General features: G+C 61.4%; 52 protein-coding genes (2 of these 52 cut by a window edge). 31 read left to right on the forward strand and 21 right to left on the reverse strand.

The window, feature by feature from the left end; translation table 11 throughout:
- Both C3F42_RS11055 and C3F42_RS11060 read left to right on the forward strand, forming a co-directional pair.
- A protein-coding gene (locus C3F42_RS11055; protein ID WP_059394601.1) for a RidA family protein crosses the window boundary here: on the forward strand, window positions 1–300 show its 3' portion. The gene continues 90 nt to the left of window position 1, outside the view; 300 of the gene's 390 nt are visible here — the last part of the coding sequence; the start codon falls outside the window, past its left edge; the stop codon is at window positions 298–300.
- Entirely contained in the window at window positions 297–920 is a 624-nt protein-coding gene (locus C3F42_RS11060; protein WP_059394602.1) for an RraA family protein, read from the forward strand. The genes C3F42_RS11055 and C3F42_RS11060 overlap by 4 nt, the downstream gene beginning before the upstream one ends.
- Window positions 921–1,311: 391 nt before the next feature.
- Here C3F42_RS11060 and C3F42_RS11065 read toward each other — a convergent pair whose 3' ends face one another.
- From C3F42_RS11065 to C3F42_RS11085, 5 genes are all read right to left on the reverse strand, one after another.
- Complete coding sequence (locus C3F42_RS11065; RefSeq protein ID WP_104444433.1) at window positions 1,312–1,677, reverse strand: histone-like nucleoid-structuring protein, MvaT/MvaU family; 366 nt, start codon at window positions 1,675–1,677, stop codon at window positions 1,312–1,314.
- A 347-nt stretch (window positions 1,678–2,024) separates the two neighbouring features.
- Window positions 2,025–2,591 carry a hypothetical protein gene (locus tag C3F42_RS11070; protein WP_104444434.1) on the reverse strand — a complete coding sequence of 189 codons (567 nt, stop codon included), beginning with the start codon at window positions 2,589–2,591 and terminating at the stop codon, window positions 2,025–2,027.
- 81 nt (window positions 2,592–2,672) lie between these two features.
- Entirely contained in the window at window positions 2,673–3,056 is a 384-nt protein-coding gene (locus C3F42_RS11075) for a hypothetical protein (protein WP_104444435.1), read from the reverse strand.
- A gap of 2 nt (window positions 3,057–3,058) precedes the next feature.
- Window positions 3,059–3,529: a hypothetical protein gene (locus tag C3F42_RS11080; RefSeq protein WP_104444436.1), complete on the reverse strand. Its 471-nt coding sequence runs from the start codon at window positions 3,527–3,529 to the stop codon at window positions 3,059–3,061.
- 42 nt (window positions 3,530–3,571) lie between these two features.
- Entirely contained in the window at window positions 3,572–3,967 is a 396-nt protein-coding gene (locus C3F42_RS11085; protein WP_023128603.1) for a hypothetical protein, read from the reverse strand.
- A 164-nt stretch (window positions 3,968–4,131) separates the two neighbouring features.
- Here C3F42_RS11085 and C3F42_RS11090 point away from each other — a divergent pair, with 164 nt between their 5' ends.
- Both C3F42_RS11090 and C3F42_RS11095 read left to right on the forward strand, forming a co-directional pair.
- Entirely contained in the window at window positions 4,132–4,587 is a 456-nt protein-coding gene (locus C3F42_RS11090; protein WP_104444437.1) for a helix-turn-helix transcriptional regulator, read from the forward strand.
- 90 nt (window positions 4,588–4,677) lie between these two features.
- The gene (locus C3F42_RS11095; RefSeq protein WP_104444438.1) at window positions 4,678–5,604 is read left to right on the forward strand and encodes a hypothetical protein; all 927 of its coding nucleotides are present in this window, start codon (window positions 4,678–4,680) and stop codon (window positions 5,602–5,604) included.
- A gap of 8 nt (window positions 5,605–5,612) precedes the next feature.
- Here the strand turns inward: C3F42_RS11095 and C3F42_RS11100 are convergent, their stop codons facing one another.
- Window positions 5,613–5,825: a hypothetical protein gene (locus C3F42_RS11100; protein WP_104444439.1), complete on the reverse strand. Its 213-nt coding sequence runs from the start codon at window positions 5,823–5,825 to the stop codon at window positions 5,613–5,615.
- 522 nt (window positions 5,826–6,347) lie between these two features.
- Here C3F42_RS11100 and C3F42_RS11105 point away from each other — a divergent pair.
- The gene (locus C3F42_RS11105; RefSeq protein ID WP_104444440.1) at window positions 6,348–7,304 is read left to right on the forward strand and encodes a hypothetical protein; all 957 of its coding nucleotides are present in this window, start codon (window positions 6,348–6,350) and stop codon (window positions 7,302–7,304) included.
- A gap of 72 nt (window positions 7,305–7,376) precedes the next feature.
- Here the strand turns inward: C3F42_RS11105 and C3F42_RS11110 are convergent, their stop codons facing one another.
- Window positions 7,377–8,183, reverse strand: coding sequence for a hypothetical protein (locus tag C3F42_RS11110; protein WP_256586292.1), 807 nt, complete (start codon window positions 8,181–8,183; stop codon window positions 7,377–7,379).
- Between the two features lie 408 nt (window positions 8,184–8,591).
- Here C3F42_RS11110 and C3F42_RS11115 point away from each other — a divergent pair, with 408 nt between their 5' ends.
- The 6 genes from C3F42_RS11115 to C3F42_RS11145 all read left to right on the forward strand — a co-directional run bounded on the left by C3F42_RS11115 (window position 8,592) and on the right by C3F42_RS11145 (window position 17,732).
- Window positions 8,592–10,199 (forward strand): hypothetical protein, encoded by a 1,608-nt coding sequence (locus C3F42_RS11115; protein ID WP_104444442.1) that lies wholly within the window; start codon window positions 8,592–8,594, stop codon window positions 10,197–10,199.
- A gap of 37 nt (window positions 10,200–10,236) precedes the next feature.
- Entirely contained in the window at window positions 10,237–11,610 is a 1,374-nt protein-coding gene (locus tag C3F42_RS11120) for a hypothetical protein (protein ID WP_104444443.1), read from the forward strand.
- 227 nt (window positions 11,611–11,837) lie between these two features.
- Window positions 11,838–12,752 carry a hypothetical protein gene (locus tag C3F42_RS11125; protein ID WP_104444444.1) on the forward strand — a complete coding sequence of 305 codons (915 nt, stop codon included), beginning with the start codon at window positions 11,838–11,840 and terminating at the stop codon, window positions 12,750–12,752.
- Window positions 12,752–13,195: a hypothetical protein gene (locus C3F42_RS11130; protein WP_104444445.1), complete on the forward strand. Its 444-nt coding sequence runs from the start codon at window positions 12,752–12,754 to the stop codon at window positions 13,193–13,195. Before C3F42_RS11125 ends, C3F42_RS11130 begins: the two co-directional genes overlap by 1 nt.
- 2 nt (window positions 13,196–13,197) lie before the next feature.
- Entirely contained in the window at window positions 13,198–15,309 is a 2,112-nt protein-coding gene (locus C3F42_RS11135) for an AAA family ATPase (protein ID WP_371920585.1), read from the forward strand.
- Window positions 15,310–16,031: 722 nt separating this feature from the next.
- Complete coding sequence (locus tag C3F42_RS11145; RefSeq protein WP_094010153.1) at window positions 16,032–17,732, forward strand: SulP family inorganic anion transporter; 1,701 nt, start codon at window positions 16,032–16,034, stop codon at window positions 17,730–17,732.
- A 108-nt stretch (window positions 17,733–17,840) separates the two neighbouring features.
- Here C3F42_RS11145 and C3F42_RS11150 read toward each other — a convergent pair whose 3' ends face one another.
- Window positions 17,841–18,899 (reverse strand): glycerophosphodiester phosphodiesterase, encoded by a 1,059-nt coding sequence (locus tag C3F42_RS11150; protein ID WP_094010154.1) that lies wholly within the window; start codon window positions 18,897–18,899, stop codon window positions 17,841–17,843.
- A gap of 142 nt (window positions 18,900–19,041) precedes the next feature.
- On the opposite strand from C3F42_RS11150, the gene C3F42_RS11155 reads away from it, so the two are divergent.
- From C3F42_RS11155 to C3F42_RS11170, 4 genes are all read left to right on the forward strand, one after another.
- Window positions 19,042–20,058, forward strand: a complete 1,017-nt coding sequence (locus C3F42_RS11155; protein WP_094010155.1) for a DUF4917 family protein — start codon at window positions 19,042–19,044, stop codon at window positions 20,056–20,058.
- Between the two features lie 77 nt (window positions 20,059–20,135).
- The gene (locus C3F42_RS11160; protein ID WP_023631645.1) at window positions 20,136–20,657 is read left to right on the forward strand and encodes an RNA polymerase sigma factor; all 522 of its coding nucleotides are present in this window, start codon (window positions 20,136–20,138) and stop codon (window positions 20,655–20,657) included.
- The gene (locus tag C3F42_RS11165; protein WP_094010156.1) at window positions 20,654–21,601 is read left to right on the forward strand and encodes a FecR domain-containing protein; all 948 of its coding nucleotides are present in this window, start codon (window positions 20,654–20,656) and stop codon (window positions 21,599–21,601) included. Before C3F42_RS11160 ends, C3F42_RS11165 begins: the two co-directional genes overlap by 4 nt.
- 119 nt (window positions 21,602–21,720) lie before the next feature.
- Window positions 21,721–24,273, forward strand: a complete 2,553-nt coding sequence (locus C3F42_RS11170) for a TonB-dependent receptor (protein WP_104444447.1) — start codon at window positions 21,721–21,723, stop codon at window positions 24,271–24,273.
- Between the two features lie 33 nt (window positions 24,274–24,306).
- Here C3F42_RS11170 and C3F42_RS11175 read toward each other — a convergent pair whose 3' ends face one another.
- The 4 genes from C3F42_RS11175 to C3F42_RS11190 all read right to left on the reverse strand — a co-directional run bounded on the left by C3F42_RS11175 (window position 24,307) and on the right by C3F42_RS11190 (window position 27,176).
- A complete protein-coding gene (locus C3F42_RS11175; protein ID WP_094010158.1) occupies window positions 24,307–24,801 on the reverse strand; it encodes an AlpA family transcriptional regulator in 495 nt (164 codons plus the stop codon).
- A complete protein-coding gene (locus C3F42_RS29870) occupies window positions 24,801–25,073 on the reverse strand; it encodes a hypothetical protein (RefSeq protein ID WP_094010159.1) in 273 nt (90 codons plus the stop codon). The genes C3F42_RS11175 and C3F42_RS29870 overlap by 1 nt, the downstream gene beginning before the upstream one ends.
- A 177-nt stretch (window positions 25,074–25,250) precedes the next feature.
- The gene (locus tag C3F42_RS11185) at window positions 25,251–26,471 is read right to left on the reverse strand and encodes an SAM-dependent methyltransferase (protein ID WP_104444448.1); all 1,221 of its coding nucleotides are present in this window, start codon (window positions 26,469–26,471) and stop codon (window positions 25,251–25,253) included.
- Window positions 26,472–26,567: 96 nt separating this feature from the next.
- Entirely contained in the window at window positions 26,568–27,176 is a 609-nt protein-coding gene (locus C3F42_RS11190) for a TPM domain-containing protein (protein WP_023632611.1), read from the reverse strand.
- Between the two features lie 202 nt (window positions 27,177–27,378).
- Between C3F42_RS11190 and bglX the strand changes: the two genes are divergently transcribed.
- The 4 genes from bglX to C3F42_RS11210 all read left to right on the forward strand — a co-directional run bounded on the left by bglX (window position 27,379) and on the right by C3F42_RS11210 (window position 34,456).
- Entirely contained in the window at window positions 27,379–29,670 is a 2,292-nt protein-coding gene (bglX, locus tag C3F42_RS11195) for a beta-glucosidase BglX (protein WP_023632610.1), read from the forward strand.
- Between the two features lie 110 nt (window positions 29,671–29,780).
- On the forward strand, window positions 29,781–31,538 hold the full coding sequence (locus tag C3F42_RS11200) for an ATP-binding protein (RefSeq protein ID WP_038705529.1): 1,758 nt from the start codon (window positions 29,781–29,783) through the stop codon (window positions 31,536–31,538).
- Window positions 31,532–32,866, forward strand: a complete 1,335-nt coding sequence (locus tag C3F42_RS11205; protein WP_094010160.1) for a sigma-54 dependent transcriptional regulator — start codon at window positions 31,532–31,534, stop codon at window positions 32,864–32,866. The genes C3F42_RS11200 and C3F42_RS11205 overlap by 7 nt, the downstream gene beginning before the upstream one ends.
- Window positions 32,867–33,136: 270 nt before the next feature.
- The gene (locus C3F42_RS11210; protein ID WP_023630177.1) at window positions 33,137–34,456 is read left to right on the forward strand and encodes an MFS transporter; all 1,320 of its coding nucleotides are present in this window, start codon (window positions 33,137–33,139) and stop codon (window positions 34,454–34,456) included.
- A 120-nt stretch (window positions 34,457–34,576) separates the two neighbouring features.
- On the opposite strand, the gene C3F42_RS11215 is transcribed toward C3F42_RS11210, so the two are convergent.
- Window positions 34,577–35,329 (reverse strand): membrane protein, encoded by a 753-nt coding sequence (locus tag C3F42_RS11215; RefSeq protein ID WP_023630178.1) that lies wholly within the window; start codon window positions 35,327–35,329, stop codon window positions 34,577–34,579.
- A gap of 340 nt (window positions 35,330–35,669) precedes the next feature.
- Here C3F42_RS11215 and C3F42_RS11220 point away from each other — a divergent pair, with 340 nt between their 5' ends.
- Both C3F42_RS11220 and C3F42_RS11225 read left to right on the forward strand, forming a co-directional pair.
- A complete protein-coding gene (locus C3F42_RS11220) occupies window positions 35,670–36,035 on the forward strand; it encodes a heme utilization protein (RefSeq protein ID WP_094010161.1) in 366 nt (121 codons plus the stop codon).
- 118 nt (window positions 36,036–36,153) lie between these two features.
- Complete coding sequence (locus C3F42_RS11225; RefSeq protein WP_023630179.1) at window positions 36,154–36,759, forward strand: flavin reductase family protein; 606 nt, start codon at window positions 36,154–36,156, stop codon at window positions 36,757–36,759.
- Here the strand turns inward: C3F42_RS11225 and C3F42_RS11230 are convergent, their stop codons facing one another.
- Complete coding sequence (locus C3F42_RS11230) at window positions 36,760–36,993, reverse strand: hypothetical protein (RefSeq protein WP_094010162.1); 234 nt, start codon at window positions 36,991–36,993, stop codon at window positions 36,760–36,762.
- A 42-nt stretch (window positions 36,994–37,035) separates the two neighbouring features.
- Entirely contained in the window at window positions 37,036–37,329 is a 294-nt protein-coding gene (locus C3F42_RS11235; RefSeq protein WP_023630181.1) for a putative quinol monooxygenase, read from the reverse strand.
- A gap of 201 nt (window positions 37,330–37,530) precedes the next feature.
- Between C3F42_RS11235 and C3F42_RS11240 the strand changes: the two genes are divergently transcribed.
- Window positions 37,531–38,451 (forward strand): AraC family transcriptional regulator, encoded by a 921-nt coding sequence (locus tag C3F42_RS11240; RefSeq protein WP_023630182.1) that lies wholly within the window; start codon window positions 37,531–37,533, stop codon window positions 38,449–38,451.
- Window positions 38,452–38,511: 60 nt separating this feature from the next.
- On the opposite strand, the gene C3F42_RS11245 is transcribed toward C3F42_RS11240, so the two are convergent.
- Window positions 38,512–40,149, reverse strand: coding sequence for a 5-guanidino-2-oxopentanoate decarboxylase (locus tag C3F42_RS11245; RefSeq protein WP_104445306.1), 1,638 nt, complete (start codon window positions 40,147–40,149; stop codon window positions 38,512–38,514).
- A gap of 112 nt (window positions 40,150–40,261) precedes the next feature.
- Between C3F42_RS11245 and C3F42_RS11250 the strand changes: the two genes are divergently transcribed.
- A complete protein-coding gene (locus C3F42_RS11250; RefSeq protein WP_104444449.1) occupies window positions 40,262–41,128 on the forward strand; it encodes a LysR substrate-binding domain-containing protein in 867 nt (288 codons plus the stop codon).
- 39 nt (window positions 41,129–41,167) lie between these two features.
- On the opposite strand, the gene C3F42_RS11255 is transcribed toward C3F42_RS11250, so the two are convergent.
- Window positions 41,168–41,782, reverse strand: coding sequence for an NAD(P)-dependent oxidoreductase (locus tag C3F42_RS11255; RefSeq protein WP_038705528.1), 615 nt, complete (start codon window positions 41,780–41,782; stop codon window positions 41,168–41,170).
- Between the two features lie 28 nt (window positions 41,783–41,810).
- Window positions 41,811–42,686, reverse strand: coding sequence for an MBL fold metallo-hydrolase (locus C3F42_RS11260; RefSeq protein ID WP_104444450.1), 876 nt, complete (start codon window positions 42,684–42,686; stop codon window positions 41,811–41,813).
- Between the two features lie 103 nt (window positions 42,687–42,789).
- Between C3F42_RS11260 and C3F42_RS11265 the strand changes: the two genes are divergently transcribed.
- Together C3F42_RS11265 and C3F42_RS29630 are read left to right on the forward strand one after the other, a co-directional pair.
- Entirely contained in the window at window positions 42,790–43,698 is a 909-nt protein-coding gene (locus tag C3F42_RS11265; RefSeq protein WP_023630225.1) for a LysR family transcriptional regulator, read from the forward strand.
- 76 nt (window positions 43,699–43,774) lie between these two features.
- Window positions 43,775–43,948, forward strand: a complete 174-nt coding sequence (locus tag C3F42_RS29630) for a hypothetical protein (protein WP_023630224.1) — start codon at window positions 43,775–43,777, stop codon at window positions 43,946–43,948.
- A 6-nt stretch (window positions 43,949–43,954) separates the two neighbouring features.
- On the opposite strand, the gene C3F42_RS11270 is transcribed toward C3F42_RS29630, so the two are convergent.
- Window positions 43,955–44,824: an oxaloacetate decarboxylase gene (locus C3F42_RS11270; protein ID WP_023630223.1), complete on the reverse strand. Its 870-nt coding sequence runs from the start codon at window positions 44,822–44,824 to the stop codon at window positions 43,955–43,957.
- A 403-nt stretch (window positions 44,825–45,227) separates the two neighbouring features.
- Here C3F42_RS11270 and C3F42_RS11275 point away from each other — a divergent pair, with 403 nt between their 5' ends.
- Window positions 45,228–46,679 carry an MDR family MFS transporter gene (locus C3F42_RS11275; protein WP_104445307.1) on the forward strand — a complete coding sequence of 484 codons (1,452 nt, stop codon included), beginning with the start codon at window positions 45,228–45,230 and terminating at the stop codon, window positions 46,677–46,679.
- Window positions 46,680–46,830: 151 nt separating this feature from the next.
- Here C3F42_RS11275 and ttgR read toward each other — a convergent pair whose 3' ends face one another.
- The gene (gene ttgR / locus C3F42_RS11280) at window positions 46,831–47,463 is read right to left on the reverse strand and encodes an efflux transport transcriptional regulator TtgR (RefSeq protein ID WP_023630222.1); all 633 of its coding nucleotides are present in this window, start codon (window positions 47,461–47,463) and stop codon (window positions 46,831–46,833) included.
- A 258-nt stretch (window positions 47,464–47,721) separates the two neighbouring features.
- Between ttgR and ttgA the strand changes: the two genes are divergently transcribed.
- The 5 genes from ttgA to C3F42_RS11305 all read left to right on the forward strand — a co-directional run bounded on the left by ttgA (window position 47,722) and on the right by C3F42_RS11305 (window position 56,146).
- Entirely contained in the window at window positions 47,722–48,876 is a 1,155-nt protein-coding gene (gene ttgA, locus C3F42_RS11285) for a toluene efflux RND transporter periplasmic adaptor subunit TtgA (RefSeq protein ID WP_104444451.1), read from the forward strand.
- A 3-nt stretch (window positions 48,877–48,879) separates the two neighbouring features.
- Window positions 48,880–52,032 carry a multidrug efflux RND transporter permease subunit TtgB gene (gene ttgB, locus C3F42_RS11290; protein ID WP_023630221.1) on the forward strand — a complete coding sequence of 1,051 codons (3,153 nt, stop codon included), beginning with the start codon at window positions 48,880–48,882 and terminating at the stop codon, window positions 52,030–52,032.
- On the forward strand, window positions 52,029–53,474 hold the full coding sequence (locus C3F42_RS11295) for an AdeC/AdeK/OprM family multidrug efflux complex outer membrane factor (RefSeq protein ID WP_038705526.1): 1,446 nt from the start codon (window positions 52,029–52,031) through the stop codon (window positions 53,472–53,474). Before ttgB ends, C3F42_RS11295 begins: the two co-directional genes overlap by 4 nt.
- Window positions 53,475–53,702: 228 nt before the next feature.
- Window positions 53,703–54,956, forward strand: a complete 1,254-nt coding sequence (locus tag C3F42_RS11300) for an OprD family porin (RefSeq protein WP_094010164.1) — start codon at window positions 53,703–53,705, stop codon at window positions 54,954–54,956.
- Between the two features lie 206 nt (window positions 54,957–55,162).
- On the forward strand, window positions 55,163–56,146 hold the full coding sequence (locus C3F42_RS11305; protein WP_094010165.1) for a LysR family transcriptional regulator: 984 nt from the start codon (window positions 55,163–55,165) through the stop codon (window positions 56,144–56,146).
- Here C3F42_RS11305 and C3F42_RS11310 read toward each other — a convergent pair.
- Window positions 56,046–56,180: the final stretch of a Crp/Fnr family transcriptional regulator gene (locus C3F42_RS11310; RefSeq protein ID WP_023631937.1), read on the reverse strand. Its footprint extends 552 nt past the window's final position; only the last 135 of its 687 coding nucleotides appear in the window; its start codon lies beyond the right edge, outside the window; the stop codon is at window positions 56,046–56,048. The two genes, C3F42_RS11305 and C3F42_RS11310, sit on opposite strands and share 101 nt — an antisense overlap.

Below are 56,180 nucleotides of genomic sequence, written 5' to 3' on the forward strand. Positions count from 1 at the left end.
GGCCAAATCCCATCGCTGGGCAGCCTGGAAGAACAGCCCGACAATTTCAAAGACCAGGTCAGGCAGACCTTCGCCAACCTTGCCGCGATCCTCGAAGCGGCGGGCTCCAGCCTTTCCCACATCGTCAAGGTGAACGCCTACCTGACAGACCCCGATCAACTGGTGCCCTTCAACGAGGTGTACAAGGAAATCCTTGGCCATGCACCACCCGCTCGTACAACCGTCTGCGTGCAGCTGTGGGGCGTGAGCTTGGAAATCGACTGTGTGGCCGAGCTGATCGACATGGAGCGCGGGCAATGAACGACGACCTGATCGCAAAACTACGGGAGGTGAGCTTCGCCACGCTGGGCCACTTCCTCGAACGCGGGTTCGTCAGCCATGAAGTCCGCGCAATGGTGCCGGGCGGTCGCATTGTTGGGCGCGCCGTGACACTTCGCCTGGCCGAGCCCGATGCCATCGCCGTCAACCGTGCCCTTATCGCCCTTCAGCCAGGCGATGTCCTGGTGATCGACATGGCGGGTGACCATGCCCACGCTTGTGTCGGGGCGGTCACGCAGTTTGCGGCTCGCTGCGCGGGTGCCGCCGGCATCATCGTCGACGGGGTAGTCACCGACATCAACGAACTGCGTACCTGCCAGTTGCCGGTGTTCGCTCGTGGCACCACTCAGTTGACGACCAAGCTGATCGGCGGCCAGACAAGTCAGGTGAACGTGCCCGTGAGTTGCGCTGGAGTGGAGGTGCATCCCGGTGATTTTGTCCTTGCCGATGACAACGGCGTGCTAATCCTACCGGCGGAAGAACTCGCGACGGTTATCGACAAAGCACTGCAGTCAGACCTCAGTGAACCCGGCATCCTGGCGAGCCTGCGCAATGGTGAACCGCTCCAGGATGTGCTGGCCACGACCACCGGAAACAGCTAACCCAGGCCGGTGAGCCTTATCGCGGGTGAGTGAGTGCTGAATCTGCCACTCACCCATAATCGGAGGGCAAAAAAAAGCCCGCGATGGGGAGCGGGCCGGATGAATCGTAGAGATGTGGGGAAGCCTAACCCGCCCTTTGTGAAAATTACGTGAGGCACTCTGCGTGTCCAGACAATGCCAAGGTCTGGTTCTGGTGCATAAAAAAACCGCCAATCAGGCGGTTTTAGGGGTGACGCTCGGGGTCTCCGACTCGCCTCAGCGGGGTTTAGGTTGCTGATGACAAGTTCTTTTCCTTCACAGGGATTGGTGCCGGACACATACCGCTACAGGTTAACGCTGGATGGAATTAGCGGCAATGGCAGGTCGAATGGACGCCATGCCTCCTCCAGCATTACTGACGCCAGGACTCGACGGTTTCAGCGCCGTGCTCGGCTTTCCAAGACTTGAGGATGGCGTGATTCCCGCCCTTGGTCTGGATCAGTTCGCCGTTATGCGGGTTCTTGTAGGTCTTTACTTCACGTGGCTTACGAGTCGCTTTCTCCTGAGAAACTGGAGCAGCAGCACGACCGCGAGCTTGAGGATCAAGAATGTTGATCACCTCCCGCAGGCTGTAACCATACTCACCAAGCAGGCCACGAAGTTTGTTTTCAAACTCCATTTCAGCCTGAATGGCACCGTCATTTTTCATCGCTTCCAATTCTGCGAGCTGCTGAGCAAGCTGGAGTTCAAGGCGGCGGAATTCGGCGAGACGAGACATGGGGACGTGTTCCTTGGGGAGCTATGATCGGGCCAGATTACAGAAATTGCCGAAGAATGTCTTAACCATCTCAGGTCAAGTTTGCCCAAAAAATCTTTGACGAGGGGAAGCGACTCGACCTCTAAGACAATTGCTGTAACGCATTTCTTGGTATGTAACAACGCCAATGTTACATTCCAAAAACTACGTTACAAGCCCTATAAACAAGGGGTTTGACACCAAACGGCAAGCGGAGCGCGCAGGCCACGGATGGCTGAAGGCGTGAGGATGGAAGCCCGCAGGGCAAGGCCACACGAATGTGGGGCCTGGTTCACGACAGCCGTCCGCGAATGCGGCACGCCCTGAGGTCAGCGGTGCAGCTTGCTGAAACGCTCTGCTAATAGGGCGGGTGCAATCGACTTCCACGTATCAAGAACTGAGGTTTTGTGAAATAGGTAAATACCGCAACCCACAAAGAATCCCCCTGTCAGCAGCCCTATGACTGAGGCGCCCGAGTTGATAAAAGCCCATTGCAGCGACATCGAGCGGCTGCCCATCAAAAAATCCGATCCGAAGACCAGGGCAATCCAACTCAAAACAAATGCCACAGCAGCCCAAATCGCAGCAATCACCCAGAAGTGCAACTGTACTTTATAACGCATGCTCGGCACGCGCAGGAGCCTTCCGCTGGCAGTCTTGGCTGCAAGAACAATTGCGGTATTTTTGACCTTATTTTTTGAGTTCTGCACGAGAGCATAGAACTCAACATGAGACCCTTTTTCCAGATCTTCATAGATCTGAATCGGAACTTTGACATTGGGAATTAATATCCCATCAACTTTCATGATGACCTGCACGAAACCCGTGAGATGCTCGAAAACTCGAATATCCTCTAGGCAGCCAGCAAATTTTAGGTATTCAAACTTTATAAACACTTACAGCTCCTTGCTCAATTCCCGAATGACAGGCAGGGGGAGGCCTTGAGCACAAGTCAATGTGCTCAGGTTCGATCTAAATCAGTGCAGCTGTGTATTGGGGAAGCGGTCTCCAACTAGGCGACAAAAATCCCTCAGGCTCCGGCGCCCACCATCACGGCGAAAGGTAGCCACGACGTACTTGGAGTTCATGGTCGTGATCACCCAAAACCTACCTTCTTTCTTGATAGCCACGATGTCGGAGGTTTTGATCAAGTGCCCATCGGCGAATCGGCCATGAGGCCCTTGCCGCACATGCCCAAAAACCACGCCAACGGCACTCAGTCGATGAATGTGGACATTCACCAGAAACGCGGTGATCTCGCCCTCAAACCCCTGGCCCACAGCCCGAGCGATCCGCAGCAGATCGAAATCGCTGTAGCGCTTAACGTGGAAGTCGACCGCTACCGTGTTGTCCTCTGTCATGCCTACGCCCTCCGGGGCTCTGCTGCAGCACTGGCCTGAGCCATACCACGTCGATACAGCTCTTTGACGCCGTTCAGGGAGTCCGCACCTAGACCAGGCTCATGCGTATCGACGTACACAGCACCACCCTCTACTTCCAGAATACAGACGGCCACACCAGCCTGGTTGTGTCCCATCGAAAGCGACGTGAGCTTCTCCATCTTCCAACCGGCATCCTTGTTCATCCAGCTCGGGGTAACGGCTTGGACTTCCTGCACCACCAGGCTCTCGTCTTGCGCTACCAGCAGCTCGACGAGGCGCATCTCATCGTTGAGCATCTCCTCATAGGCAACGAACCGATCCTCGTGCCGGCGCTTGAGGCTGACGTGATACCAGTGAGTGGCCAGAGATCGTGTGACGGCATGGAAATGAGCCAGACCGTCTCCAAACATGCCTACCGGCCCGGCTTGATCTTGCGTGCTAATGCGGAACATCGTGAATCTCATCAGGGCAAGCCCGCCATGCGGAACCTGCGATTAACATAGAGCGAAAATTGCCTTCAGCGTCGCAGTGATCTCGCGTCCTTGCCCCATGAGCACGTAGACCGTGTTGCGCGTTTCAAACATGCATACGCCATCGAACGTCTTGCACAACGTCGAGCGCACCCACCCTCCTGGCGGAAATCGCCCCTGCTCGTCATAGATGACGCAGTGGGCGTACATGAATATCGGCTCAAGGCCTAAAGAACGCACCCTGGCCAACGACTCAGGTGGCTCGTCCACGTGGAAGAGGATCCAGTCCTCAACCAGGCAGTAGGCCTTCCTGGGAAACCGCTCAGCGACCATCGCCTCGATCTCTGCTCTCGGCAGCAACGTGCCGGCAGACGAGACCTCACCTTCCGGGAGCTCTTCACGCTCCGGAGAATTACCCATGAATTGAGGCTCCTCAGGGCTGCCCAAAAATATCCACAGATGCCCACGCACGGGCGCTCTGCACCCTGGGCCAGAGGCCTAATTCCCACTCCCATGACTATATACATTTGAATGGGAACGATCAAACCCGGCATACCGTCTCCTTTTAGGGGAGGGCTGCCTGGATGTCCTTGCGGAAGGCATACGCAGCAACGTTGCAGTGGCTTAGAATTCGGAGGGGGCTATCGCAGTCCGACCTTCAAAAACAGGCTGATCAGGCTCACATCAGCCGCCTGGAGGCATCAACGACCTCGGCCACCGTCGACCTCACCTCCGATCTGGCAGATGCCTTGGGCGTTACGCCGCTGTCGTTCTTTACGCTGCTCGCCGCAGCGAATGAAGGTAAAACGCCGCGCACGGCCTTGATCGAGACCCTCGCCGAGTTGCAGATCCAGGGTCTCCTGGATGAGAAGCTGCCCGCCGAGCCGCAGAAGCTCCCTCCACCACGTCAGGCAGCTGCGGCTGAGAAGATCAGGGCGATACGAGAGTTGAAGGAAGCCGGCCTCAGTCAGGCCGAGGTCTGCAAGAAACTGGGGCTGCCGAGTAGCACGGTTGGGCGCATGTGGCATGCTGATAACTGATCCTCAGGTGGTACTTTACAGCCGAACCCTCCTAATATTCAGGCAGGACGCCCCGCTTTAGGGCTGCGCGGTTTTGGTCAGGGAAAAAGCATGAATAAAGCGTTGAAAGATCTGGCTCTGGCCAGCGAACGGCTACGCATCGAACGAACTCGCGTTTGGGACGGCCTGAAAGCTTTTGAGAAGATCCTGATCGAGCAGGCCGGTGAGCTTGGCTTTGCTGCTCAAAGTGACAGAATTATCCTAGAAGAATTCTTTGATCAGGAAGACGAGCCGGTAGGGCACATCGAAGGCAGGCTGCACTTCAACCGCAAGCGCTTAGTTTTATACGCGCATCAAGTGCCAGAGGTTCACGACAGAAAGCCCGAAAAGCACTTTCTTGGAGATTTATCCACGGATTGGCTCAAGCGCATAAGTGCACCGGAGATTCTTCACTCCATAGCGGCCAATCTGGCGTTCTACATGCAGAGTGACCTTGAGGATACTCAGAGAGTCGCAGACGAACTCTCAAGGTATCTAAGCGAACAAAAAGCCAGAACTGACGAAGACATCCAGTCCGAGCTGACTGATGACCTCGCGTTATTGGATCTATGGACGCAGTGCCATAACACGGTCAGAACAAAGCCAGAAAATTCAATTGGACATGGTGCCGTACTGCTCGAGTCCACATTCAAAAGGTGCCTTACAAAACTTGGGTACACGGGACACGAAGACTTTTCGATGGCCGATTCAATTGGCGCTTTGAATACAATATTTTATGAAAAAGACCTCATCAAATCTTATTCAGGACAATTACTCGCAGGCGCCGTCAAAATGTGCAGCTCTATCGGCACCACACGAAATAAGGTTGCGGGTGTTCACGGGAAAGTCGAAGGCTACGTGGCACCCTCCGAGGATCTGGCCCAACTCATGAGTCACCTGAGTGGCGCCGTCTCCGTCTTCGTGCGCAAGCAGGTGGAGCTCGCTCTGGAGTCAGAGGAAAACACAACAGGCGTGCCTGACCTGGCCGACCCCGACTGAGCTTTTGGTCATGACTTGCGGACGAAGTGCTTCAGCCGCTCCCGCGATTCCAGCACCTGCTCACGAATTTCCTGAGGATCGATGGCCATTCCACCCTCCGGCGTCACCCTGAGCGTCTTGAGGTTGTTCACCGCTTCGATGAACTCACGCTCACGTTGCTTTTCCCACTCAGGGCGGCGGTCGGGAAACAGCCACGTAACAAGGCGATTGAGGTTGATCATGTGGTGCTCCGGTGTCACGGATGATAGTTAACGCACCTCAACAGGCTATCACCCAAGCTCCCAAGCCGAAACTGTGGGCATCTCTAGGGGTAAGAGACGCTGACCTGCCTTCCCCATACTAGGCTACCAGCCAAAATACTTACGCTCAGTTCCTGCTCGGTCTTAGAATTTGGGGCCAACGCCTGTCCCAGCGGTAACGCTGAAAATGCAGGTCGATACTGTCTGAGCCGGTTACTCGCCCAACCTGTTGACATTGGCGTTGATGCCATCGCTGAAGGCGACATTGGACACGGTTGCGCCAGGTGCAGGCATTCTTGAGCGACCTGGGCCTTAAACGGTTTCGGAAGGTGCCTTGGCCAGACGCTTACCGAATTGTGAGACAGCGCGGCACTCCGCCTATCTCAATTATTGCGTGGGGCGCAATCAACCAAAGGTTGAAGGTGAAATCACCAGCATTTATTGGCACTTTTGTTAAAGGGTACGCGCCGCGTGCTCGATGGATAACACGTAGAGCGCTTGAAGATGGATCTGGATCAAATACGACAAAACGCCCGGCATGCTGCTGCCGCAGATATTTTTGCGACGATGGCGTCAGAGGAAAAAAGCCAACAGCTACTCGCTCGCCTTGGCGCTCAGACCAATGCGCAGATCGACTTTTCTGCCCGATATGAAGGTATTCCTACGGAGCAGCTTGAAACCTACCGTGCCTTGGTTAAGGGTCAAGACAACCCTTTCTTGCAGGAACTGGGTAAAGTAGATGGCTTGCTGCAAGCGGGCGACATCATCCTATGCACTGGCGAAACCATTGGTGCAAAGGTGATCACCAAGGGCCAAAAGCTTCTTAACGATAATGCCCGTTCCAGCCACGTTGCCCTGATCCACGCGGATTTCGTCTGCGTGGACGCGATGCCGGGAGACGGTGTTACTAACCGACTGGTCTCTGAAGTCCTGACCAAGGTGAAGCCGGACTGGCGGGTTATTCGGTGTAAAAAACTCACCCAAGAGCACACTGACGCTGTCTATCGGGCCTGCGCGTACTACCTGGCACAGCCCTACAAAATTCTGCCCTCAAAAAAGCCAATGAAAACGGCTGCCTACTGCTCCGAGCTCGCACGCAAAGTCTTCTTGCACACGGGCATCACTGGGATCGGAATCCCAAACGACAGCGTACTTACCCCTGGGCGATTCGATGACCTCGTTGATAATCACCCTGAATGGGAGGATGTCACTGAGCAGGTGAGGCCAGCCATCGACTTCTGCATGAAGTACCCCGAGCTGATGAAAGTGTCTGCCCGGCTTATGATCGAAGGCCTAAAATTAAACCGAAAGCGCTTTGAGGAAAGAAAAGAGCAGGTTCAGCAGATCCAGCTCTTAGCAAGCAGAAAGAAAATCCCTAAGGAAAAAGCTAAAGAGATGATCAAGGCAATTCGAGAAATCGAAAATGATATGAATCACAAGTTCTGGGATCACTCTAAGTAATCACTTTCAGGGCCAGTTTGTCACCCTACATGATCACATGACTCATGACGTGCAAAACTGGCCCATATCCCTTCAAGCCTTCATGGCCTGCCGTTGACGTTGCCGAAATCGCTTGATGAAATCAGTGTCGACTAGCTCATTGAACTCTAGGGCCAAACCGCAGTTTACGAGTGACGCCAAGGCGCTGTCCGAGAGCGCAAAGCTGTTCGGTATAACACCACATTTCCTCACCTTGTTGTCGTCAACGCGGGCCAGGAATGCCTTCACGAAGTCGGAGAGCCCCGATTTGCGGCTCTCGGTAGCAGCCGCAGTGGCCGAATCGTCGGCGGTAACCCCTGCTCGCTCGGCATCGGTGCCAATTGCCTGAACGACGTCACTCAAGGCTGGCCAATACTTCAGGTCAAACTGGTACTGGAGACGCTCCAGATCATCCTTCACGTAACTTTCGTACTGATAGTTGTGCTCCGAAGCTTCGTGAACGATGTCCAGGATGTGGTAGTGAGTGCCCGAGCTGAAACCTGAACGGTTATGAAGGTCATCGCGCCGATCCAGCAAGGCTGCCATCTGGTCGGCCAGCTCGCTGATTCGGCTGTTGATCCCAACCAACTCCTCTCGTGCCTGCCTAGCTGCTCGGTTTTTCGTAGGATTCCATCCATCAGCAGCATGAACGAAGGCATCCCAAAAAACATAGAGAGCCCTAGGGGTGGAGGCCAGTGCGGCATGAACCTCATCGTAAACATCCGCTAGTTCGATACGGCGTTTGAGCATTCCGGCGATGATGCTTTGCACATTCGGCCAAATACGCTTGGCGTGGAGATCCTCCATCATAGTGTGCAGAAGGGTTTCACACTGTTTTACGGCTTCAGTAGATGCGTACACTCGGTGGTACCTGTTGGATAACTTGTGCCAAGGCTACCGCTCGACATCCATTGGGGCGGTACCTATTTAAAATTCTTTTCCAACCCAATAGGTACGCGGACATCAGCTAGTCCTTACTTTGCGCTGCAGAAGGCCATGGGCTAGGCCAGTTCCCAGGCAACAAATGGGACTTGATCTCGCAATTGGTGCCCCTACGTCTAGAGAGAAGCAACGAACCACTCACCCAATTCGACAGAAAGACAGTATTTTGAACTGCAGGATGGCGTCTACGGTGTACAGTGGACGTCATGCTTTCAATCGGAGCTGATTCGTCGTAATCAGAGACCATTGCCTAGACCTAGCCAGAGACAGCCCCTCCTGCAGGCCATCCTGCGCTGAGCGACCACTTGAGTTGTGCAAGGATGCGTTATGCCCAGATACCTCAGTAACAGCGCAATACGCCTTTTGGAAGCAAGCCAAGAATCTTTGGCCTTGGCGCTGCATTGCCTCGGCACTCCAAACCGGGGAAGCCTGAGAGTTGAGGTAGCTCGATACTCACCCGCGATTGGATTGGTCGGAGCCGCCGCTGAGCAAGCTTTGGCTGCGATTATCGTACAGGTTCGGGGCGATGAGGCGCTGGCTGCTTCCCCTACCCAGTACAAAAGTGCGCGACAAATTTTGTCGGACATGAGGGATTTACTCCGCGCTCCCATTCCTGCCAGCTCTTTTCTGACCGCAGGCGTAGCCGACCCTGCTCAACACCGCGAGTCGATCCTGCAGGCATCAGAAGGATTTTCTGTACTTTTCACCTACAGGGCGACCGGGCTCCATGCCGGCCTTGGTTTGTCTCGCACAGTCACACTGAAACAAGCAGTGAAGGTTCACAATTTTCTTGAGCTCCTAGCAAAGTCAACACGTATCCGCGCATACATGGATCGGTTGCCGATACCACCAGATGAGGTCATCGACCAGACCGTATTGATTGATGACCTCATTCAGAAATTCCAAAGTACCGATGCAATGACCGAGCGGGTCAATGCCTTACGATCTTTGTTCCTGATCCTCCCTGAAGTTCCCCCTGAAGCACCAGAGTGGCTTGAAGCGTTTGACCGCTCCGTGGTGTCACCACGCCCTGCCGACATCACCTTGCTTTTGGATACACTTGAACGTGCGGCCCCGATGAGATTCCGTCGCATGAATGCAGGGGGCCAAGCACTTCCAGTAGTTGTCCGGCCTAACGACCCAAATGCGTTACCCATCGCCTTGCAGGACATGCGCCAGGCCTTTGGCCACGCGCGCGAGCAGTTTGGCGCAGACGTGGGAAATGCGAATGGACGGCTTGATCAAGAAATTCTGGATCTACCCCCAGAATCTTTCTTGCTCGACTTGTGCCTCCAAGGCCCTGACCAACTACGCGAGACTCTGGATCGGCAAACGCTCACCGGGCAGGAGGTGTGGCCTTTCGTGGCTACTGCACTGAGCCAGCAAGGCACAGAGCGCCCTTACTGGTTCCTGGTATCGATGGTCGACGACATCGGACAGCTAATAGGCCAGCTCCGCAGGGCTTCGGCGGTATCGGCTCAGGGACAGTTCAAAGAACGCTGTACGGCAGCCATCAGAGCCCTCGAAGCCAAAAGACAGGAGCGCACACTTCCGCCCGCTTCTGAAATCGCAACCTTTACCGTCACGCAAACTGCTGCGGCTGAGGCCACACGAGATAACATTCCCGACTCGATGGAGCGCAACGAAGGCACTGCTCGTGAAGCATCTTTGGAAGCAATGCCGCCATTAGCCGCGTTGTATGCTGGCGAATTCACTGCCGGCCAGGCTTTCCCTGCGGTGTATGCATGTGAGAATCCAGATTCTAAGAAATACTGGACTCGCCAGTTGCTCATTGCAGCGACCGATACCAGCGACCGCTCAATGCTCATCACTGCCCTGCGAGACCCTGAATTCGCCAATCTGAAGACGGATGCTCGAAAAGCGCTGCGCCTGGTGGATATTTTGACCTATGGGCCGAATATCGAACTAGGGTGACCTCGATCCGTTCTACGACATCGGAGCACTCCTTCGTATGCCTCGAACCCAGCAAAACCTCACCAGCCTGAGAGACACCTTCAGCCAGATCTTGGGCAACCAGAAAGACCACTACACGGATACGCGGATCCCTGAATTGCTTTTCAGGCTAGGGCTGGATGATTGCACTGAGTACAGCTCCAAGCGGCGACACCTTGAGAAAGCAGTAGAGAATGCAAGCGATGCGCAAATGGTGGCTGCTGCTCAGAGGGCTTTAGAGCAGATTGGCTTCGATGTTCACGAGCGAGACCAGCTTCAAGAGCTGGTGTGGGACGATGGAACAGCGCCTATCATTCCTGGTCGCTACCGTCGAGAGCTGGCAGAAAAGCTCAACACCATTGAGCTGTACCTAGACAGGGCTGCGTTTGAACAGGTGCTCAGCGAACTCTGGCAAATCGACACGCTCTCGGTCATTGACTTTACTTGGTCGACCCCGACACTTCGCAAGGAAATTATCCGGCACTACATTGAAAATTCCGACTGGGATGCTGTGACACTGTTCGACAAGCTCGGAGCGTTTCAGTCCTCGCACGCCCGGTTTGGGCGCTTCATCGAGGCCCTGGCTTCGTCGCGGGTACTGCCCAGCGAATCTGCTCAGCGAATCTTCATCGAAATCGTCAACGGCACCCTCTCGGCGTGTGGCGTCCACGTTGTTGTTGGCGTGGGAGAGGATGCGTTTCTGACTGCATCGCTGGCCTACATGGGATCAGGCAAGCAATCATCTCCCAAGAATCTGATCTTTGCTTCGACCGCGAAGCCAGACCTACGCTTGGGCAACGCGCTGGACAACGATATCGAGATCGTAACCGGCGCTGAAAATGTCTTGATCTATGACCGCCCTATCGGGAGTGCAGGGCTCCTTTGGCGCGATCTGCAGGCCTGGTATTCCCAGACCCACAGTATCGATGAAGGCCAGGCCAAAAATCGTTTGTATCGACGCTTAGAAGCCTGCCTGCCGAAGTCATCGCCACCTCAAGTCCTCGCCTTTTCGAGCTTCTACAAAGCCTTCACAACAGCGATTCCTGAGCTTCCGGCCTTGTTACCCGAAGTCTGGTTCCACTGGGATCCTCAAACGGTCTCAAAACGCGGCAAACAGGCTCTGCTAAGAGCGCGCATGGACTTCCTCCTCCTGCTTCCAGGCGGGGTTCGAGTTGTCATCGAAATTGACGGCAAAGAACACTACACAGATCCAAACGGGCGCCCTAGTCCTCGCACCTATGCCGAAATGATGGCCGCTGACAGGTGCCTAAGACTCGTGGGATACGAGGTCTATCGCTTTGGAGCTTACGAGCTAGGGCAGCCCAACGCAGAGGAGGTGCTCATCAGCTTCTACCGCTCACTTTTTGAGCGTTACTCGCTCCTGCCAGTTTGATAATTTCGGGGTTTGAACACGGTGTAGATATTGTGTGCAACAGACTTTAACTGGATATATAACCAGTTAGGTTGGGTTGTCAATTTACGCTCAAATGTAGACCCCAAAGTGGCCATTTGATAGCGTCACGCAACTGGGTGCGAAGTACCACCTACACGATACCCGAGGCAAATCCCTTTTCGCCTTGGAAATGGACTAATCGACACGCGTGGCAAGGCAGGCGAGCTTTGATTATTACACCAGCAGGCCCCTTCAATGGAACGACCTGGGAGGCGACGCTTCAGCTCGTTCTGAAGTCAAAATTTGGCGCTGACGGCTACCAGCATGTGCCTGCCACACCGGGTGACTTTGGCATCGAAGGCTTCACCAAGCACACCGGGCTTGCCTTCCAGTGCTACTGCCCTGACGCGCTGTATGAGCGCACCGTGCTGAACAAGAAGCAGCAGGACAAAATCACCCGCGATCTGAAAAAGCTGAAGGACAACCAGTCTAGTCTTCAGGGGATTCTGGGTACCACGAAAATCAAGGACTGGTACTTTATCACCCCCGAAGTCGCCCACAACGCACTGCTGACCCATGCGCAGAAAAAGCAGGATGAGGTCAGGGCCTGGTCGCTTCCGCACCTAGATGAAAACTTTACCGTCCTGATACACGATATCGACTTTTACATTCAGGAAATAAACCAGCACCGAATCTCGGCTGGCGTTCCGATCTCTATCGGCCAAGACAACCAGACCATCCCGAAGGTCAACGAGGGCCTGACCTCTTACGACGAAAACCTGGAACGTAAGACCGAATTACGGATGTCTGAAAAAGGTGAGCGGGCGGTCGCTGCGCTTTTCAAGCTAACCAAAAATTCATTCCTTGATCACGACAGTTTCTTTCAGGATCTCTACGCGAAATCGCCCCAGACCTACTTCCAGGTTGCGAAGACCTTGAACGGCTTTGAGGAGAACGTCGAAGAATGGAGCCTGACCACTTCCGACCACCCGGATAAGCTGGTCGAGATGATCAAGAATCGGTTAGCCGCTCGGCTGCTGGACGATGAGCGCCTGAAGATTGACGGAACACTCACGGACGACATAGTGCGCAGAACAGTCGCCCGTTGGCTTGCTGTCTGCCAACTGGACTTCTACAGCTGATGGCAACGATCAAGTTCACCCCAAGACCCATGCCGGTTCTGACCGAGCTCAGGCCGATGTACAAGATTTGCCAGGCGCTGCTGATCCTCCACCTCTGCGGGCATGGCAGTAAGTGCAGCCTGGTCAAACTTCACCTGATGCACTGGGCCATGAAATCGCCCAGGCGGATGGAGACGATGATCCTGGCCGCACAACTGGGCCAAATCAGCCTCCCCGTCTGGGGCTTCGATCCGGCGCTCTCCATCGCCCTGCAACTTGCGTTCAGGGACGGGTTAATCGAAGCGACCACCACCGGTTTTAAATTGCTTCCCAAAGGCCAGCAAATGGTAACGGACATCATGAGTGATGGAACCGTCATGGCTGACGAGAAAGCCACGCTTTCCAAAATTGGTCGGAAGATCACTGAAAGCATGGTCAAAACCATATCCAAGGAATGGGAATAGCCTTGTTCATCAAACGCATCAAAATCGCAATCGAAACGACCGGTGGCCCGTTCGGCTTCATGGCTGAGTTTTCACGCAACCTCAATATTATTCGTGGTCGAAACTCTGCAGGTAAAAGCACCATCGTGCACAGCATCCTCTACGCCTTAGGTATGGAGGAACTGATTGGTGCTCAGAATGCCGAGGCGCTGACGTATGTGCTGAAAGACCACGTGGAATACGATGACACCAAGCACTATGTCACGCGCTCCATGGTCATCATGGAAATGGAATCGAAAGGCAAGACGATCACCATCACTCGTAAGATCAAGGAAGATGGTGTAAACCCGAAGCTAGTCGAGATCCAAGAGTGTGCGGTTCTCAGCAAAGGGGAAACGGCACCAATCCTGTATCGGTTCCTGCACGACGGCGGGAGTGCCCAGCTCCGGGAGGGGTTCTACACCTACCTGGAAAACTTCCTGGGACTGCAGCTGCCCATGGTTCCCCACACAAACGGCAAGCAGGTCAAGTTGTACCTGCAGTACATATTCGCCGCGATGGCCATTGAACAAAAGCGAGGGTGGACGGACTACATTGCCAACCTGCCCTACTTCGGTGTCAAAGAAGCGCGGATCAAGATTGTCGACTTTCTGGTTGGCACCAATGTGTTCGAGATGGATGCCATTCGGGCTCGCCTCGACCATGAGTCACTGGAGCTGAATACGTCCTGGCAAGACACCTACAGAGCAATCACTAACGATGCTCTGAAGAGTTCGATGAAAGTGCAAAAGCTCCCGAGAAATCCAGTCGTGGACTTCCTCCCTTCGAGCGTGTCTTACATGAAGTCGACGCTGCAAGGCCTCGTCGATCTGGATACCTACAAGAGCAATCAGATTCAAGCTTTGAAGAAGCTGACGAATGATGAACTCAAATGGAAAGACTCTGCCCCTGAGGAAACGCTTAAGCTCATTGAGCACGAGACGGCCAGGCTTCAAGAGCTGACGGTTGCATACGAGGCCTGTGTGGGTGAACTCACGTTGCATCGTGCAGCGAGAAATGCCAACGCTCTTCACCAGCGCCAGGCCGAGGAAGAGCTGTCGAAGAATCAGGCAGCCCAGAAACTCATTCGATACGGTGCGTCCCTGAAGCTGGATGTTGCCAGCGACGTCTGTCCGGCATGCCAACAGAATATCGGCCATTCCCTGACCGACCTCCATGAAAGCACTCCGCACATGGACATCACGACCAACATCGATTATCTGAAATCCCAGATAAAAATGCTGGAGCGTGATACTGCCGGCATTGAGCAGTCCATCAAAGAAACTATGGTGGTCAGCGAGGAGCTCGCCAAGCGGATTGCTCAATCCAAGGACAAACTACGTGCGCTGAAAGCCGACCTCACAACCAATGCTGTGGTGTCGAAGGCCAACCTGCGCCAGCAGTTGCAAATAGAGATGAGCATCGAAGAAGCCTCTCTATTCCTGCAGCGTAATGAAGAGCAGCTGGAAACCCTGGTCGAGCTCTCAGCACGCTTCAAGCAGAACCTGCAGAACAGGGGTGAGCTGCCGAAGGATCACTACTCGGATGCTGATCTGGCCAAGTACGATTTGTTTGGTAAGATCTTCCGTTCCAACGTCGCGTCATTCGACTACCACAGTGCCCCGATTTCAGACATAAAGTTCAATGTGGACAACCTGCTGCCGGAGCTCGACAAGATCGAACTTCGGGAGATCTATCGGAAAGATTTCAGCGAGCGCAAAGCTGCCTCTACTTCCAGTTCCTCCAAGTCCGGCTCCAACATCGCACGTGAGTCGAGTGCCAGTGACTTCGTAAGGTTGATCTGGAGCTACATCCTCACGCTGTACGAGACCTCCGCGCACTTCACGGTCAATGGAAATCACCCTGGTTTCATACTGCTCGATGAGCCAGGTCAGCACTCGATGGCCACCAAAAGTCAGCTCGCTTTGCTTCAAAAACTCTCCGCCTCAAAGAACCTGCAAAGCATCGTCGCCGCTTCGTTCGATGACAGTGACGCAACCTACAACGAGGCCACTCACAACGTTCAGTTCAAGCTCATTCATCTCGGTGACAAGGCTATCGTGCCGAACGGGGATACGGTGCTGACAGGGGACTGAGTGACTGGGCTTCATGGGTGTATTGGTTTGCGGGCCTATGAGTGAGTAGTACACACAACTACTCACACACCGCGTACTCACTCACACACCCAGCAGTAGTTGATTTTTAGGGGCCATATGCGACTCGGCAAGTCCTACAGAAAACCTCTTACCCTCAACAGGAACCGCAGCGCTTAGGGCAGGTGCTTTACCTGGTCGGGTTTAGTGAAGGGGACGCGCCGGATGAGCTCGCCCTGCCAAGAATAATTAGCTTCTTTAAAGGCCTCATTCCCTCCACATGCCACGAGATGGACTCGGCGGTCTCGTAACTTGCTAAGGCGCTTCACTCGCCCGCCTATCGCCTCCAGTCGAGACCGCTCGCGGGATCGCTCACACGTGCTCACCTGGCGACTGTCCTTTGATCACATGTGAGCAAGGGGTTAACTGTGCTTGATGCCAAAGTTGGTGGGGCCTGAACGAAGCCACAACCTACACACCTACACACCTTCCCCTCATTCCGGTCAGATAACGATTCGATTCCCTCTACCCGCTCCATCTCGCATTCCCCGCACGACGTTCCATTGACGTCGTCGCTGTCAAAAGGAGCCTCGGCTCCTTTTTTCTTTTCCAACGTGCCTTTGTTGATCTGGCCCATAGCCACCGCCGCGCCAATTGGCTTGAATACACAGCCGTTCGCGGCGCCTGACCGCTACGCTTTCTGAAACATCTCCAAAGGACTGCGCATGTTTCTCTCCCGCTGGCTACCGGGCCTGGCCAACCTGCTGCACTACCGCCGCGAGTGGTTCCATGCTGACCTCCAGGCCGGCCTGTCGGTGGCCGCGATCCAGATCCCCATCGCCATCGCCTATGCGCAGATCGTCGGCCTGCCGCCACAGTACGGCTTGTATGCCTGCGTGCTGCCGATGATGGTCTATGCCCTGGTCGGCAGCTCACGGCAATTGATGGTCGGCCCGGACGCCGCCACCTGCGCCATGATCGGTGGCGCCGTGGCACCGCTGGCCATGGGCGACCCGCAACGCATCGCCGAGCTGTCGGTGATCGTCACCGTGCTGGTGGGCGTGATGCTGATCGCCGCTGGGGTGGCGCGGGCCGGCTTTATCGCCAGCTTCTTCTCGCGGCCGATCCTCATCGGCTACCTCAACGGCATCGGCCTGAGCCTGCTCGCCGGGCAGTTGTCGAAGGTGGTGGGATTCAAGATTGAAGGCGACGGATTCGTCCTCAGCCTGATCAACTTCTTCCAGCGCCTGGGCGAGATCCACTGGCTGACGCTAGCCATTGGCCTGGCCGGCCTGGGCCTGCTGATCTGGCTGCCACGGCGCTATCCGCGGCTGCCGTCGGCGCTGGTGACCGTGGTGGTATTCACCGCCCTTGCCGGGCTGTTCGGCCTGGACCGTTTCGGCGTGGCGATCCTCGGCCCGGTGCCGGCGGGCATTCCCGAGCTGGCCTGGCCACAGAGCTCCCTGGCGGAAACCAAGAGCCTGCTACGCGATGCGCTGGGTATCGCCACCATCAGCTTCTGCAGCGCCATGCTCACCGCCCGCAGCTTCGCCGCCCGCCACGGCTACGCGATCAACGCCAACCATGAGTTCCTCGCGCTGGGCGTGAGCAACCTGGCCGCCGGCATTTCCCAGGGCTTCGCCATCAGCGGCGCCGACTCGCGCACCGCAGTCAACGACATGGTCGGCGGCAAGAGCCAGCTGGTGGGCATTATCGCCGCACTGGTGATCGCCTTGATCCTGCTGTTCTTCACCGCGCCCATGGCCTGGATTCCCCAGGCTGCGCTGGGCGCGGTGCTGCTCATGGCCGGCTGGGGTTTGATCGACGTGAAGTCGCTCAAGACCATCCGCAAGCTCAGCCGCTTCGAATTCTGGCTGTGCCTCCTGACCACGGTCGGCGTACTCGGCCTGGGCGTGTTGCCGGGCATCGTGTTCGCCGTGACCCTGGCCATCCTGCGCCTGCTCTACAGCATCTACCAGCCCACAGACGCCGTGCTGGGCTGGGTGCCGGGCATCGAGGGCCAGGTGGACGTGCGCCAGCACAAGGATGCCCGCACGGTGCCAGGCCTGCTGGTGTACCGCTTCGACGACGCGATCCTGTTTTTCAACGCCGACTACTTCAAGATGCGCCTGCTCGAAGCCGTGCAGAACGTGGACAAAACCCAGGTAGTGCTGTTCGATGCGGAAGCTGTGACCAGCATCGACGTCAGCGGCATCGCCGCCCTGCGCGAGGTGCGTGACACCCTCGCCGCCCAGGGCATCCACTTCGCCATCGCCCGCGCCCGCGGCACCTTCCTGCGCATGCTAGTGCGTTCCGGGATGGCGCGGGAGATGGAGGAAAACCTGCTGTTCGGCTCGGTACGGGCGGGGATTCGGGCGTATCGGGTATGGCGCAACAGGGCTCGCCGGGAGGGTGCTGCGGATTGAGGGAGGGGGACTACCACGCACCGACGCCCCTTGAACGGGGCCTCGGATCGGCTTTACGACAAACAAGCCCGCGCCACAGTCTGTGTCCCCTGCCCATCATGTTGCCGATCAGTAACCCAGCTTGCGCAGCAACTGGCCTTCGTTCTGTGGCATCGGTCGTTTATAGAAACGCATCAGCTCACCGGCACGGTTGGTGAAGATGCCGTCGACGCCGGCTTTCATCGCCTTGTCGAAATCCACCGCCTCGTCGAGGGTGTACACGTGCACCAGCAGCCCCTTGTCGTGGCTGGCTTGGTTCATCCACGGCTGAATCAGGTCGGAGTAGCTCTGCTCGCCGAGGTCGGTGCGGATTGCCGAAGGGCCGGTACCAATGGCGCCACCGGCCTTGGCATAGTCGAGCCAGCGCAGGAACTCGGCACGGTCCTTGGGTTGCTGACGGGCGTAGAAGGCCGACTTGACCTGCTCGCCGGATTCGGCGAAGTCCTGCCCCGATGCCGGCTCGATGCTGCCCTTGGCCACCCACAGCAAGAGGATCTTCGGTACCTGCGGCATGGCCTCGTGCAGCAGCTTGAGGCTGTTGCGATCGAAGGTCTGCAAGATCACCTTACCCGGCTTATCTAGCCAGCCACGGGCCTCGAGGCGCTTTTTCAGGTCCTGCTCGATACCGGGAAACTGCGCCGGCTCCTTGGTCTCGATATACAGGCCCGGGTGACGCTCGGGGTTGCCTTCGGCGATATCGATCACTTCGTCCAGGGTCAGGATACGCTGGCCCTTGAACGCTTCGCGGGCACGCTCTGGATAGGCCTTGTTGAACCAGCTGCCGGCGTCCAGCGCCTTGAGTTCGGCCAGGGTGAAGGCACTGACCGGGCTCGCTTTGCGCTCGGGGTAACGTGCGGCGACGTCGCTGGTGCGGGCCAGCATATCGTCGTGGACCACCACCAGCACGCCATCGCGGGTGCGTTGCAAATCCATTTCCAGGTAGTCGGCGCCCAATTCGCGGGCCAGCAGGTAGGCAGGAGTGGTGGATTCGGGAGCATCGAACGAGGCGCCACGGTGGGCGATCACGGCCGGATGCGGGATGTCCTGGGCCTTGGCGAGGGCCTTGCCGTCAGTGGCATGGGCCGCGGTGCTCGCCAGCAAGGTGGCCAGGAGAAGGGTCTTGTACATGGGTAATCCTTTGCAGATCGGGGCCGGCCTCTGGAAGACGCCGGCAAGGTCAACGGTGCAGTCCTTGAGGGCGCAAGCCTCGCACACTCTGCATGACATGCTAAAGTCCCCGGCGTTTTCCGCCACACCCAATGGACCGCCCATGCCCGCACTCGACGCCCACTTGCCCACCTGGGCCGACCTCAACCAGCGCCACCCCAGCACCGCCCTGCTGCTGGGCAATGGTGCCAGCCGCGCGCTGTGGAAACCGTTCGGCTACTTCTCGCTGTTCGAGGAAGCCCAGCGGGTGCGGCACAAGGCATTGGGGGTGAGCGACCAGGCACTGTTCAAGGCCTTGGGCAGCGAACTGTTCGAGCCGCTGCTCAGCACCCTGAACACCACGGTGCGGGCCAACGCCGCGCTGGCGATCAACTCCACCGCGCCGCTGAACCGCTACTACTCGATCAAGGAAGCGCTGATCCACGCGGTGCGTGCCGTGCATCTGCCCTGGCCGCGCTTCCCCGGCGCGACGCGCACGGCCATCAACCAGGCACTGCGCCAGTACCGCAACATCTACACCAGCAACTACGACCTGATCCTGCCCTGGGCCGTGGCCGAGGATACGCAAGGTTTCGCCAACCTGTTCGACGAACAGGGTTTCTTCGACGTGCGCCGCAGCCAGGCCGACGGTATCCGCATCCTCCACCTGCACGGCGGCATGCACCTGCTCAAGTTGCCCGACGGCAGTACCCGCCGACGCAGCGCGGAACAGGCCGAACTGCTCGAAGGCTTCGCCGTGAACATTCCCGGCGAAGTACCGCTGTTCGTCAACGAAAGCCGCAGCGAAGACAAGCTGCGCGCCATCCGCAACTCCGACTATCTGTCCTGGAGCCTGGGCCAGCTGGCCCGCGAACACGACGGATTATGCTTGTTCGGCCAGCACCTGGACGCCAGCGACCAGCACCTGCTCGACGCCATCCGCCAGGCGCGGCCCAAGCACCTGGCCATCGCCATCCGGCCACTGAGCGAGGCATCGATCATCAACCAGAAGCAGCACTTCATTGATCGCTTCGGCGATCTTTCGCAAGTTCCGCTGCACTTTTTCGATGCTGCCAGCCACCCCCTGGGCTTGGCTGAACTGGCCATCCCCGTTCCGGCCGCACAGGATCGACGGCGCTGAGCCGCACACTTTGCAAATGTAAATAATTCTCGATAAGATCCGCACCCTTTCCTCTCCGCCAGCCCCGGAAAGCGTGCATGCAGCGCCCCAAACCCGACCCCGTCGCCCACGGTTTCTATGCCGACATCCTGCATTTCCTGCGCAAGCGCATGGACAATGCCAGTGACGCCGCGGACATGACCCAGGATGTCTTCGCCCAATGGCTGGGTTACCGGGATCGGGCCAAGGTGGAGCAGCCGCGCGCGTTCCTGTTCCAGGTGGCGCGCAACCTGCTGAGCGACCATTGGCGCAGGCAGAAAGTGCGCCATGCGGCGCTGGCCGACGACACCCTGCCCGAGCAGCAGGACGCGCCGGCCAACGATCCGCTGGACCACGCCCAACAGCAACAACGGCTGAATCAATTGCGTCAGGTGCTCGCAGAACTCTCGCCGCGACGCCGCGAAGCCCTTATGCTGCACCGTTTCGAAGGCCTGACCCAGGCCCAGATCGCCGAACGCATGAACATTTCCGTCAGCATGGTCGAAAAGCACATCGCCGCCGCCCTGCTGCAATGCAAGCAACGCCTGGACAGTGACAACGGCACGGAGCAGTTCCCATGACCCCCACCGACGAGCTCGACCCGCGCCCGATCGACGCCCAGGCGGCGAGCTGGTTCAGCCGCAACCGCAACCAGCCTTCACGGCAAGACCGCAAGGCGTTCGCTCGGTGGATGCAGACGCCCGAGCACACCCGCGCCTATCGCCAGTTCGAACAGCTGTGGGATGACCTGGCGGCACTCAAGCAAGCCAATCGCCCCGTGCCCTTACCGGTACCCCGGGCGCCACGCTGGCGCCCGGCCCTGGCAACGGCGGCGGCCCTGCTCTGCGCAGTGCTGGCCGGCAACCTGGGCGCGGGCAGCGAAGCCTTCAGCCAACGCATCAGCGCCAGCCAGGCCGTACAGGTGCTGCAACTGCCCGATGGCAGCCAGCTGCATGTCAACGCCCAGACCCGCCTGCACCTGGACTTTAGCGCCGAACAGCGGCTGATCCAGCTAGAACATGGCCAGCTGTATATCGAGGTGGCACCCGACAAAGAGCGACCGCTGTTCGTCGATGCGGGCAGCGGCCGCGTGCGCGTGGTCGGCACTGGTTTCGATGTGCGCCGGGGCGACCGCGAACTGGTGGTGGCGGTCGCCCACGGCCAGGTAGCGTTCGACACTCCCGGCGAACGACAACCGCCGTTGTTGCTAGGTACCCGCCAAGGCGCCACCTACGATCTCGCACGCGGCACCCTGACCCGCCGTGAACTGGGCGAACAAAAAGTGGCCGACTGGCGCGAAGGCCAGGTGAGCTTTCGCAACCGCGAACTGGCCAGCCTGATCGACGAGCTCGGCCTGTATCGCAAGCAGCCGGTGGTGCTGGCCGACCCGACGCTTGGCCGCTACAAGGTGTCCGGCAACCTCGACGTCCACGACCCGGACGCCCTGCTCAATGCCCTGCCCGCCCTGCTGCCGGTCAAGACCACCTTGCTGGCCGACGGCCGCCTGCGTATCGAACGACGCTAAAAAATAATTTGAGAATTTTTATCATTCGCAGGTGAGGTTTTGTCGCAACATCGCGTCTTCCTCCCCGCCTGCCGCGTGATGGCGGGCTTTTTCCGGCCTTTTGCCGTTTGGGGGAAACCATGTTGTCCGCGTTGCGTCCATTGCACTGCCTGCCTGTCCGACCCACATTGCTGGCCCTGTGCCTGGCCATGAGCCTGGCCGCCGAAGCCGCACCGGTACCATTCGACCTGCCGGCGCAACCGCTGGCGCGCTCGCTGAGCCAACTGGCCCAGCAGGCCAAGGTCCAGTTGCTGTTCGACGAGGCCCTGCTCGGCAGTGCCCAGGCGCCAGTGCTCAAGGGCGACTTCGAAGCCGAAGCGGCCATCAGCCGCCTGCTGGTGGGCAGCCGCTTCAACGTGGTGCGCATGGGCAACACCTATGTGGTACGCCTGCGCGAAGACGATCCGGCTGCCGACAACAGCCTGCAACTCGGTGCCGTGAGCATTGTTGGTGATGGCCAGCAGGTCGACGCTGGCAACGTCGGGCGCTCGACCCTCGACCAAGAGCAGATCGACCGCTACCAGCCCAGCAACATTCCCAGCGTGCTGGCGACCCTGCCGGGGGTGAATATGGGGGGCTCGTCCAAGCCCGGCGGCCAGACCATCAACATCTGGGGCTTCGGCGACGCCGAGGACGTGCCGATGACCCTCGACGGTGCGCCCAAGAGCGGCTTCGAGCGCTATCAGCAAGGCACCATCTTCATCGAGCCCGAGCTGATCAAGCACATCGAGGTCGAAAAAGGGCCGCACTCGGTCAAGACCGGCAATGGCGGTTTCGGCGGCAGCGTCAACATGGAAACCAAGGACGCCGGCGACCTGCTTCAGGAAGGTCGCAACAGCGGTGCGATGCTCAAATACGGCTATGGCAGCAACGACCACCAGCAGATCTATAGCTCGGCATTGTTCGGCCGTACCGACGACGGTCGCATCGACGGACTTGTGTATTACACCAAGCGTGACGGCGGCAATTTGAAAATGGCCGACAGCCTGCCCGACCCCACCGGCAAATGGCCAATCAACCCCCAGCGCATCCCCTACAGCGCCCTGGACTTGGACGGCGCCCTGCTCAAGACCAATATCCATTTCACCGACGAGCACAGCCTGGGGTTGTCCTGGGCACAATCAGAAAGCCAGCGCTGGACCACCTTCTCATCGACCGCCTTCAGCACGCCCCCCACTGCGGCGGATATCAAGAAGTACGGCTACGAAGCCGCCCTCAAGCGCTTCCTCGCCAACCGCCGCACCATCGACACCACCTGGTCGGCCACCTACAAGTACCAACCGATCGAGAACCCGTGGGTAGACCTGCAGGTGAAGTACTCCGAATCGGACACCAAGCAGACCGACGAGCGCGACGCCACGGCGTTCTTCCAGCCCGCCACTGGTGGACGCAAGATGGACACCGAGTACAAGGACCGCATGCTCGATGTGAAGAACACCAGCACCTTCCTCACCGGTCCCCTGGAGCATGCGCTTACCGCAGGCGTGCAGCTGCGTCGCCATGACCGTGACACGCAGATGTGGATGCCCGGCAAGACCTACGAAGTACCCAAGTACAACCATGGTCACTACCAGCCGTACTTCATGCCCAGCGGCCAGGTCGACAGCCAGGGCTACTACCTGCAGGACGCCATCACCCTGGGCGACCTGACCATCACCCCATCGTTGCGCTACGACCATGTGACCAATGAGGGCAAGCCCAACCAGGCGCCTTACTACAACAACCCGGTGGCTGGCCACGACTACAGTGACAAGACCTACAGCGGCTGGTCGCCACGTCTGTCGCTGTTCTGGAAGATGACCGAACAGACCGCGCTGTTCGCCGACTACAGCAAGACCTGGCGCGCCCCGGTGCTGGATGAACAGTATGAAGTGCAGGGTGTCGGCAGCCGCACCGCCACCAGTCGCAACCTCGACCCCGAGCGCATCACCGGTGTACGGGTCGGCAGCATCAGTACCTTCACCAATGTGTTCAGCCAAGGCGACAGCGCGCAGATTCGCACCATGGCATTCCACAACAAGGTCACTGACGAGATCTTCAAGGCCACCGGCATCGGCTGCCAAGAGCAACTGGTCAGCGGCGGCACCATTGCCAACACCTGCGGCGACGGGCTGATGGGCAACTACCGCAATATCGGCGACGTGACCTACAAGGGTTTCGAAATCGAGACCTTCTACGACGCCACCTATTGGTTCGGTGCGGTATCGTACGCGTGGATGGAAGGTCGCCACGAGGGCGCGTACACCAACCCCTGGGGGCCGGATGTCTGGGCCAAGGATGTACCGGCACCGAAATGGATCACCACCCTTGGCGTGAAGATCCCGGCCTGGGATGCCCGTGTCGGCTGGACCGCGCAGTTCGTCGGCGCCACCCACCACCTGCCCAGCGACAAGTACTTCGAGGGCCCCGCGAGTGCGCTCGGTGACCGTTACTACGACAACTTCGGCAACGAGAAGTACCAGATCCACGGCCTGTTCGCCAACTGGAAACCGCAGCAACCCTACCTCAAGGGCACCGAGGTCAACCTGACCGTGGACAACCTGTTCAACAAGGCCATCCGGCCGGAGCTGTCAGGTGAAAACGCCTATACCCAGGGACGCAATGCCAAGATCAGCGTGACCCGGTTCTTCTGAGCCTGCTGGCAGGCAATGATGCAACGGAGTGCATCACCTGCCGTTCGCCACCCGCTCCTGGGCCCTGGCGACATTCACCTGCATCGCCACGATGGCCAGCTCATGGACTGCCTGGGCGACGGCATGCGTGCCGCGCACCTGCATCCACGACAGGATGTCGGCGAGGTGCCAAAGCGAGAGCGTGCCGTCATGCACCGGGGCCGGAAAGCTACGGTGATGGGTGAGCATGAGCTTGCGCATGTTCTGCCGGGAAACCCCCACCAGCTCCGCCACATCGGTCAGGCCGACCAGGTCGGGGCTGACCTCGATCAGCCGGGCATCCGGCAACACTTTCCGCACATCCGCCAAAGCGCTGTGCAGTGCCTCCCGCGCCGTGCCGCCCTCGCGGGCGAAGGCAAGGGCCAGACGGCCCGGTTGGCCGCTACCGACCACTGCATCATCGCAACCGGCCTCCCCCAGGCGCTCGATCAGCGCCTCGACGTCCATGTCCTCGGTCAATTGGTATTTGAGGGTGAACTCGTACTCCATCACTTTCGCTCCACTGACTGATTGGCTATCACGCTTGTCGACGTACAGTTGTCCACGATCCGGCATAACTGGCGGGCGAAGGTGCCCGGGTTTCTGGGCGTGCTCCACACGCTGGTGATGCAGAACTCGCCGCAGCGGCATTCGCGGTCGTTGTTAGGGCAATAGACCCGCCCCCAGCAATGGCCTCCTCGCACCGTGACTTTCCAGCCCCGCGCTTCGGCGTGCTTCAGGGACTGCTCGACTTCCTTGTTTGGATGGAGGGGACGGACCATCGTTCGAGCTCCAGTATGGACATGAAAAAAAGGTTGTCAAGTGACAACCAGGCAACGCTGATGGGCGCCATCACAAGCCAGACTAGGTGCCGAGTGGGATGCAAAAGACTCAGAAAGGTCGTTTCGGAAACCACCTAACCGAGATTGGGAAAATGCTGTAGGTTCAGATGAGATCGATCACCCAGCGATCAGGCCATCCGCCTGCAGCAGGGTCTCCAGGCAATGCTCGCGCACCCCATAGAACGCCTTGAGCTCGGCGATTTTCTCCAGCAAACCCGCATTGTCCTGGGGCTGGCGGCGCTTGACCGCAAGGATCATCTTGTTCTTGTTGGTGTGCTCGAGCGAGATGAACTCGAATACCTTGGTCTCGTAGCCGCAAGCTTCCAGGTAAAGGGCGCGCAGGCTGTCGGTGAGCATCTCGGCCTGTTGGCCCAGGTGCAGCCCGTACTGCAGCATCGGTTGCAACAAGCCCGGGCTGTGCAACTGCGGACGGATCTGCTTGTGGCAGCACGGCGAGCACATGATGATCGCGGCGTTGCAGCGAATGCCGGTGTGGATGGCATAGTCGGTGGCGATATCACAGGCATGCAAGGCGATCATCACATCGATGGCCTCAGGCACCACGCTGCGCACATCGCCGCATTCGAACATCAGGCCCGGGTGCTCCAGGCGCGCGGCGGCGGCATTGCACAACTCGACCATATCCGGGCGTAGCTCGACACCAGTGACCTGCGCCTCACGGGCTAGGGTGTTGCGCAGGTAGTCGTGCATGGCAAAGGTCAGGTAGCCCTTGCCCGAACCGAAGTCGGCGACCTTCAGGCTCTGCTGGGCGTCCACGGGCGCGTCGCTCAAGGCATGGTCGAAGACCTCGATGAACTTGTTGATCTGCTTCCATTTGCGCGACATGGACGGGATCAGCGCGCCCTGCGCGTCGGTTACCCCCAGGTCGCGCAGGAACGGCCGCGACAGCTCCAGATAACGCCTCTTCTGCCGATCATGGCCAGCCGCGCCCGCCTCGCGGGGCGCCTGCTGGGCCAGGTGCCGGCGCAGCATCGGCTTGCCCTTCTTGCTGAACTCCAGGTGCACCTCGCCGGCAGCGGTGAACAGGTGCGCGTTGCGAAAGCTCTCGGGTAGCAGTGCGGCCACCAGCGCCTGCGCCTCGTCCAACCCCAGGTTGCGGGTGATGTCGCGAGTCTGGTGGCGGTAGACCAACGACAGGCAGACCTGGCCCTTGATCTGCACCGGCTTGGCGATGATCCTCTGCAGGGTCTGGTCGGTGCCGACATGGCGGGCCAGCACCAGCTTGCTCAGGCTGCCGTCGCCCAGGGCATCGGCGAGCAGGCTCAGGAACTGGGCGCGCGCGTCCGGCGCGCCAGGGGCGGAGGAAGGGGAAGACATGGGAACGGGTGCCTCGAAATGCGGGGGCGCGATGCGCAATGCCGGGCATTCTACGTCGATAGGCCCCCTGGTGAAACACGGACAACTGGCCAACAGTCAGTCGAGAATCACCAGGCGGTTGGGCAGTTCGTTGCGCGCATGGGTCGCAGGGACATGCTCGCTGAGCAACTCGCCGCAGGCCTCGATGCATTCGACGAAGCCCTGCAAGGTCTGGCCCTGGCTCACCTGATCGGTGAAACGGGCGACGATCGCCTCGCGTGCCTGCTCGGGCAGGTACCGGGCGATGCCCTCGTCGACCAGGATCTCGACATGCCGCTCGGCTTCGCTGACGAAGATCAACACCCCCGTGGCGCCGGCAGTACGCTGCAGGTTGAGCTCGAGAAACTGCTGCCGGGCCAGGCCCGAGGCGCGCCGGCGGCGCAGCATCGACGGCACCACCCAGGTAGCCAGGCGCGGATGGCGCAACACCAGGCACAAGCTGATGAAGGTCAGCATCTGCGCCAGCAACAAGCCATTGACGCCAATGCCGCCCAGCCACAGGTGCAACACACCGGGTACCAGCAAGGCCAGCAAGGCGGCCCAGAGCAATGGCAGATAAGGGAAGTCATCGGCTCGGCGGGCCAGCACCGTGACCAGCTCGGCATCGGTGCGCCGCTCGGCGCGGGCGATCGCTTCGGCGATCTGGCGCTGTTCGTATTCGGTCATGCCATCGTCTCTCGAGCGTTCTTATCATTGTTATCCCGGCAATCGGGTGGGCGGGAGTGTATCTCAACAAGTGCCCCATATAAGGCATAATCCGCGACTGCGTCGGATCATGGATGAATGATCCACAGAACGGCCAGCGGACACGACAACAACAGGCGTACGAAACGTCTCGGCCCACCGCTATCACTCGACAACGGAATTGATGATGAAACTGTCTTTGCTGGGCCTGGCCATGGGCCTTGCCAGTCAGGCGGCCCTTGCCGCCCCTACCGCCCCGCCCCTGCAGGACAAGCAGGCGTTCGTCGACCATCTGGTCAGCCAGATGACCGAGGCCGAGAAGATCGGCCAGCTGCGCCTGATCAGCATCGGCCCGGAAATGCCCCACGCGAAGATCCGCGAGGAAATTGCCGCCGGACGCATCGGCGGCACCTTCAACTCGCGCACTGCCCCCGAGAACCGTCCGATGCAGGACGCGGCCATGCGCAGCCGCCTGAAGATCCCGATGTTCTTCGCCTACGACACTATCCATGGCGAGCGCACCATTTTCCCGATCGGCCTGGGCCTGGCCTCGTCCTGGGACATGGACGCCATCGCCAAGGTCGGCCGCACCTCGGCCATCGAGGCAGCCGCCGACTCGCTGGACATGACCTTCGCACCGATGGTCGACATTGCCCGTGACCCGCGGTGGGGGCGCACCAGCGAAGGCTTTGGCGAGGACACCTACCTGACCTCGAAGATCGGCCAGGTGATGGTCAAATCGTTCCAGGGTTCGAGCCCCGCCAACGCCGACAGCATCATGGCCATCGTCAAGCACTTTGCCCTGTACGGTGCCGTGGAAGGGGGCCGCGACTACAACACGGTCGATATGAGCTTGCCGAAGATGTACAACGACTACCTGCCGCCCTACCGCGCCGCGCTCGATGCCGGTGCCGGCGGGGTGATGGTGGCGCTGAACTCGATCAACGGTGTGCCGGCCACCTCCAACACCTGGCTGATGAATGACCTGCTGCGCAAGGAGTGGGGCTTCAAGGGCGTGACCATCAGCGACCACGGCGCCATCCAGGAACTGATCCGCCATGGCGTGGCCCGTGACGGCCGTGAAGCCGCCAAGCTGGCGATCAAGGCCGGCATCGACATGAGCATGAACGACACCCTCTACGGCGAAGAACTGCCCGGGTTATTGAAGTCAGGCGAGGTCAGCCAGGCCGAACTGGACCAGGCGGTGCGTGAAGTGCTGGGCGCCAAGTACGACATGGGGCTGTTCAAGGACCCCTACGTGCGCATTCCCAAGCCTGAAACCGACCTGAAGGACTACTACGCCGAGGACCGCCTGCACCGGGAAGCCGCACGCGATGTCGCACGCCGTGGCCTGGTGCTGCTGGAAAACCGCGAGCAGACCCTGCCGCTGAAAAAGGCCGGCACCATCGCCGTGGTCGGCCCACTGGCCGATGCGCCGATCGACATGATGGGCAGCTGGGCCGCCGACGGCAAACCGCAGCACTCGGTCACCGTGCGCGAAGGCCTGCGCCGCGCCGTGGAAGGCAAGGCCAAGCTGGTGTACGCCAAGGGCTCGAACGTCACTGGCGACAAGGCGATGTTCGACTACCTGAACTTCCTCAACTTCGACGCCCCGGAAATCGTCGACGACCCGCGCCCGGCCGCGGTGCTGATCGACGAAGCGGTCAAGGCCGCCAGGCAGTCGGACGTGGTCGTGGCTGTGGTCGGCGAGTCCCGTGGCATGTCCCACGAGTCCTCGAGCCGCACCACCCTGGAAATCCCGGCGGTCCAACGGGATTTGATCAAAGCGCTGAAAGCCACCGGCAAACCCCTGGTGCTGGTGTTGATGAATGGCCGCCCGCTGTCGATCGCCTGGGAGCGCGAGCAGGCTGACGCCATCCTCGAGACCTGGTTCAGCGGCACAGAGGGCGGCAACGCCATCGCCGATGTGCTGTTCGGCGACTACAACCCCTCCGGACGCCTGGCCATCACCTTCCCGCGTTCGGTTGGGCAGATCCCGATGTACTACAACCACATGCGCATCGGCCGGCCGTTCACCCCAGGCAAACCCGGCAATTACACCTCGCAATACTTCGAGGAGCCCAACGGTCCGCTGTATCCATTCGGCTATGGCCTGAGCTACACCAGCTACGAGTTGTCGGACCTGACCTTGTCGCAAACCGAGCTGAAACGTGGCGCGACCCTCAAGGCCAAGGTCGTCGTGAAGAACACCGGCAAGCGTGACGGCGAGACTGTGGTGCAGCTGTATATCCAGGACCAGAGCGCGTCGATGAGCCGCCCGGTCAAGGAGCTGAAGAACTTCCAGAAGCTGATGCTCAAAGCCGGCGAGTCGCGAACCTTGACCTTCGACATCAACGAGGAAGACCTGAAGTTCTACAATGGCCAGCTGCAGCGTGTCGCAGAGCCTGGCCAGTTCAATGTGCAGGTTGGCCTGGATTCAGAGGCGGTGCAGCAGCAGAGCTTCGAACTGCTGTAAGCCAGAACAGGCCCCGTCGCGGGGCGAACCGATCCTGCAGGTGACAATGCGGGGGCGGGCTTGCCCAGCGATGAGGCCGACACAGACAACCGCAATCCCGGATCCGCTCCATGCCCTCATCCTTCCGCACCCTGCGCCTGGGTTTGATCATCCTGCTGATCCTGGTCGGCACCAGCCTCAGTGCAGGCTGGGCCATGCACCAGGCCAAGCGCCAGGCAATGGAAACCGACGCCCGTAGAGCGAGCCAGCAACTGGGCCTGTACGCCAACGCCCTGCATACCCTGATCGAGCGTTACCGTGCATTGCCTGCGGTACTGGCGCTGGACCCGGAGCTGATCGCCGCCCTCCGCGGCCCGGTTACCAAACAGGTGCAGGACGCCCTGAACCGCAAGCTCGAACGCATCAATGGCGCCGCCAACTCCTCCACCCTGGAGCTGCTGGACCGCACAGGCCTGGCCATCGCCGCCAGCAACTGGCGCCTGCCGACCACCTATGTAGGTTCCAACTACGGCTTTCGCCCCTACTTCAAACAAACTCGCAGCCAGGGCAGTGGGCGTTTCTACGCCGTCGGCGTGACCAGCGGCGTGCCGGGCTACTTCCTGGCGAGTGCGGTGGACGATGAACAAGGCCGCTTCCTCGGCGCCATGGTGGTCAAGCTGGAGTTCCCCGAGCTCGAACGTGAATGGCGCCAGGGCAGCGACATCCTGCTGGTCAGCGATGCCCGCGGCATCACGTTCATCGCCAACCAGGACGGCTGGCGTTACCGCGAGCTGCAACCGCTATCCGGCGCAGACCGCGCCGAGCTGGCCGAGACCCGCCAGTACGACAAGCAGCCGCTGGTGCCCCTGCAGCACCAGGCGTTGACCCGCTTCACCGACACCAGCCACCTGACTCGCGTGCAAGGCCCGGATGGCACCGCCGAATACCTGTGGGAGCGTCTGCCCCTGGAGGCCGAAGGCTGGACCCTGCACCTGCTGCGCAAACCGCAGGTTGCCGAGGATGGGCGCAACGCGGCCCTAGCTGCCGCCGCGGTCTGGCTGAGCCTGGTGTTTGCCGCGCTGTTCGTCAGCCAGAGGTTGCGTCTGGCCCGCTTGCGCCAACGCAGCCGCGAAGAGCTCAAACGCCAGGTCGAAGAACGTACCCGTGAGCTGCGCACTGCCCAGGAAGGCCTGGTGCAATCGGCCAAGCTGGCGGCGCTGGGGCAGATGTCGGCCGCGCTGGCTCATGAGATCAACCAGCCCCTGACCACACAACGCATGCAACTGGAAACCCTGCGCCTGCTGCTCGACCATGGCCGCCATGACGAAGCCCGCCAGGCCCTGGAGCCGCTCGAGCAGATGCTGACCCGCATGGCCGCGCTCACCGGCCACCTGAAGACCTTCGCCCGCAACAGCCCCGGAGGCCTGCGCGAACGCCTGGACCTGGCCACTGTGGTAGACCAGGCCTTGCACCTGCTGGACACCCGCATCCGCGCTGAAGGCGTCGAAGTGGCGCTGTACCTGGCGCGTCCAGCCTGGGTCCGTGGCGACGCGATCCGCCTGGAGCAAGTGCTGATCAACCTTTTGCGCAACGCCCTCGACGCCATGGCCGACAAGCGATACAAACGTCTGGAGATCCGTATCGAGGCGGACGATGGACAGTGGCGCTTGAGCGTGCTCGACTCAGGTGGTGGCATTCTCGCCACCGACCTTTGCCGCGTCTTCGACCCATTCTTCACCACCAAGCCGGTCGGCGAGGGGCTGGGCCTTGGCCTGGCCATCTCCTACGGTATCGTCGTCGATGCCGGCGGCCACCTGCAGGTCGAGAACCTGGCGGGGGGCGCGCGCTTCAGCCTCACCCTGCCCCGCGACCTGGAGACGGTATGTTGAATTCAGTGATCGTCGTCGATGACGAAGCCAGCATCCGCGCGGCGGTGGAACAATGGCTGAGTCTGTCGGGTTTCAACGTGCAACTGTTCGAGCGTGCCGAGGAGTGCCTGGCGCAACTTCCGGCGCACTTTACCGGCGTGGTCATCAGTGACGTGCGCATGCCCGGCATGTCCGGCCTGCAGTTGCTCGACCGGTTACAGCAGGCCGACCCGGACCTGCCGGTGATCCTGCTCACCGGCCATGGCGATGTCCCCATGGCGGTGGAGGCGATGCGCAACGGTGCCTACGATTTCCTGGAAAAACCCTTCACCCCGCAGCACCTGATGGGCAGCCTGCGCCGGGCCCTGGAAAAACGCCAGCTGGTCCTGGAAAACCGCCGCCTGCATGAGCAGGCCGACCTCAAGGCACAGCTGGAGAACACCTTGCTGGGCATGTCCCAGGGGCTGCAGCAGCTGCGTCGCCAGGTACTCGAGCTGGCCAGCCTGCCGGTCAACGTGCTCATCCGGGGTGAAACCGGCAGTGGCAAAGAGCGCGTGGCCCGCTGCCTGCACGACTTCGGCCCGCGCGCCGACAAACCCTTCGTCGCGCTCAACTGCGCGGCCATTCCAGAAACACTGTTCGAGGCCGAGCTGTTCGGCCATGAGAGCGGCGCGTTCACTGGCGCCCAGGGCAAGCGCATCGGCAAGCTGGAGTACGCCAATGGCGGTACGGTGTTTCTCGACGAGATCGAGAGCATGCCCCTGGCCCAGCAAGCCAAGCTGCTGCGGGTGATCCAGGAGCAGAAGCTCGAGCGCCTGGGGGCCAACCAGAGCATCGCCGTCGACCTGCGCATCATCGCCGCGACCAAACCGGACCTGCTCGAAGAGGCCCGTGCAGGGCGCTTTCGCGAGGACCTGGCGTACCGCCTCAACGTTGCCGAGCTGCGCCTGGCACCGCTGCGCGAGCGCCGTGAAGATATCCCGCTGCTGTTCGAACACTTCGCTCGCACTGCCGCCGAACGCCTGGGCCGCCATTGCCCCGCGGTCAGCGGGGGACGATTGGCGCAGTTGCTGGCCCACGACTGGCCGGGCAATGTGCGTGAGCTGGCCAATGCCGCCGAACGTCATGCCTTGGGGCTGGACTCGCCGAACCTTGAGAGCCTGCCAGGCGGACAGTCGCTGGGCGAACAGATGGAGGCGTTCGAAGCCCAATGCCTGCGTGCGGCGCTGCGCCAGCACAAGGGCGAGATCAAGGGGGTGATGGAGGCGCTGCAACTGCCACGGCGTACGCTGAACGAGAAGATGCAGCGGCATGGCCTGGTACGTGAGGACTTTCTCGGCAACGAGTAGGCGGATTTCCGCTTATCGATTCAGGCCAATGAGCGGAAGTTCGCTCACCGCATGCCGAATCGCCGGGGGCTGCCTGGCAGCCCATCGCTGGCAAGCCAGATCCCACAAAGCACCATGCAAGCCAGATACGCTGGGAGCTGGCTTGCCCGCGACAGGGCACAACACGCCCTCAAATGGACCACCAAGCACCCATTTGGCACACCTCCTGCAAAACCCTTCTCAAGCTGCGCCCCGAGCGCGCTCCACAAAAACAACGAGAAGGTATCCCTGATGGATAACGCCAGCACTCTGCCCACCGGGGCGGCCGTTGCGCCCGCCGCGGAAAAGTCCACCGCCAGCCGCCTCAAATCGATCTTCAGTGGTTCCATCGGCAATATGGTCGAATGGTACGACTGGTACGTCTACGCCGCATTCTCGCTGTACTTCGCCAAGGCTTTCTTCCCCGCCGGCGACACCACCGCCCAACTGCTCAATACCGCCGCAATCTTTGCCGTGGGCTTCCTCATGCGCCCGATCGGTGGCTGGCTGATGGGCCTGTACGCCGACCGCAAGGGCCGCAAGGCGGCGCTGATGGCTTCGGTACTGCTGATGTGCGCAGGCTCGCTGGTCATCGCGCTGACGCCGGGTTACGAGACCATCGGCGTCGCAGCACCGGTCCTGCTGGTCATCGCCCGCCTGATGCAGGGCCTCTCGGTAGGGGGTGAATACGGCACCTCGGCCACCTACCTGAGTGAGATGGCCAGCAAGGAACGCCGCGGCTTCTTCTCCAGCTTCCAGTATGTGACCCTGATCTCCGGCCAGCTCATCGCCTTGGCGGTGCTGATCATCCTGCAGCAGACGCTCACCACCGAGCAGTTGTATGCCTGGGGCTGGCGTGTACCCTTCGTGATCGGCGCGCTGTGCGCGGTGGTTGCCCTGTACCTGCGCCGCGGCATGGAAGAGACCGCCTCCTTCACCAAGAAAGAGAAGTCCAAAGAGAGCCTGATGCGCACCCTGATGCGCCACCCCAAAGAGCTGATGACCGTGGTCGGCCTGACCATGGGCGGCACCCTGGCCTTCTACACCTACACCACCTACATGCAGAAGTACCTGGTCAACACCGTGGGCATGAGCATCAGCGACTCGACCACCATCTCGGCGGCCACGCTGTTCCTTTTCATGTGCCTGCAGCCGATCATCGGCGGGCTGTCCGACAAGATCGGCCGTCGCCCGATCCTGATCGCGTTCGGCGTGCTCGGCACCCTGTTCACCGTGCCGATCCTCAGCACCCTGCACACCGTGCAGACTTGGTGGGGCGCGTTCTTCCTGATCATGGCCGCGCTGATCATCGTCAGCGGCTACACCTCGATCAACGCCGTGGTCAAGGCCGAGCTGTTCCCCACCGAAATCCGCGCCCTGGGCGTCGGCCTGCCGTACGCGCTGACCGTGTCGATCTTCGGCGGCACCGCCGAATACGTGGCCCTGTGGTTCAAGAGCAACGGCATGGAAACCGGCTTCTACTGGTACGTCACCGGCTGCATCGCCTGCTCGCTGCTGGTGTACGCGACCATGAAGGACACCAAGCAGCATTCGCGGATCACCACTGACTGATCAGCTGCACTGCAATGAACAAGGGGCGCTCCGGCTGGTGGAGCGCCCCTTTTTGTTGGGTGTGTCTCGTCCTGAATAGCGGGTTTATTCGGTTCACTGAATGAGCCGAATAGGTGTCACTCAGGGCATCTCCATCGCTCGTTGCGGCTCACGACGCTGGTAGTACGTGGCCGCCAGCACCAGCACCAGCAGCACCCCGCCCAGTACCATCGACGAACCCACGGTACCGAAGTCCAGCCCGCCTTTCTCGTGGGTCTTGGTCAGCACATCGCCCAGGGTCGCACCGAATGGGCGAGTGAGCACGAAGGCGATCCAGAACAGCACCACGCCGGAGATTTTCGTCCAGTAACGGGCAGCCGCCACCACGGCGATTGCCGAGCCGATCAACAGCGCACCGCCGGCGAAGCCCAGGCCCGAATCGTCGGCCAGGTAATCGCCCAGCGCAGTGCCGAGGGTGTTGGAGAACAGGATCGCCACCCAGTAGAACAGCTCGCCGCTGCGGTTCTTGATACGGGTGACATCCAATGGGTTGCCGCTCAGGCGCCACACCGCGAAGGTCAGCAGCAGGATGCCGATCAGCAGCGCCGAACCTGTCGCATAGCCCAGCCCCAGGGTGCGGTCCATGAAGTCGGACATGGTGGTGCCGGCAGTGCTGGTGGAAAGGATCACCAGCCAATAGAGCATCGGGTTGTAGCGGCGCGAGTAGAGCTGGGTGACCAGGGTCAGCAGGAACACGCTGATCAGCAGCAGCGAGCTCATCGCATAACCGATGTTCAGGGTCATCGACAGCAGGTCGCCCGCCGTCTCGCCGAGTGTGGTTGCGCAGATCTTCATGACCCAGAAGGCCAGGGTGATTTGCGGGAGTTTGTTCATCGTTGTGCCGCTCCAGGTTTAAGTGCGGCGATGGTGAAGAGCGCTGTCTGAAAAAACGGTTGGTGTTGCATGAAAAAAGCGTTGGTCGCGTACGGCAAACACTCGTGAGCTGTTAATTCGGCATTAATTCCCACCATTCATGCTTGGCCAACTGAAAAAGCCGCACCACTCGCATGGCCTGACAAGGCCAGGTACTGCTTTTGATGCGGGACAAGCGCGCCCACAACAATCGATTTAATTGATTATTTTACGTTGTTTTTTGCGCTTTTTAATCAATTTAATCGGCGTAGTATTGAACCCATAGAAGCAAATAACCCACTGATCCACCGGAGCAACGACCATGAAAAACAAACTGATCCTCGCCCTGACCCTCTCGGTTCTGACCACTGGCGCTTTCGCCGAAGACGGTTTCGACCGTACCAGCGCCCACACTTTCGCCGCCGCCCAGAGCCAGTCGGCCAGCTACGCAGAAGATGGTTCTGATCGCACGGGTGGTCAGCGCTTCGCCGAAGACGGCTTCGACCGCACCAACGGCCAGCGCTTTGCCGAAGACGGCTTCGACCGCACCAACGGCCAGCGCTTTGCCGAAGACGGCTTCGACCGCACCAACGGCCAGCGCTTCGCCGAAGACGGTTTCGACCGCACCAACGGCCAACGCTTTGCCGAAGACGGATTCGACCGCACCAACGGCAACCGCATCAGCTGATCACTGATGCGAGCAACCAGCCCGGCTTCGGCCGGGCTTGATCATTTTCAGCCAGGCAAAGCCTTGGCACACTAGGCGCCTCGTCCCCCACCAGGAAGGGCCTCACGGCCTTGCGCAGATGTACTACTACGAACCCGCCAAAGGCCACGGCCTACCCCACGACCCGTTCAACGCCATCGTCGGCCCACGGCCCATCGGCTGGATCTCCAGCCACGATCGCGAAGGCCGCCTGAACCTGGCGCCCTACAGCTTCTTCAACGCCTTCAACTACATCCCGCCGATCATCGGTTTCTGCAGCGTCGGGCGCAAAGACAGCCTGAACAACATCGAGCAGACCGGCGAGTTCGTCTGGAACCTGGCTACCCGGCCGCTGGCCGAGCAGATGAACCAGAGCTGTGCCGCGGTGGCGGCAGATATCGACGAGTTCGCGCTCAGTGGCCTGACCCCGGCCATGTCCAACGTGGTCAAGGTGCCGCGCGTGGGCGAGAGCCCGGTGAGCTTCGAATGCAAGGTCAGCCAGATCGTCCAGCTCAAACGCGCCGACCAGGAACTTGTGCCCAGCTGGCTGATCCTGGGAGAGGTAGTGGCGGTGCACATTGCCGAGCACCTGCTCAAGGACGGCATCTACGACACCGCCGCCGCCGAGCCGATTCTGCGTGGCGGTGGCCCGGCCGACTACTTTGCGCTGGGCGAGCTGTTCAAGATGGCCCGTCCACAGGTCTGATCAGAAGACCAGTTCGCCTTCCTCGCCCACGCCCTGCAGGCGTTCGAGTTCAGCACAAGCGGCCGCGTCGGCCGCGATCGCCGACTGGAACACCTGCCCGTCGAGCACTTTGTGAAAGCGCGGCGCACCGCCCATGCCCAGGGCCTTCACGGCGATCGCCGCGTGGTAGCCGCCGCCTTGCACCGGGACCATCGCCGAGACCGCTTCGAAGTGGGGGAATTCTCTACGTGCCATGCTGCACTCCGCCTGAATGATATAGGGGCGGCATTCTACACATCAGGCGAAGGTATGCAGGTCCAGGCTGCTGACCACCTGCGCCTGGACCAGCTCGCCAAACACCTCCAGGGTGGGCGAGGCGAAATAGCCGCTCATCGCCTGCTGGTCGCTCCAGCTGCCGCTGAGCAGCCACAGATCGGCATCGACCTGCGAACGCTGCACACTGAAGCTCAGGCAGCCGGGCGCCCGCAGCGACGGCTCCAGCAGGTCGCGCAGGCGCATGCCGAGTTCCGCCGAACGACCGTTGCTGGCGCGGATGAAAGCCAGGTGAGTGACCGGTTGAGGCTGGGTCATGAACGATCTCCTTGAAGCGCTACGGACGGGAAAACAGGCTGCCAAGATTAGGGCCCCACCCTCGCGCGACGTTAGGCCATTACTGCCGAGCGATTGCCTGATCCTGCCGCGCGACAGGATCAGGCAATCGAACGACAGCATTCGACTAGCGCCCGACATTGCCCATACCTATGCTGGCCCGGTCAGTAGAGGAACCACGTCATGACCACGCTCCCGCCACCCGACTCGACCCTTGAGCTGCAGCGCCAGGAACTGGCCGCGCTGATCCAGCGCCACGCCGGCCAGCCCCATGGCCCCGCGTCGGCCATCGAAGACCTTTACCTCACATGCTATCAAGAGGAAATCCGCGGCATGCCCGCGCTGGCCCAGCCGGCGTTGTGCATTCTTGCCCAAGGCAGCAAGACCCTGATCCTCGGCGACGAACATTACGCCTATGATCCGCTGCACTACATGGTGGTGTCGGTCACCTTGCCGATCAGCGGCGCCCTGCTCAAGGCCAGCCCCGAGCATCCCGCATTGGGCTTGCGCCTGGATATCGACCCGGCGCAACTGAGCCAGCTGATCGCCGAAAGCAGCCCGATGGTGGTGCCCAACCGGCCATCAGGCCTCGGCCTGTACGTGGAGAAAAGCGATCCGCAGCTTCTGGATGCGTTGATCCGCCTGATCAAACTGCTGGACTCGCCACGCGACATTGCCATCCTCGCGCCGATGATCCGCCGGGAAATCTTCTACCGCCTGTTGCGCGGCCCCCAGGGTTACCGGCTGTACGAAATCGCCCTGGCCAACAGCCAGACCCATCGGGTCTGCCAGGCGATTACCTGGCTCAACAACCATTACCACCAGCCATTGCGTATCGAAGACCTCGCCCGGGAAGTGAACCTCAGCGTCTCCACCTTGCATCACCGCTTCAAGTCGGTGACGTCGATGAGCCCCTTGCAATACCAGAAACAACTGCGCCTGCAGGAGGCCCGACGCCTGATGTTCAACGAGGGGTTGGAGGCTGCCGTGGCCGGCTACCGGGTGGGCTACGAGAGTCCATCCCAGTTCAGCCGCGAATACAGCCGGCTGTACGGCGCGCCGCCGATCCGTGACGTGGCAAGGTTGCGCGCCAGCGCCAGTTGAACGACCCGCCGCCCCCATGGTGCTTGCCGGCGAATCGAGGGCATAGCCCTCGTGGCGCAGTCAGCCTTGCACAGCCAACTGCCATTGGCCCTGATCCACCTGGATCAATGTCGGCCCCGCGCGCTCCACCGCTCGGCCCAGCGCCGCCTGTAACTGCGCCACGTCAGCCACCGACTCGGCATCGGCCCCCAGCGCTCGCGCCACGCCGATGAAGTCCGGGGTGTGGATGTCCACACCGACCGGCTCGATCGCCCGGTTGACCATGTATTTCTTGATTTCCTCGTACCCCTGGTTGTTCCACAGCAGCACGATCAGCGGCACCTGCGCCTCGACGGCACTGGCCAGCTCAGGCAGGGTGAACTGCAACCCGCCATCACCGATCAGGCATACCGTGGGCGCGCGTGCGGCACGTGCTTCGGCACTGCCGAGCCAGGCGCCCATGGCCGCCGGCAACGCATAGCCCAGCGTGCCGTAGCCGGTCGAGGCATTGAACCAGCGCCGCGGACGGGTCATGTCCAGGGTCAGGTTGCCGGTGTAGACCGGCTGGGTCGAATCGCCCACCAGCACAGCGTCCGGCAGGGTTTCCAGGATGCTGTTCAGCAAACGGGTCTGGCTCAAGGTCGGCTGGTCCCAGGTGGCGGCATTGTCCTGGCGCAGCCGGGCGGCCCGAGCAGCGCCCCAGTGATCATCACGCGGGGGTTGCGCCTGCATGTGCAGGGCCACCAGCAAGGCCTCGGTCGCCTGTGCGGCATCGGCCACCAGGGCCAGCTCGGGCAGGTAGTTGCGCACTGTCTGGTCCGGATCGATATCGATCCGCAGCAGGCTGCCAGGGATTTCGAAACCGCCCTTGAACGTCACGTCGTAGTCGGTCTCGGCCAGCTCGGTACCGATGGCCAGCACCACATCGGCCTCGGCAACCAACGCACGGGTGGCCGGCAAAGTCTGGGTCGAGCCGATCTGCAGCGGATGGTTGGCCGGCAGCAGCCCCTTGGCATTGATGGTCAGCGCCACCGGCGCCTGCAGGTGCTCGGCCAGCCTGGCCAGCCCGGCGCCGGCTTCCAGGGCACCACCGCCGGCCAGGATCAACGGTCGGCGCGCCCTGGCCAGACGCATGGCCATCTGCTGCACGGTCTGCGGTGCCGCGCCCGCCCGCGCGGTGCGCACCGGGCGGCCCGGGAGCAGGTGATCGGCCGGTTCCACCAGCACATCCAGCGGGATCTCGATATGCACCGGGCGCGGGCGGCCCCCGTCGAACACCGCAAAGGCACGGGCCAATACTTCGGGCAGGTCATCGGCACTCATCAAAGTGTGCGAAAACGCCGCCACGCCCGCCACCAGCCCGGCCTGGTTGGGCAGTTCGTGCAACTTGCCGCGCCCGCCACCCAGCTGGCTACGCGACTGCACGCTGGAAATCACCAGCATCGGGATCGAGTCGGCGTAGGCCTGGCCCATGGCGGTGGTGATGTTGGTCATGCCCGGGCCGGTGATGATGAAGCACACCCCAGGCTTGCCCCGGGTACGCGAGTAACCATCGGCCATGAACCCGGCGCCCTGCTCGTGGCGCGGGGTGATGTGGCGGATCGAGGAGGCAGCCAGGCCGCGGTAGAGTTCCACGGTATGCACGCCGGGAATGCCGAAGACATGATCGACACCATAGCCTTCGAGGAGTTTGACCAGCACTTCACCACAGGTTGCCATCATCGAGTACCCGATTCTTGTTGAGACTGGTGCTCATGGAACCAAGCGCCGACTACCGCCACAATGCAAAAAAACACATACTAGCCATGACCTCATATCATGGCTTGCCACTATGAAACGCCTGCCGCCCCTCCCCGCCCTGCACACCTTCCTGGTGACCGCGCAGCACTGCAACTTCACCCGTGCCGCGCAACAGCTGCATATCACCCAGGGCGCGGTCAGCCGACAAATCGCCGGGCTCGAGGAACACCTGGGCTATGCGTTGTTCCAGCGCCAGGCCCGTGGTCTGGCCCTGACCCGCGAAGGACAGGACTGGCTGCCTCGGGTGCAGCAGGTTTTCGCAATGATTGAGCAAGGCGTGCGTGAGGTCGGTGGCCGCAGCACGACTTTGCAGCTCAAGGCACCGACCTGTGTGATGCGTTGGCTGCTGCCACGCTTGCTGGAGTGGCAGGCACTGCGCCCGGACGTGCCGGTGGAATTGACCACCACGGTGCAACATGGCGTGGATTTTCGCCGCGAGGGCTTCGATGCGGCCGTCGTGTATGGTGCGGTGCCGAACCATGGACTGCAGGTACGCAAGCTGTTCGATGAACAACTGACACCGGTCTGCGCACCATCGCTATCTGGCGCTCCCTTGCAGCTGCAGGACCTGGCGCGGCAGATGCTGCTGCACCCCTCTCGGGACGAGCACGACTGGCGGTTGTGGTTGCAGGCGGCCAATGCCGGCGTCGAACCCCAGGGGCCGAAGCAGCACTTCGAGACGTTGGACATGGCGATGGCCATGGCCTCCCAGGGGACGGGGATCGCCATCGGCGACTATTCGCTGATTGCCGACGACCTGCGCGCCGGGCGTTTGTGCATGCCGTTCGAGCTGAAGGTGACGACCGGGAAGGGTTATTACCTGGTCAGCCCGTCGAAGAGCATGCCCACGGGGTTGATCGAGTTGATGGAGTGGCTGCAGGCGCGTGCCCGCACATGACATCAATCGCGACCCGACCTGCCCCACGGTGCAGACGACTCAGTAGCCGACCGTGAACCGTGCCCGTGAATGCGCCGGCTTTTCCAGCTCGTCGAGCATGGCGATGGCATAGTCGGCAAAGGTGATCCAGCTTTTGCCATCGGCACCGATCAGCAGGTGATCCTTGCCCAGGATGTAGTGCCCGCTGCGCTGACCTTCGACGAACTCCGCCGACGGCGACAGGAATGTCCAGTCCAGGGCCGGCTCCTGGCGCAGCGTATCGAGGAAGCGCACACCGGCATTGGCCTCGGCCTTGTAGGCTTGCGGGAAATCCGGGCTGTCGATCACCCGCTGCCCGGACGGCAGCAGCAGGCTACCGGCCCCGCCCACCACCAGCAGGCGCTTGACCCCGGCACGCTTGACCGGCTCGATGATCGCTTCAGGCTCGATGGTCGAGAAATGCGCCGCGCTCAGCACCGCGTCACAGCCCGTCACGGCCGCCTGCAGGGCGGCACTGCCCTTGGCATCCAGCGCCTTGACCGTCACGCCGTCACGGCCTTGCAGCGCACTAGGATCGCGGGCGATGGCCACCACACTGTGACCCCGACGCAGGGCCTCTTCCAGCAACTGGCTGCCGGCGCGCCCGGTGGCGCCGATGATTGCGATCTTGCTCATGGGAAACACTCCAACAGGTTGAAAAGGGTTACCACTTCATCTCGCCCTTGGCGACCTTGGCACCCAATTCAAGGGAGCTCTCGTCACCCAGGTTCGGGTAGCGCTGCTTCATCGCCGCGATCAGCGCGGCGGCATTGGCAGCCTTGGCGGCCTCGGTATCGAAGTCACGAATGTAGCCGGCGGTGAAGCGCACCGCGTCCAGCGAACGGCTGCCGTCGCCCAGGTAGTGCCCCGGGATCACCGTGCGCGGTGCGAGCTGTTCGATCTTCGCCAGGGTCTTCAGCCAGTCGGCATGGGATTGCGCGGTCTGGGTGTCGGCCATCCACACATGGATACCTTCGGAAACCACCACGCCACCGACCACTGCCTTGATCGAGGGAATCCACACGAAGCTGCGGTCCGGCTGCGGACCGTCCAGGCCGACGACCTGCAGTGCCTGGCCTTCCAGTTCCAGGCGATCACCCTGCAGTACCTGGGGCACCACCAGACGTGCCGGCTTGTCCGCGCCCATTTGCGGGCCCCAGTAGGCCAGCTTGGCGTCCATGGTCTTGCGGATGTGCTCGACCGTGGCGGCCGAGGCGACCACGCGGGCCTTGGGGAACGCCTGGGTGATGGTGTCCAGGCCGAAGTAGTAGTCCGGGTCGCCATGGCTGACGTAGATGGTGGTCAGCTGCTTGCCGCTGGCACGCAGGCGCTCGACCAGCTGTTCGGCCTGGGCCTTGCCGAACTGGGCGTCGACCAGGATGGCGTCGTGGGCACCACTGACGATCACCGAGCTGACCGGGAAGATCGCCGCGTGACCGGGGTTGTAGGCGTCCAGTTTGAGCGGTTCGGCAGCCATGGCCTGGCCGCCGAAGGTAAGGCAGGCCAGCAGCAGGCCGCGAAGGGGCGTGAAGAGAGACATTGCAAGATCCTGTGAGTGGGACGATGGGTGCAAGCTTAGTTGCCCGATCCAATACAAAAAATGCGATGCTTCGACATAGTTTGTTTCTGAAATCGGACAGATCATGGATCGGCTCAACGCCATGCGCGTATTCGTCACCGTCGTCGACCTGGGCAGCCAGTCGGCCGCCGCGGACCATCTGGAACTCTCCAGGCCCGTGGTTTCCCGCTACCTGGCGGAGCTGGAGGACTGGGTCGGGGCACGCCTGATGCAACGCACCACCCGTAAGCTCAGCCTGACGGCCGCAGGCCTCGAGACCCTGCCACGCTGTCGGCAGATGCTGGAGCTGGCCGGCGACCTGCAAAGCGCCGTGCGCCAACCGGACGACGCGCCCCGTGGCGAGCTGCGCATCAGCGTCAGCACCTCGTTCGGCCAGGCCCAGCTGGTGGATGCGCTGGCGGCCTACGTCAAACGCTACCCCGGGGTGAAGGTTGAGCTGCAGATGCTCGACCGCACCGTCAACCTGGTGGACGAGCGCATCGACCTGGCGATCCGCACCAGCAACGATGTCGACCCCAACCTCATTGCCCGGCGCCTGAGCGTGTGCCGCTCGGTGATCTGCGCCAGCCCCGCCTACCTGCGCGAGTACGGTACGCCGGACCGGGTCGAGGCGTTGAGCCAGCACAACTGCCTGACCCACGCCTACTTCGGTCACAGCCTGTGGCACTTCGAGGTGGACGGGCAGAACGTCGCCGTGCCGGTGCAGGGCAACATCAGCGCCAACGAGGCCATGACCCTGCAGAAAGCCGCCCTGGCCAATGCCGGCATCGCCATGCTGCCCACCTACCAGGCGGCCGCCGCGCTGCGCAGTGGCGAGCTGGTGCGATTGCTGCCGCAAGCCAAGCCACGGGAACTGACCCTGAATGCGGTGTACACCTCGCGCAAGCACATGCCGGCGACGTTGCGCAGCATGCTCGACTTTCTCGCGCAGCGGTTTGCCGACGAACCGGAGTGGGACAAAGGATTGAGTTGAGTCAAGACGGTGCAGTTACGCGCATTGGGCCTATGCTTGTAGGTATCACCTGTTGCATCAACAGGAGGTCCGCACCATGAGTATCAAATCCAGGCGTTGCGCCCTCGTCTTCGCCCTGGTCGCGGTGGCCGGGCTGTACGGCTCGGCCTGCTGGCGGGTGGAGCTGCTGCGCAGCCAGCCCAACACGGCCAACAGTTGCGTACATGAGCATTGCGTTCCCCACAGCGCCACGCTGAGCGCCGTCAGGTAGGTCGGATCACTCCTCGACGCTCATGTACTCTTTCGCCCAGCGGATATAGTCCTCGGGCTGGGTGTAGGTGTGCGAAAGCTCGGTGGCACCGAGGCTGTCCGACTTGTGCTGCAGGCCACGCTGCTGGCGCAGGCAATCGTAGGTGGCCTTGATCGCGGCGAAGTAGGCGGCATGGCCGTCGACCACGATACGCACGCCCAGGCGCGCCAGGCGCTCGTCGTCGCGCAGGTTGGGGTTGGCGTAGGTCACCAGCATCAACGGCACGCTCAGGTGCTCGGCGATCTGCTCGAGTTGCTCGAAGTCCTTGACCCCCACCATGCAGATGCCATCGGCGCCGGCCTTCTGGTAGCTCTGGGTGCGCACGATGATTTCCTCGGTGGTCAACACGCCGGCATTGGTGCGGGCAATGATCGCCAGCGCCGAATCGACCCGCGCCTCCAGCGCCGCGCGGATCTTGCCCACGCCCTCCTCCACCGAGATCAGGTCGGTGGACTTGCGACCGAACTGGGCCGGCAGCAGGGTATCCTCGATGGTCAGCGCGGCAACGCCGGCGCGTTCCAGTTCGATCACCGTGCGCATCACGTTGAGCGCATTGCCGTAGCCGTGGTCGGCGTCGGCAAGCACCGGCAACTGGGCGACACGGCCGATGCGGGTAGCCTGCTCGACGAACTCGCTCAGGGTGATCAGGGCGAAATCCGGCGCCGCCAGGACCTGCAGCGAGGCGACCGAACCGCCGAGAATGCCGACCTCAAAACCAAGGTCGGCGGCAATACGGGCTGACATCGGGTCGAAGACCGACGCGGTGTGATAGCACGAACCTGAAGCAAGCAGTTCGCGGAAGGCAAAACGCAGATCGTGGTGGGAAGCCTTGGGCATGATCACTCCGCTTGTAATGAGAAATTGTGAACGGCTGACAACCGACCCCTGTATCGGGTCTACCTGACTGTTCTAACCGTCGCCATCAGGGCGGTCATGCTCGACATGCAGGCAGAGGAATAGAAGGTGTGGACATACAGCAACGCGAAATCCTCTGAAAAATACTTGCACCAAGCTGGTGCAGGCCCCGGATTTCAGCCTCTGCGGCCAAGCCACGATATCACGCGGCCATGCAGCACTGGATGAATGCGCCAATGCCGATCTTGCATAGGGGATGCACGGAGTACATAGGTAGCTATGTAACTCAGCGTACAATGCCCTACCATGAATGAGCCCATCGCGGGGCAGGCCCGCTCCCACGATGCCTCGCGATCACGCCAGCTCTGACCACAAGGTATCCACCGTGACCGCCGCCCTGCCCCCCACCGTTCTACGCAGCGTCCTCACCGCCCTGATGCTGGCGATATTCCTCGGTGCCCTCGACCAGACCATCGTCGCCGTGTCACTGCCGGCGATTTCCGCGCAGTTCAACGATGTCGGCCTGCTCGCCTGGGTCATCTCCGGCTACATGGTCGCCATGACCATCGCCGTGCCGATCTACGGCAAGCTCGGTGACTTGTATGGGCGGCGGCGCATGATTCTCACCGGCACCGCCCTGTTCACCCTGGCCTCGGTGGCCTGCGGCCTGGCTCAGGACATGCCGCAACTAGTGCTGGCCCGGGTGCTTCAGGGTATCGGCGCCGGCGGCATGGTGTCGGTTAGCCAGGCAATCATCGGCGACTTCGTGCCACCTCGTGAACGCGGTCGCTACCAGGGCTACTTCAGCAGCATGTACGCACTGGCCAGCGTCGCCGGGCCGGTGCTGGGCGGCTGGCTGACCGAGTACCTGTCCTGGCGCTGGGTGTTCTGGATCAACCTGCCGCTGGGGCTGACCGCGCTGTGGGTGATCCACCGGGCGCTGGACGGGTTGCCGGTCAAGCATCGCCAGGCCCAGGTCGACTACCTCGGCGCGGTGCTGATGATCCTCGGCCTGGGCAGCCTGCTGCTGGGCATCACCCTGGTCGGCCAGGGACATGCCTGGCAGTCGTCCGAAGTCCTGGCGTTGCTGGCCTGCGCGCTGCTGGGGCTGGCGGCGTTCGTAGCCCACGAGCGGCGCTGCCGCGAACCATTGCTGCCTCTGGGCCTGTTCGGCAACCGGGTCGCGGTGCTGTGCTGGTGCGTGATCTTCTTCGCCAGTTTCCAGTCCATTTCGCTGACCATGCTGATGCCCCTGCGCTATCAGGGCATCACCGGCGCCGGCGCCGACAGCGCGGCGCTGCACCTGCTGCCACTGGCAATGGGGTTGCCCATCGGCGCCTTTACAGGTGGGCGCATGACCAGCCACACCGGGCGCTTCAAGCCACAGATCCTCACAGGCGCGCTATTGATGCCAATGACCATCGCAGCCATGGCGCTGACCCCGCCGCAAGCCTGGTTACAGAGCGCGCTGTTCATGCTGCTGACAGGCATTGCCTGCGGCCTGCAATTTCCCACCTCGCTGGTGGGCACGCAAAGCGCGGTGGACAGCCAGGACATCGGCGTGGCGACCAGCACCACCAACCTGTTCCGCTCGCTGGGTGGGGCAATGGGGGTGGCGTGCATGTCCAGCCTGTTACTGGCGTGGTTGCACCAGGGCGGCTTCGAAGTGCTCGGCAACCCGCTGCTGGGCAGCCTCAAGGCGGGCGAGGCGGATCCGCACACCCAGGCGCGCTTGCTGGAAACCTTCCGCGACCTCTTGCTGGTCAGTGCCGGGGCTTCGCTGATCGGCCTGTTGGCCGCGCTGGCCTTGCCGGACAGACAGTTGCGCGGGCGCTGAAAGTCGTGGGAGGGGGCTGGCCCCGCGATAGCGTCCGCCCAGGCGACATCACGGCCTGAAGGTTGTCATCGCCGGGCAAGCTCGCTCCCGCGTTATTAATCCTGCGTTAACCGAAAAGGGATAACACTTCCTCACAATCGTTAACAAAGTGTCATTTGCGCAAGCCAGGGCTCAAGCGCAGCATATCCAGCCCGGTGTCGACCCATTTCTCGACATCGCCCAACAGGTCGAAGCTCTCCGGGAGCAGCAGCCAGCGGCCTATCAGGCCATCCACATAGGCAAACATGGCCACCGCAGCCCGGTCGATCTCGAGCTCGGCAGGCAACTGGCCACGACGCACTGCATTGCCCAAGGCCAGGGCAATGCTTTGATGGCAGTCCAGCACCGCGCCCTGACGCTGCTGGCGAATCTCACACATGTCGTCGGTGAACTCGCACTTGTGATGCAGGATTTCGTTGATACGCCGGGTTCGGGCATCGAGCACCAACTCGTTGAACACTTGCAGCAACAGCTTGCGCATACAGCCGAGCGGGTCGAGTTCATCCTCGCTTTCACTGGCGCGGGCCAGGTGGTCATGGGTCTCGTGCAGGCTGTCGAGCAGCGCCTGCACCAACTCGGCCTTGTTGCTGAAGTGCCAGTAGATCGCCCCGCGAGTGACGCCGGCGAGCTCAGCGATGTCGGCCAGGGTGGTACGCGCTACCCCGCGCTTGTAGAAGGCCTTCTCCGCCGCCTCGATGATCTGGGCGCGAGTTTCCTGGGCTTCTTCTTTGGTTCGACGGACCATGGCAGTACAACCTCATCAGGCCCCGCGCGCTCGATCTGGCGAGCGGGAATCAGGCCGGGGCAGGCTCTTTCAGGGCCGCTCCCGGGTGGATTTGGGCGATCGGCGGTGGTCACTCACGACGCACCGGCGCTATTTACAAACAACCATGAATGTAAGTATATTCCTTAGCAAGCTATTTATCCACCGGATAGCGTTTTTCTGACAAAGCACTTCCACTATATTCTTGAGCTCCCCTGCTCCTGCGACCCGAGGATCCTCATGCAATTCAAGCCAGCCGTAACCGCCCTGGTTTCCGCCGTGGCCCTGGCAACCCTGCTCAGTGGCTGTAAGAAAGAGGAAGCAGCGCCTGCGCCGCAGGCTCCTCAGGTCGGCGTCGTGACCGTACAACCGCAAGCCTTCACCCTGACCTCGGAACTGCCGGGGCGCACCAGCGCCTACCGTGTGGCCGAGGTCCGCCCACAGGTGAACGGCATCATTCTCAAGCGCCTGTTCAAGGAAGGCAGCGACGTCAAGGAAGGGCAGCAGCTCTACCAGATCGACCCGGCCGTCTACGAGGCGAACCTGGCCAACGCCCAGGCCAACCTGCAGGCTACCCGCTCGCTGGCCGAGCGTTACAAGCAACTGATCGACGAGCAGGCCGTCTCCAAGCAGGAATACGATGACGCCAATGCCAAACGATTGCAGGCCGAGGCGTCGCTCAAGAGCGCCCAGATCGACCTGCGCTACACCAAGGTACTGGCCCCGATCAGTGGCCGCGTCGGCCGCTCCTCGGTCACCGAAGGCGCCCTGGTGAACAACGGCCAGACCAACGCCATGGCCACCATCCAGCAGCTCGACCCGATCTACGTCGACGTCACCCAGTCCACCGCCGAGCTGCTCAAGCTGCGCCGTGACCTGGAAAGCGGTCAACTGCAGAAGGCCGGCGACAACGCGGCCCAGGTTCAGCTGGTGCTGGAAGACGGCAGCCTGTTCAAGCAACAGGGCCGCCTGGAGTTCTCCGAAGTCGCGGTTGACGAAACCACCGGCTCCGTCACCCTGCGCGCGATCTTCCCCAACCCCGACCACACCCTGCTGCCCGGCATGTTCGTGCATGCGCGGCTCAAGGCCGGGGTCAACGCCAACGCCATCCTGGCCCCGCAACAGGGCGTGACCCGTGACCTCAAGGGTGCACCGACCGCGCTGGTGGTCAACCAGGAAAACAAGGTCGAACTGCGCCAGCTCAAGGCCAGCCGTACCCTGGGCAGCGACTGGCTGATCGAGGAAGGCCTGAAACCGGGCGACCGACTGATCACCGAAGGGCTGCAGTTCGTGCGACCAGGGGTCGAGGTCAAGGTCAGCGAAGCCACCAACGTCAAGAAGCCGGCCGGCCCTGCTCAGGCCAACACGGCGAACGCAGACGCCAAAGCGGAGTAAACCATGTCGAAGTTCTTTATCGATCGCCCGATCTTCGCCTGGGTGATCGCCCTGGTGATCATGCTGGTCGGCGCCCTGTCGATCCTGAAGCTGCCGATCAACCAGTACCCGAGCATTGCCCCGCCGGCCATCGCCATCTCCGTCACCTACCCGGGCGCCTCGGCGCAGACGGTGCAGGACACCGTGGTGCAGGTTATCGAGCAGCAGCTCAACGGTATCGACAACCTGCGTTATGTGTCGTCGGAAAGTAACTCCGACGGCAGCATGACCATCACCGCGACCTTCGAGCAGGGCACCAACTCGGACACCGCGCAGGTCCAGGTACAGAACAAGCTGAACCTGGCCACCCCGCTGCTGCCGCAGGAAGTGCAGCAGCAAGGTATCCGCGTCACCAAGGCTGTGAAGAACTTCCTGCTGGTGATCGGCCTGGTGTCCGAAGACGGCAGCATGACCAAGGACGACCTGGCCAACTACATCGTCTCCAACATGCAGGACCCGATCTCGCGGACCGCAGGCGTGGGCGACTTCCAGGTGTTCGGTGCGCAGTACGCCATGCGCATCTGGCTGGATCCGGCCAAGCTGAACAAGTTCCAGCTGACCCCGGTTGACGTGCGCACCGCGGTCGCCGCGCAGAACGTGCAGGTGTCCTCCGGCCAGCTTGGCGGCCTGCCGGCACTGCCAGGTACCCAGCTCAACGCCACCATCATCGGCAAGACCCGTCTGCAGACCGCCGAGCAATTCGAGAAGATCCTGCTCAAGGTCAATGCCGACGGCTCCCAGGTACGCCTGGGGGACGTGGCTCAGGTCGGCCTGGGCGGTGAGAACTACGCCATCAGCGCCCAGTTCAACGGCAAGCCGGCCTCGGGCCTGGCGGTCAAGTTGGCGACCGGCGCCAATGCTCTGGATACCGCCAAGGCTCTGCGCAAGACCATCAGCGACCTGGAACCGTTCTTCCCGCCGGGGGTGAAGGCCGTGTTCCCATATGACACCACCCCGGTGGTTACCGAATCGATCAGCGGCGTGATCCACACCCTGATCGAAGCGGTGGTCCTGGTGTTCCTGGTGATGTACCTGTTCCTGCAGAACTTCCGCGCCACCATCATCACCACCATGACCGTGCCGGTGGTGTTGCTCGGGACCTTCGGCATCCTCGCCGCCGCCGGCTTCAGCATCAACACCCTGACCATGTTCGCCATGGTCCTGGCCATCGGCTTGCTGGTGGACGATGCCATCGTCGTGGTGGAGAACGTCGAACGGGTGATGTCCGAGGAAGGGTTACCGCCCAAGGAGGCGACCAAGCGCTCCATGGAACAGATCCAGGGCGCCCTGGTGGGTATCGCCCTGGTACTGTCGGCAGTACTGTTGCCGATGGCCTTCTTCGGCGGCTCCACCGGTGTGATCTACCGCCAATTCTCCATCACCATCGTCTCGGCCATGGGCCTGTCGGTGCTGGTCGCGCTGATCTTCACCCCGGCCTTGTGCGCCACCATGCTCAAGCCGCTGAAGAAGGGCGAGCACCATGTCGCCAAGCGCGGCTTCTTTGGCTGGTTCAACCGCAACTTCGACCGCAGCGTCGTCGGCTATGAGCGTAGCGTCGGCACCATCCTGCGCAACAAGATCCCGTTCCTGCTGGCCTACGCGCTGATCGTGGTCGGCATGATCTGGCTGTTCGCCCGCATCCCGACCGCATTCCTGCCGGAAGAAGACCAAGGCGTGCTGTTCGCCCAGGTGCAGACCCCGGCCGGTTCCAGTGCCGAGCGCACCCAGGTAGTGGTCGACCAGATGCGCGAGTACCTGCTCAAGGACGAAGCCGATACCGTTTCGTCGGTGTTCACAGTGAACGGCTTCAACTTCGCCGGTCGCGGCCAGAGCTCAGGCATGGCGTTCATCATGCTCAAGCCCTGGGGTGAGCGCTCGAAGGAGAACAGCGTGTTCGCCCTTGCCCAGCGCGCGCAGATGCACTTCTTCGGCTTCCGTGACGCGATGGTATTCGCCTTCGCCCCGCCAGCGGTACTCGAACTGGGTAATGCCACCGGCTTCGACGTCTTCCTCCAGGACCGCGCCGGGGTCGGCCACGCTAAGCTGATGGAAGCGCGCAACCAGTTCCTGGCCAAAGCCGCGCAGAGCAAGATCCTCAGCGCCGTGCGTCCTAACGGCCTGAACGACGAGCCGCAGTACCAGCTGACCATCGACGACGAACGCGCCAGTGCCTTGGGCGTGACCATCGCCGACATCAACAACACCCTGTCGATCGCCCTGGGCGGTAGCTACGTCAACGACTTCATCGACCGTGGCCGGGTCAAGAAAGTCTACATCCAAGGTGCGCCCAACGCCCGGATGAGCCCGGAAGACCTGCAGAAGTGGTACGTGCGCAACGGCAAGGGCGAGATGGTGCCCTTCTCGTCATTCGCCAAGGGCGAATGGACCTACGGCTCGCCGAAGCTGTCGCGCTACAACGGCGTGGAAGCGGTCGAGATCCTTGGTACCCCGGCACCAGGCTACAGTACCGGTGAAGCCATGGCCGAAGTCGAGCGTATCGCCGGCGAACTGCCAACCGGCATCGGCTTCTCCTGGACCGGCATGTCCTACGAGGAAAAACTTTCCGGCTCGCAAATGCCGGCACTGTTCGCCCTCTCGGTGCTGTTCGTGTTCCTCTGCCTGGCAGCGCTGTATGAAAGCTGGTCGATCCCGATCGCAGTCGTGCTGGTCGTGCCACTGGGTATCATCGGTGCCCTGCTCGCCACCAGCCTGCGCGGCTTGTCCAACGACGTGTACTTCCTGGTCGGCTTGCTGACCACCATCGGCCTGGCGGCGAAGAACGCCATCCTGATCGTCGAGTTCGCCAAGGAGCTGCACGAACAGGGCCGCAGCCTGTACGACGCGGCCATCGAAGCATGCCGCATGCGTCTGCGCCCGATCATCATGACCTCACTGGCGTTCATCCTCGGCGTGGTACCGTTGACCATCGCCAGTGGCGCCGGCGCGGGTAGCCAGCACGCCATCGGCACCGGTGTGATCGGCGGCATGATCAGTGCAACCATACTGGCCATCTTCTGGGTACCTCTATTCTTCGTCGCAGTGTCGTCGCTGTTCGGCAGCAAAGAGCCGAAAGAACACGCCACCCCTGAAACTCCACGTTATGAGGCTGGGCAATGACCAAGTCTTTGTTGTCCCTGGCGGTAACCGCCTTCATCCTCGGCGGTTGCTCGCTGATCCCCGACTACCAGACGCCAGAGGCGCCGGTGGCCGCGCAGTGGCCTCAAGGCCCAGCGTACTCGCCGACCCAATCGGCCGACGTCGCCGCGGCCGAACAGGGCTGGCGCCAGTTCTTCCACGACCCGGCGCTGCAGCAGTTGATCCAGACGTCGCTGGAAAACAACCGCGACCTGCGGGTCGCGGCGTTGAACATCGACGCCTACCGCGCGCAGTACCGCATCCAGCGCGCCGACCTGCTGCCGGCGGTTTCCGCCAATGGCAGCGGCAGCCGCCAGCGGGTGCCGGCGAACATGTCACAAACTGGCGAGGCGAATATAACCAGCCAGTACTCGGCCACCCTGGGTGTCAGTGCCTATGAGCTGGACCTGTTCGGCCGGGTGCGCAGCCTGACCCAGCAGGCCCTGGAAACCTACCTGTCCAGCGAACAGGCGCGCCGCTCCACGCAGATCAGCCTGGTGGCCAGCGTGGCCAACGCCTATTACACGTGGCAGGCCGACCAGGCGCTGTTGAAACTGACCGAGGAAACGCTCAAGACGTACGAAGAGAGCTACAACCTCACCCGCCGCAGCAATGAGGTGGGCGTGGCCTCGGCCCTGGACCTGAGCCAGGCGCGCACCGCCGTCGAAGGCGCTCGCGTCAAGTTGTCGCAGTACCAGCGCCTGGTCGCCCAGGACCTGAACAGCCTCACCGTGCTGGTAGGTACCGGCGTGCCGGCCAACCTGCCCAAGCCGCTGGAGCTCAATGCCGACCAGCTGGCCGAAGTGCCGGCCGGCCTGCCGTCCGACATCCTGCAGCGCCGCCCCGACATCCAGGAGGCCGAGCATCTGCTCAAGGCCGCCAACGCCAACATCGGCGCAGCGCGGGCAGCGTTCTTCCCGAGCATCAGCCTGACCGCCAACGCCGGTACCCTGAGCCCGGATATGGGCGGGCTGTTCAAGGGTGGTTCGGGCACCTGGCTGTTCCAGCCGCAGATCAACCTGCCGATCTTCAACGCCGGCAGCCTGCGGGCCAGCCTGGACTACTCGAAGATCCAGAAGGACATCAACGTCGCCAAGTACGAAAAGACCATCCAGACCGCCTTCCAGGAAGTCGCCGATGGCCTGGCCGCACGCAAGACGTTCGAAGAGCAACTGCAGGCGCAACGCGACCTGGTCGCGGCCAACCAGGACTACTACCGCCTGGCCGAGCGCCGCTACCGCATCGGTATCGACAGCAACCTGACCTTCCTCGATGCCCAGCGCAACCTGTTCAGCGCCCAGCAGTCGCTGATCGGTGATCGCCTGTCGCAGTTGGTCAGCGAGGTCAACCTGTACAAGGCCCTCGGCGGCGGCTGGTACGAGCAGACCCAGCAGCAGGCTTCGATCCAGACACCGAAAGGCTGACTGGACCGGTAACGGCACCAAGCCCACCCTCGCGGTGGGCTTTTTGTTGCGCGGTCACATTGCGTTCGATAACCGCCCCGTTCCGCTTGCAACGAATTGCCTAGCCCCCACCCTCCCCCGCACCATCGCCCCCGCAACGTTGCACAAGTTCTCTCTAAAGATGCCCATCCCTGCGGCCGTACCCGCAGCGACCCGGCTCGCCCAATAAAAACAAGAGATCCACGACAGATGAGCACTTTGCAACCCGCACGCCAGCTGCTGCCCGGCCTGTTGGCCCTGTCCTGCGCCCTGCCCGGCGTGGCCGCCGAAGGTGGCTTCCTGGAAGACGCCAAGGCCAGCCTCAACCTGCGCAACTTCTACATCAACCGCAACTTCGTCGACCCAGCCAATCCCCAGGGCAAGGCCGAGGAATGGACCCAGAGTTTCATTCTCGACGCCCGCTCCGGCTTCACCCAAGGCACCGTCGGTTTCGGCATCGATGTGCTGGGGCTTTACTCGGTCAAGCTCGATGGCGGCAAGGGCACCGCCGGCACCCACCTGCTGCCGGTGCATGACGACGGCCGCCCGGCGGACGATTTCGGCCGCCTGGGGGTGGCGTTCAAGACGCGCCTGTCGCAGACCGAACTCAAAGTCGGCGAATGGATGCCGGTGCTGCCGATCCTGCGTTCGGACGATGGCCGCTCGCTGCCGCAGACGTTCCGCGGCGGTCAGCTCACCTCGAAGGAGATCGACGGCCTGACCCTGTACGCCGGCCAGTTCCGCGGCAACAGCCCGCGCAACGATGCGAGCATGGAAGACCTGTTCATGCAGGGGCGTGCCGGTATCACCTCTGACCGCTTCAACTTCGCCGGCGGCGAATACAGCTTCAACGACAAACGCACGATGCTCGGCCTGTGGGATGCCCGGCTGAAAGACATCTATCGCCAGCAGTATCTGAACCTGGTGCACAGCCAGCCGTTGGGCGACTGGACCCTGGGCGCCAACCTGGGCTACTTCCTCGGCAAGGAGGATGGCAGCGCCCGCGCCGGCGACCTGGACAACCGCACCACCTCGGCCATGCTCTCGGCGCGCTACCAGGGCCACACCTTCTATATGGGCCTGCAGAAGGTCAGTGGCGACGACGCCTGGATGCGCGTCAACGGCACCAGTGGCGGCACACTGGCCAACGACAGTTACAACGCCAGCTTCGACAATGCCAAGGAGCGCTCCTGGCAACTGCGTCACGACTTCAATTTCGTCACCGTCGGTATCCCCGGCCTGACCTTGATGAACCGCTACATCAAAGGCGACAACGTGCATGCCGGAGGGGTGGACGATGGCAAGGAATGGGCCCGGGAGACCGAGCTGGCCTACGTGGTGCAGGCCGGAACCTTCAAGGACCTGTCGGTGAAGTGGCGTAATTCGACCATGCGCAGGGATTTCAGCAGCAACGCGTTCGATGAGAACCGCTTGATTGTCAGCTACCCGTTCAATCTTCTTTGAAGCCATCGCGGGAAGCCCGCTCCCACGCCGCCCGCACAAAACAGGAGCGGCATGGGAGCGGCGATGCGGCGACCCGACTTGCCTCGCGATTGGACCTGCCGTCCGGCAAATAACCAAATAACATATGCAAATCAAATAACATTCTTTGACGCTATATGTAACAAGCCGCTAAAACCAAGCTCCGATCCCCGCACCAGAGCCCGAGCATGGACCTCCGCCAACTGCGCTATTTCATCGCCCTCACCGAATACCGCAGTTTCGTCCGCGCCGCCGACGCCATGGGCATCACCCAACCCGCCTTCAGCCGCGCAATCCAGAACCTCGAACATACCTTTGGCTGCGCCCTGGTCGATCGCGCCAGCAAGGCATTGCCCCCCACCCCCGAGGGCCATGTGGTGTTGCAACATGCCCGTCGCCTGGTCCAGGGCGCCGCGCAACTGAACAACGACGTCCTGCAGATGACCAAGCTCGATGCCGGAGAGCTGCACTTCGGCAGCGGCCCGGCCCTGGCCGTGCGCCTGGTGCCCCAGGCCCTGCAACATTTCATCAGGACTCATCCCGGTATCCGCACCGACCTGCTGGTGGACAATGCCGAGCGCCTTGGCCAGGCCCTGCGTCGCGAGCAGATCGAGTTTTTCGTCGATGACGTGCGGCCCTTCGAGGCCGATCCCAACTTCCACACCGAGGCACTGTCCCCGCGGCCAGGCCTGTTCTTCTGCCGCCCCGGGCACCCATTGCTGGCCAAGGACAGCCTGTCGACCAACGACCTGTTCGCCTACCCGCTGGCCAGCGCCCTGCTGGCCCCCGGCGTGCGCAAACGCCTGGCCAATCTCAGCGGACGCACCGACTTCACCCCGCACCTGCAGACCGAGCACCTGGCGGTGCTGCGCAGCGTGGTGCTGGCCAGCGACGCCATCGGTACGGCCAGCGAAGAGGCGGTGGTCGAGGACCTGGCCGCCGGCCATCTGGTGCGTCTGCACTGGCGCAACCTGCCGCCAGGTCTGCAAGTACTCAGCGTGCGTTGTGGAGTGATCAGCCGCAGTGGCCAGCGCCTGTCACCGGCGGCGCAGGCAATGATCGACACGCTGGTCAGCCTGGATGCTGCCCCATCGCCCGCAGACGTGACGCATCGACAATCTCCACCTCGCCATAGCCCAGGCGCACCACGCCGGCCTGTTCGAGGCTCCTGAGGATCTGGTTGATGGTCTGGCGCGACAGCGACAG

This window comes from Pseudomonas sp. PONIH3 (genome assembly GCF_002934345.1).
GTDB classification, from domain to species: domain Bacteria; phylum Pseudomonadota; class Gammaproteobacteria; order Pseudomonadales; family Pseudomonadaceae; genus Aquipseudomonas; species Aquipseudomonas soli.

Excerpts from the sequence above, each read along its gene's own strand:
- C3F42_RS11060 (WP_059394602.1), top strand. The coding sequence starts at position 297 with ATGAACGACGACCTGATCGCAAAACTACGGGAGGTGAGCTTCGCCACG.
- C3F42_RS11065 (WP_104444433.1), bottom strand. The coding sequence starts at position 1,677 with ATGTCTCGTCTCGCCGAATTCCGCCGCCTTGAACTCCAGCTTGCTCAG.
- C3F42_RS11075 (WP_104444435.1), bottom strand. The coding sequence starts at position 3,056 with ATGACAGAGGACAACACGGTAGCGGTCGACTTCCACGTTAAGCGCTAC.
- C3F42_RS11080 (WP_104444436.1), bottom strand. The coding sequence starts at position 3,529 with ATGTTCCGCATTAGCACGCAAGATCAAGCCGGGCCGGTAGGCATGTTT.
- C3F42_RS11085 (WP_023128603.1), bottom strand. The coding sequence starts at position 3,967 with ATGGGTAATTCTCCGGAGCGTGAAGAGCTCCCGGAAGGTGAGGTCTCG.
- C3F42_RS11090 (WP_104444437.1), top strand. The coding sequence starts at position 4,132 with ATGTCCTTGCGGAAGGCATACGCAGCAACGTTGCAGTGGCTTAGAATT.
- C3F42_RS11095 (WP_104444438.1), top strand. The coding sequence starts at position 4,678 with ATGAATAAAGCGTTGAAAGATCTGGCTCTGGCCAGCGAACGGCTACGC.
- C3F42_RS11100 (WP_104444439.1), bottom strand. The coding sequence starts at position 5,825 with ATGATCAACCTCAATCGCCTTGTTACGTGGCTGTTTCCCGACCGCCGC.
- C3F42_RS11105 (WP_104444440.1), top strand. The coding sequence starts at position 6,348 with ATGGATCTGGATCAAATACGACAAAACGCCCGGCATGCTGCTGCCGCA.
- C3F42_RS11115 (WP_104444442.1), top strand. The coding sequence starts at position 8,592 with ATGCCCAGATACCTCAGTAACAGCGCAATACGCCTTTTGGAAGCAAGC.
- C3F42_RS11120 (WP_104444443.1), top strand. The coding sequence starts at position 10,237 with ATGCCTCGAACCCAGCAAAACCTCACCAGCCTGAGAGACACCTTCAGC.
- C3F42_RS11130 (WP_104444445.1), top strand. The coding sequence starts at position 12,752 with ATGGCAACGATCAAGTTCACCCCAAGACCCATGCCGGTTCTGACCGAG.
- C3F42_RS11145 (WP_094010153.1), top strand. The coding sequence starts at position 16,032 with ATGTTTCTCTCCCGCTGGCTACCGGGCCTGGCCAACCTGCTGCACTAC.
- C3F42_RS11150 (WP_094010154.1), bottom strand. The coding sequence starts at position 18,899 with ATGTACAAGACCCTTCTCCTGGCCACCTTGCTGGCGAGCACCGCGGCC.
- C3F42_RS11155 (WP_094010155.1), top strand. The coding sequence starts at position 19,042 with ATGCCCGCACTCGACGCCCACTTGCCCACCTGGGCCGACCTCAACCAG.
- C3F42_RS11160 (WP_023631645.1), top strand. The coding sequence starts at position 20,136 with ATGCAGCGCCCCAAACCCGACCCCGTCGCCCACGGTTTCTATGCCGAC.
- C3F42_RS11165 (WP_094010156.1), top strand. The coding sequence starts at position 20,654 with ATGACCCCCACCGACGAGCTCGACCCGCGCCCGATCGACGCCCAGGCG.
- C3F42_RS11170 (WP_104444447.1), top strand. The coding sequence starts at position 21,721 with ATGTTGTCCGCGTTGCGTCCATTGCACTGCCTGCCTGTCCGACCCACA.
- C3F42_RS11175 (WP_094010158.1), bottom strand. The coding sequence starts at position 24,801 with ATGGAGTACGAGTTCACCCTCAAATACCAATTGACCGAGGACATGGAC.
- C3F42_RS29870 (WP_094010159.1), bottom strand. The coding sequence starts at position 25,073 with ATGGTCCGTCCCCTCCATCCAAACAAGGAAGTCGAGCAGTCCCTGAAG.
- C3F42_RS11185 (WP_104444448.1), bottom strand. The coding sequence starts at position 26,471 with ATGTCTTCCCCTTCCTCCGCCCCTGGCGCGCCGGACGCGCGCGCCCAG.
- C3F42_RS11190 (WP_023632611.1), bottom strand. The coding sequence starts at position 27,176 with ATGACCGAATACGAACAGCGCCAGATCGCCGAAGCGATCGCCCGCGCC.
- bglX (WP_023632610.1), top strand. The coding sequence starts at position 27,379 with ATGATGAAACTGTCTTTGCTGGGCCTGGCCATGGGCCTTGCCAGTCAG.
- C3F42_RS11200 (WP_038705529.1), top strand. The coding sequence starts at position 29,781 with ATGCCCTCATCCTTCCGCACCCTGCGCCTGGGTTTGATCATCCTGCTG.
- C3F42_RS11205 (WP_094010160.1), top strand. The coding sequence starts at position 31,532 with ATGTTGAATTCAGTGATCGTCGTCGATGACGAAGCCAGCATCCGCGCG.
- C3F42_RS11210 (WP_023630177.1), top strand. The coding sequence starts at position 33,137 with ATGGATAACGCCAGCACTCTGCCCACCGGGGCGGCCGTTGCGCCCGCC.
- C3F42_RS11215 (WP_023630178.1), bottom strand. The coding sequence starts at position 35,329 with ATGAACAAACTCCCGCAAATCACCCTGGCCTTCTGGGTCATGAAGATC.
- C3F42_RS11220 (WP_094010161.1), top strand. The coding sequence starts at position 35,670 with ATGAAAAACAAACTGATCCTCGCCCTGACCCTCTCGGTTCTGACCACT.
- C3F42_RS11225 (WP_023630179.1), top strand. The coding sequence starts at position 36,154 with ATGTACTACTACGAACCCGCCAAAGGCCACGGCCTACCCCACGACCCG.
- C3F42_RS11230 (WP_094010162.1), bottom strand. The coding sequence starts at position 36,993 with ATGGCACGTAGAGAATTCCCCCACTTCGAAGCGGTCTCGGCGATGGTC.
- C3F42_RS11235 (WP_023630181.1), bottom strand. The coding sequence starts at position 37,329 with ATGACCCAGCCTCAACCGGTCACTCACCTGGCTTTCATCCGCGCCAGC.
- C3F42_RS11240 (WP_023630182.1), top strand. The coding sequence starts at position 37,531 with ATGACCACGCTCCCGCCACCCGACTCGACCCTTGAGCTGCAGCGCCAG.
- C3F42_RS11245 (WP_104445306.1), bottom strand. The coding sequence starts at position 40,149 with ATGGCAACCTGTGGTGAAGTGCTGGTCAAACTCCTCGAAGGCTATGGT.
- C3F42_RS11250 (WP_104444449.1), top strand. The coding sequence starts at position 40,262 with ATGAAACGCCTGCCGCCCCTCCCCGCCCTGCACACCTTCCTGGTGACC.
- C3F42_RS11255 (WP_038705528.1), bottom strand. The coding sequence starts at position 41,782 with ATGAGCAAGATCGCAATCATCGGCGCCACCGGGCGCGCCGGCAGCCAG.
- C3F42_RS11260 (WP_104444450.1), bottom strand. The coding sequence starts at position 42,686 with ATGTCTCTCTTCACGCCCCTTCGCGGCCTGCTGCTGGCCTGCCTTACC.
- C3F42_RS11265 (WP_023630225.1), top strand. The coding sequence starts at position 42,790 with ATGGATCGGCTCAACGCCATGCGCGTATTCGTCACCGTCGTCGACCTG.
- C3F42_RS29630 (WP_023630224.1), top strand. The coding sequence starts at position 43,775 with ATGAGTATCAAATCCAGGCGTTGCGCCCTCGTCTTCGCCCTGGTCGCG.
- C3F42_RS11270 (WP_023630223.1), bottom strand. The coding sequence starts at position 44,824 with ATGCCCAAGGCTTCCCACCACGATCTGCGTTTTGCCTTCCGCGAACTG.
- ttgR (WP_023630222.1), bottom strand. The coding sequence starts at position 47,463 with ATGGTCCGTCGAACCAAAGAAGAAGCCCAGGAAACTCGCGCCCAGATC.
- ttgA (WP_104444451.1), top strand. The coding sequence starts at position 47,722 with ATGCAATTCAAGCCAGCCGTAACCGCCCTGGTTTCCGCCGTGGCCCTG.
- ttgB (WP_023630221.1), top strand. The coding sequence starts at position 48,880 with ATGTCGAAGTTCTTTATCGATCGCCCGATCTTCGCCTGGGTGATCGCC.
- C3F42_RS11295 (WP_038705526.1), top strand. The coding sequence starts at position 52,029 with ATGACCAAGTCTTTGTTGTCCCTGGCGGTAACCGCCTTCATCCTCGGC.
- C3F42_RS11300 (WP_094010164.1), top strand. The coding sequence starts at position 53,703 with ATGAGCACTTTGCAACCCGCACGCCAGCTGCTGCCCGGCCTGTTGGCC.
- C3F42_RS11305 (WP_094010165.1), top strand. The coding sequence starts at position 55,163 with ATGGACCTCCGCCAACTGCGCTATTTCATCGCCCTCACCGAATACCGC.